We start from the raw sequence: 57671 nt of genomic DNA on the forward strand, positions 1-57671 counted from the left end.
CTTTGACCAACTTTTGAATTTTTATCCCAAACACTGAAATTGGAATTTGGAATTTAGAAGATTGGAATTTCACTAATTATTGGGATTTACTAAAACATTTTATGAAAAAAATATATTCTATACTAGCCATCATTTGTCTTTTCACCTTCAACAGTTGTTCTGTTTACAACTTTACCGGAGCCACACCTATTGATGCCAAAACGTTTCAGGTGAACTTTTTTCAGAACAATGCTGATTTGATTGAACCGGGAATCGACAGAGAATTTACTTTGGCTTTGCAGGATTTGATTATGAATCAAACCAACCTGAACCTGGTAAGTAGTGGCGGTGATTTAGTTTATGAAGGCGAAATTACAGATTACCGAATTACGCCAATGACAGCTACTGCAGATCAGCAAGCTTCACAAAACCGTTTAACGATTCGTATTATGGTTCGTTTTTCGAATAAAAATAAAGAAACAGATGATTTTGAAAAAACATTTGAATTTTACCATGATTATCCAGCTCAGCAACAACTAGTAGGATCCGTTTTAAACGAGGCAATAAAAGATATTTTTGATCGTATTACACAAGACATCTTTAATGATTCGTTAGCCAAATGGTAAAAACAAATTGATCTGATTACTTATTAAACAAAAACAATGAACGTTACCACTTATACATACCTCATAAACCATCCAGACGCCATTACTGAGCAGCATACGGATGCGCTAGGCAATGTATTGAACGAATTTCCATACTTTCAGAGCGCAAGAGCATTACGGCTGAAGGGACTTCATAGCCTCAATAGTTTTAAGTATAATTATGCTTTAAAAGTTACGGCCGCACACACAACAGACCGTGCCGTTTTATTTGATTTTATTACATCTGAGAATTTTACTGCTATTCAAAATGAATACTATGATCAAAAACTAAAACACCTGCTTAATATTACGGTTTTAGATAGTGAAATTGTATCAGCAGAAACAATTAGAAAAACTGAAGACATACGAATTGATCCTCTTGAACAATCTTTACTGACTTCTATTAAAGAAGCTACTACTGTTACTTTTGAAGAGCCAAGCTTTAGAGAACCAATATTTGTAGAAGTTACAAAGATAACCGAAGAACCTGAAGCTACATTAGAAGTTACTCCTGAAATTGCTCCGGAGCCTATCCAAACTATTACTACAACCACAACTGTTGATGAATCTGTAAAGGAAACTACTGAAGAAACTACTCAAACGAGTCAGGAAGTCTTACCAGTTATAGAAGAAATTAATGAAACAATTGAAGAGCCGACTCTAATTGCTGAAGGATCAACTGTAGAAGAAACATCTTTAGAAGAAACATCTTTAGAGGAAATATCTTTAGAGGAAATATCCTCAGAAGAAACAACTTTTATAGCAGAAAAAGAAATAAAAGCAGCTGAAGAGCATTTGGAAATAGGGAAACCATTAGATTTTTCAGCAAACGAAAAACATTCCTTTCAGGAGTGGTTACAACTTGCTAAAACGGAGCCAATTGATCGCTCTGCCGAACCTGCTGAAGAATTAAAACCATCTAAAATTCAAATAGAAGAAGAAGTTCTTGATGAAGAGAAGAAAAAAAAAGCAGAGATAATAGATAAATTCATCGAAACCAACCCTAAAATTTCTCCTATAAAATCGGGATCACCTACTGTAAATGTGCATTTTGACATCAATAAAGAAGAGAATTCTTATTTAATGACAGAGACTTTGGCCAGAGTATATTTGGAACAAAAAAAATATACAAAAGCAATACAAGCATATGAAATATTAATTTTGAAATATCCAGAAAAAATTAGTTTCTTTGCAGACCGTATTTCAGATATAAAGATTTTACAACAAAATAACAATAACAATAATTAAGCAATGAGCACATTTTCAATTTTTTTAGTTTTAATCACAATAGTTTGTTTTCTATTGATCGTAGTAATCATGGTTCAAAACCCTAAAGGAGGAGGATTATCTTCTACTATAAGCGGAACACAAATGTTAGGTGGCGTACAAAAAACAACAGACTTTTTAGATAAAAGTACCTGGACTTTAGCTACTATTTTGATCTCTTTGATTTTGCTTTCAAGCTTAAGCTTTACAGGATCATTAAGTGATACTGACTCTAAAATTATTGAAAAAACTGAAGCTCCTGCTGCTAATACACCAGCTGCTCCAGTACAACAAGCACCTGCTCAGTCAGCTCCTGCAGCTAAATAATTTTTTAGATATAAAATGGAAATGCCAGCCTGTCAAAGCTGGCATTTTTTTTAGGAAAAAATGTCAGTTTTGGCGCTATTTTAGAGGATGGCACAATTTCTGAAAGTTCTATGAACATTAAAAAAAGTATAACTATATAATAATAAAATCATGAGTTTAAACATTAAACCGCTTTCAGACCGCGTACTTATTGAGCCTGTTGCTGCTGAAACCAAAACTGCGTCAGGAATTTTTATTCCGGATACTGCCAAAGAAAAACCTCAAAAAGGAACTGTTGTTGCAGTAGGAAACGGAACAAAAGACCACACTATGACCGTAAAAGTTGGGGATACTGTACTTTATGGTAAATATGCTGGTACCGAATTAAAGCATGAAGGAACAGATTATTTGATTATGCGTGAGGATGATATTCTTGCAATAATCTAAAAAAGTATTAAGATCTGAGTATTAAGAATTAAGTACACAGTAACTTGAAACAAATAAAACTTTAAACAAAAAATTAGAATGGCAAAAGATATAAAATTTGATATTGAAGCACGTGACGGATTAAAACGTGGTGTTGATGCATTAGCAAATGCTGTAAAAGTAACGCTTGGACCAAAAGGTCGTAACGTAATCATCGGGAAATCATTTGGTGGACCAACAGTTACTAAAGATGGTGTTTCGGTTGCAAAAGAAATCGAATTAAAAGACCCATTAGAAAATATGGGTGCGCAAATGGTGAAAGAAGTTGCTTCTAAAACCAATGATTTAGCAGGAGATGGAACTACAACTGCTACAGTTTTAGCTCAGGCAATCGTAAAAGAAGGTTTGAAAAACGTTGCTGCTGGTGCAAATCCAATGGACCTGAAACGTGGTATCGATAAAGCGGTTGAAGCTATCGTTGCTGACCTTGCTAAACAAGCTAAAGTGGTTGGAAGTGATTCTGATAAAATCAAACAAATTGCTTCTATCTCTGCCAATAACGACGAGGTAATTGGTGAGTTAATTGCTACTGCTTTCGCAAAAGTGGGTAAAGAAGGAGTTATTACTGTTGAAGAAGCTAAAGGAACTGACACTTTCGTGGATGTTGTAGAAGGTATGCAGTTTGACAGAGGATATCTTTCTCCTTACTTCGTAACAAACCCAGAGAAAATGGAAGTTGAATTAGACTCTCCATACATCTTATTATACGACAAAAAGGTATCTTCTTTAAAAGAATTACTACCGGTTTTAGAGCCAGTTGCACAATCAGGAAAGCCATTATTGATTATTGCTGAAGATGTTGACGGAGAAGCTCTTTCTACATTAGTAGTAAACAAATTAAGAGGTGCTCTTAAAATTGCCGCTGTAAAAGCGCCAGGTTTTGGAGACAGAAGAAAAGCAATGTTAGAAGATATCGCCATCTTAACTGGTGGAACTGTAATCTCTGAAGAAAGAGGTTATACACTTGAAAATACAACTATCGAAATGTTAGGAACTGCAAAAAGAGTTTCTATCGATAAAGATAACACTACAATTGTAAGTGGTGCTGGTGAAGCTGATATCATCAAAAACAGAGTAAACCAAATTAAAGGTCAGATGGAAACGACAACTTCTGATTATGATAAAGAAAAATTGCAGGAGCGTTTGGCTAAGTTAGCCGGTGGTGTTGCGGTTCTTTATGTTGGTGCAGCTTCTGAAGTAGAAATGAAAGAGAAAAAAGACCGTGTTGACGATGCTTTGCACGCAACTCGCGCTGCTGTAGAAGAAGGAATCGTAGCTGGTGGTGGTGTTGCTTTATTAAGAGCAAAAGCTGCATTAGGAGATCTTAAAGCTGACAACGCTGACGAGGCTACAGGTATTCAAATCGTTTCTCGCGCCGTTGAGTCTCCGTTAAGAACTATTGTTGAAAATGCAGGTCTTGAAGGTTCTGTAGTAGTGGCTAAAGTTTCTGAAGGTTCTGGAGATTTTGGTTACAATGCCAAAACGGATGAATATGTAGATATGTTGGCAGCAGGAATTATTGATCCTAAAAAAGTAACACGTGTAGCATTAGAAAATGCAGCTTCTGTAGCTGGAATGATCTTAACTACTGAGTGTGCCTTAATTGATATTAAAGAAGAAACCGGAGGCGGAATGCCAATGGGTGGCGGTATGCCGGGAATGATGTAATCGTTTCCCTTTGTTAAAACTTAAAGCGCCAAATAGCAAAATTGCTGTTTGGCGTTTTTTTTATTAAAAAAACCACAATTATCTCAACTTAAACTAATTGGGCAATAAAATATTCTTTAACTTTAATAAATATTCCAAAGCTATTTTGATTCATTTATTAAATATCATACGATGAAAAAATTATTTCCTCTAATGCTTTTACTCGCTTTTATAAGTTGTAAAAAAGAAGTTCTCAATCCTGCTGACACTATTTATTTTGGAGGTGATATTCTAACCATGGAAGGCGAAAAACCTATTTATGCAGAAGCGGTAGCGGTAAAAAAAGGTAAAATAATTTTTGTTGGAAAAAAGGCAGAAGCAGAAAAATTTGATGGCAATGAAACCAAGATGATTGATTTGCAGGGCAAAACTTTACTTCCCGGTTTTATTGATGCTCACGGTCATGTTTGGAATGCAGGTTTTCAGGCCGTATCGGCCAATTTATTACCTGCGCCAGACGGAACAGCAAATGATATTCCGACCATTATTTCTTTATTGAATGAATGGAAAACAAAAAACCCAAAAGCAGTTGGAAAATACGGCTGGATAATTGGTTTCGGATATGATGATGCTCAATTAAAAGAAAAATTACCTCCTACTGCTGACGACCTGGATAAAGTATCTTCTACAGTTCCCGTTTTGATTATTCATCAATCAGGACATTTAGCCGTAATGAATCACAAAGCACTGGAATTAGCAGGTTATTCTGCCGCAACAAAAGATCCTGCGGGTGGCGTTATCCGAAGAAAAGAAAACTCTCAGGAACCTAATGGTGTTTTAGAAGAAATGGCGATGTTTATTCCGTTATTCAAAATGATGGGAACGCTTGATACCCTTGCTAATGAGAAAATAGCCGAAGCAGGTATTGCCGCTTATACTAAATTTGGATTTACAACTGCACAAGAAGGCAGAGCCAGCAGTGACGCCTGCAACACCTGGTCGAAATTAGCCAACGAAGGTAAACTTTCGATAGACATAGCTGCTTATCCAGATATCCAGACTCAAATGGAATATCTTAAAGCTCATGGTGTACAAAAAAACTATACCAATCATTTTAGAATTGCTGGTGTAAAACTGTCTCTCGATGGTTCTCCGCAAGGTAAAACTGCATGGCTTACACAACCTTATAAAGTACCTCCTCCCGGAAAACCTAATACTTATTTAGGCTATCCTGCATTTCCTAAAGAAAGTGATGCTATTGCATTAGTAGATTCGGCGTATGCTAATAATTATCAAATTTTAGCACATTGCAATGGTGATGCCGCAGTTGACGAATACCTTACTGCAATAGAACATGCTGAAAAACTTTACGGAAGAAAAGACCGAAGACCTGTTGCCATACATGCGCAAACAGCCCGATTTGATCAATTAGATAAAATGAAAACATTAGGAATTATGCCTTCTTTTTTCGGAATGCATACTTATTATTGGGGCGACTGGCACAGAGATGAAATATTAGGCAAAGAAAGAGCCTATCGCATTTCGCCGGCAGCTACAGCTCTAAAAAAAGGAATGATTTTTACGCAACATCATGATGCTCCGGTTGCATTGCCCAATAGTATTATGATATTATATTCGGTGGTGAACAGAATTAGCAGATCAGGTGATGTAATTGGTCCTGAAGAAAGAATTAGTACTTATGATGCTTTACGCTCGATAACTACCTGGGCTGCATATCAGTATTTTGAAGAAAACTCAAAAGGCTCCATAAAAACAGAAAAATTAGCCGATTTTGTTATTCTGGATAAAAACCCTTTAAAAGTAGCTTCAGAAAAAATTATCGACATACAGGTTTTAGAAACTATAAAAGAAGGAAAATCGATTTATAAAAAATAGCTTTTTTCCATTCTTAATACTATAAAAGTGGGGCATTGACTCCACTTTTATAGTATTAAAATGATAAATTATTCGGTTTCAACTTCTAAAAAATCTTCTACCGTTTCACCTGCTACTGTTAACTCAGGCTTAGAAGCTTTAAGAGCATTGAATCTTTCCAATTGTTCCATTTCTCCTTCTTCTCCGCTAAAATATGGGAAAACATCCATAATTGGAGACTCTGAAATAGCCGGAATAGTATAATCACCCATGGTGTTTTTCATTATCGTAATGGTATTATCATACGCTTCTTTTACATCATTGGCCTGTACTAAAATATACATATTCGATTTGCGTTCTTTCCCGCTTTCTTCGTCATAAGCTAATAATGAAACTTTCGATTTAAACCAGCGATCAGCATTTTCAAAAGGATGAATTTCAGCATAATTGGCTACTTTTATGTTGGTGATTTTGAATTCTTCACTAATATAAGCTGCCATTTCTTCATTAATTCTGCTTTCGGCTTCTGTGTACGATAAGGCATCTACCAGATAAGGTTCTGTAGTTACTTTTTGCGATCCCGTTTCATCTGTTTTTCTATATTTTACTTTGCATTCGTACCAAATTGTGCTCATCTGTATTTTTTTTAGGATGGCAAAGATAAATGTAAAAAGAAAAAAGAAGCGTAAATCACAAAATAGATATTCACAATTTTGAATAAATTTTGCCTTTATTATTTTCTAACCTTTTATGGGTTATTTATGAAATAGATTCTATTTGCAATTTTGAAACTATTCGAAAATTATGAAAACCTGTCCCCCTAGCCCAGTCCCGATAGCTATCGGGAGTAACGGCATCCTTTTGTGGCGGGGTTCGACACAAAAGATAGAGTGGATAGCTGGAATAGCTACTAATTAAAAATGGACAAAAGAAAGATTTTCCTTTGTCCATTTTGTGACACTTACGGTACAAAATCCGAACTAGTTATTAGAAGATGTAAAAACTCTGAAAGCTCTTTGACATTCTAATTCGAAGCTGATTTTACAGATCTTTAGAGTTGCGTTCCAGGAAGAAAAAGCTTCAGAGAAATCTGGAGTTTTTTTATTTAAATGCTGTCTAATGGACCGCAGATGACACGGATTGGCTATGCCAAAACGCGGATTATAACGGATTTTTTATTTTAATTCTCTTATTGGCACAACCTTTTTGATAAGCTACCAATTAACTCGGAGGGCTTATATCCGACGCAGCGAACACAGGTTCAAGTCCTGTTCTCTTACTAAAAGACAAAGCTTCAGAGAAATCTGGAGCTTTTTTTTGTTTTAATCCTCTTTGTCAACTTCTCGTTGCGTGAAACCGGAACGAAATGAAAATAAAAATTATTTTGTTTCATTCGCTGTGACAAAAAAATAATTTAGAAAAAAAATCACAATTGTTGTGACAAAGTAAATTTTAAAAAAAAATCACAGTTATTGTGTCAAAACGAAAATGAAAATAAAATTTACCACACTTTCTGTGGCAAAAAATAAAAAGAAATAAATTTGCCACGCTTTTCGTAGCAAAATAAAAAATTAAATAAAATTTGCTACACTACTGAAATAAAGTTTCAGAGAAATCTGGCGCTTTTCGTTTTAACCTTTTTTGTCAATAACTGATGCGCTCACGAGTGAGATGCATGCGCCAGCTGGGGATAAATCGCTCTTTAAAAAAAATGCTGAACTTTTAAATTTCCAGCATTTTTCAGGGTAACTAAAACAAACTAAATATGAAATCCATATAGGATATTAAAGAGTCAAAATAATTTCTTTTCAACTGTATATCTGTTGTAAAAAATCATTCACCTGTGCAGGCTTTCTACCCAGGAGCTTTTCCATGTGTGAGCTTTCGCTGTCCAATTCTCCAATTCTCGCTGCCTGTGCAAAGCCTGCCAGCATTTTTATCAGCATTCTTGGTGCACCTTTCTTAACAGCTGCATTTATAAATACTTTTGGATCGGGGCTTAAATAAGTAATATTGTGTCCCTTTATTTCAGAAATTTTCTGAGCAATTTCTGTAAAGGAAATACTGCTGCCCGATATCTCATACACCTTATTTTTATGACCCTGCGATCTCAAAATAACCGCTGCGGTTTCTGCCATCTCGCTTCGGAGCGTGAAAGCTATTTTACCCTGGCCTGCCGGCAGAAAAATACCATCTTCTACAACTTTTTTGCCTAGAAATTCAGGAAGCATATCCATATACAAAGCATTTCTTAGGATCGTAAAATTCATACCGCTGTTCATAATAGCCGTTTCTGTTGCCAAATGTGATTTTATAATAAAATAAATAGGCGAATCCCGATGGTCACTTTTATGCAGCTGGCTGGTATAAAGAATATGCTTTACTCCAGCATTTTTAGCCGCCTTGACAACCAGTTTGTGCTGTATAGTACGATTCCTTACGTCACTGCCGGAAACAAACAGAAGTCTGTCTATACCTGAAAATGCCTTCAGTAAAGAATCATAATCATCGTAATCTCCAAAAACAACATGAATACCTAAAGATTGTAATTCTGATGCCTTGGTTTTGTCCCTTATCATTGCATAAATGTTTCTTTTTTCTAATCCATTATTGAGTAAGGCTTTCAGCACCCCTCTTCCATAATGCCCGTTTGCTCCGGTTACCATTATTTTGTCCATTTTTAATCTGAATTTGTAAAAGTTAAAATGCGATAAAAAAAACTGCATTTTATCGCATTTACAAGAACTTGATTACTTAACGGTATAGTTTTTAATATCCATTTCTGCCAGCCTGAAGTAGCCAAAAGCGTAATTTTTGCTATCAGTCTGATTGACAATATTACCGCGGACTGCACTTGGTATTGTAGGGAAAGGGCTGCCATCATTACCAGAAGCTATTATTAGTCTGTACATGTAATTGTAATAGCTTTTCGAAATTCCGTACAGCCTTATGTCTATCTGGTCCCCAGCTTTTAAATCTTCAGAAGAATAGGATTCCTGCATTATATTACCATTAGTGTACTCATCATCTTCAACTTCAAGCTCCGGAAACGGCGTGTACGGCTGGGTAATACTGTTTAGATAAAAATTTACCTGATCTGCATTATCCTGATAGTAGAATGTTATTTCAATTTCATCACCGGTATCACCTCCTTTGTCGTTCTGATCAATATTATCTTCAATTTCAGGAACAGGTGTCAATGTTTCTGATGCGGTATAGGTCTGGCCATTTAAAACAATTTTTAAGGTATAGGTCTGGCCTATAACAGGAAGAAAATTGCTGCAGACATATTGCCCTGTTCCCGGGGTTTCTACAAATTCAAAAACTGTATTTGACGGGTTTGTTACAGTAACTACCGCTCCGGAGACAGTCGGGAATTCAGGGCTGTAATAGCCTGTTGTTGTCGATAAGACAATCTTTTGTTCATTGCCTGTCGTATTTTTTACCCAGTCGATAGAAGCGTCTATAACCAGTCTTGGTGGTGCTGTATTAAGATCGGCAGTAATAACGTCTTCGCATCCTGTTAAAAACAGTCCAGAGGATAGTATGAGAATTTTTTGTAATAGTTTCATTTTATATCTTTTTTAAAAGTCTGTAGTATATTTTTAAAATTTGAAATTGTAGCTTACACTAGGAACAATACCAAAAATGGATGTTCTTCTTGTCTCACTTAATCCGGTATCTTCGTTCTGTCTAAAACTGTATGAGGCTGCATTGCTTCTGCTGTAAAGATTGTAGATACTGAAATTCCATTCGCCCTGCCAGCCTTTTTTCTTATCAGGTTTAGGAGTATAAGTTGCAGATACATCTAAATGGTGGTATGCAGATAAAGAATCGTCATTTCTTGATCCATAACTCGCAACAGTGATACCTTGATATTGGTATTTTCCATTAGGAAATGTTGCGGCTTTTCCGCTCTGGAAAGTAAAAATACTCCCAAATGTCCATTTCGGATTTAAAGTATAAGCTCCCGTAACAGATAAATTATGCAATTTGTCAAAATTTGCCCTGTACCATTCCCCGTTATTTATACCCGGTTCATCTGCATTTCTGCCTGGAGTTCTTTGTTCTGCCTTAGAAATAGTATAGGAAACCCAGCCCGTCAGCTTTCCTGTATTTTTTTTGAACATCAGTTCCAGACCGTACGATCTAGCTTCTCCGTTTAAAAGCACCCTTTCTACGGCGTCGATTCCAAGTAAGTCTGCGCCGTCAATATAGTCTGCTTTGTTTTTTACTTTTTTATAGAAGGTTTCTGCTTCCAGGGAATATTTATCGTCTTTAAAATTGTGAAAGTAACCCAGTGCTACCTGATCTAAAATTTCTGGTTTAAGGTATTGGTCACTTGGTGCCCAAATATCAAGCGGAGTTGCAGAAGCAGTATTGGAAATTAGATGAACATATTGGCTCATTCGATTGTAGCTGACCTTGATCGATTGGTCATTGTTTAACGAATAGGCCATGGCAAGTCTTGGTTCTAAGTTGTCAAAACTCGCTATCTTTTTGTTTTTCTTATAGTTTATTGTTCCTGTTGGTTCAGCCTCTTCATAAATTTGAAACTCCTGATTGAAAACCAGTGGCTGATTATTGGCATAAGTATATACTTCCTGTGCGCCTAATCTTTGAAAGTTACTGTAGCGAAGTCCATAATTCAGGGATAATTTTTCAGAAAGATTTTGCTCTGCACTGATGTATATGGCATTTTCAAAAGCATACTTTTTGGCGAGCTGGTCCGGATTGATGGCCGAAGTTTCTCCATACGGTCTAATTGTACCTGGATTAAAACTGTAGTAAATTGAATTTATACCGTAATTTAAAGTCAGATCATTTGAAAAATAGTGCTTAAAATCATATTTAAAATTGTAATTTTTCACATCTGATTTCCAGTCAAGACCGACGGTTTTCACTTTAATCTGGTAGTCATAATCACTGTAAATGGCTGATGCGTTAGAGAAAATCTTGTCTGAGAATATATGGTTCCATCTAAGATTGAAAAGCTTATTGCCATAAACGTTTATAAAGCTGTTATTAAAATTTAGGTTGTCGTTACCAAAATAACCTGATACAAAAACATTATTTCTATCATTGAACTTGTAATTAAACTTGGCATTCAAATCGTAGAAATAGGCTGAATTTGGTTCATCTGCCAATTTCATAAAGAGATGCGCGTAAGAGCCTCTCCCCGCAACCACAAAGGAACTTTTTTCTTTAACGATAGGGCCTTCAACAAGCAGTCGGCTTGAGACTAACCCTATTCCTCCGTTAACATGATACTCCTTGTTATTTCCTTCCTTTTGATAAATATCCAGGACCGAGGATATACGTCCTCCAAAATTTGCGGGAATCCCACCTTTATAAAGTTTTAAATCTTTGATTACATCGGAGTTAAAAACAGAAAAGAATCCGAATAAATGCGAAGTATTGTAAACAACGGCTTCATCAAGAAGTACCAGATTTCCGTCAACAGAACCTCCTCTGACATTAAATCCTGATGCGCCTTCCTGAGCATTCGTAACTCCGGGAAGCTGTAATATAGATTTCAGGACATCGACTTCGCCCAAAACGGCTGGCATCTTTTTTATCGTGGCAATAGAGAGTTTATTCGTACTCATTTCTGGCTTTCGGATGTTTGCTTTTGTTGTATTGCTTTTAATTACAACTTCGTCCAATGTTTTACTGACTTCTGTCATCCCAAAGTTCATTTTTGTGTTTTCGGTCAGCGTGATAGTTTCTTCGATATTATTAAAACCCATGTAGCTTATGATAACGGTGTAAGTTCCTTTTGGCAGTGTCGTGGTATAAAATCCGTAAGAATTGGTAGTAATGCCTACTTTAGCTTCCGGAATGTAAATGTTTACGCCAATTAATGTTTCGGTATTGGACTCATTGGCTATTATGCCGCTAAGGGTCACTTTTTCCTGCGAATATGTATGGACTACAAAGGCAAAAAAGAGTAATAGAAAGGGGTGGATTCTGCTTTTCATTTATTAAAATTTAGGATTAAATGTTACATTTCCCGGCTAAAGTATATTTTTGTTGCACCCGCATATTTTATATATACAAAATGCGTTACTTTATATATTAAAGCCACTTTTTCATATAGTAAAAAAATTGCACACCAAGATTTCAGCGAAAGAAGCGGGGTTTTTAAAGCAAAAAAAAATCTAATTGAACTATCCTTTTTTTAGGCCTTGCATGTTATTATTTGGGCCCATAGAAAAGGTTTACTATCTTAAAATCTTATTTTGGTATATAAATAATGTGCTTTTGTATAGTAAAAATTTATAATTTTCGCGTATTGCTATATTTGCTGGAAAACTAAAATAGTCCTATGAATAAATGTTTACCCAAAAAAACAATGGATACCAACTGGATGGTTGAGTTTTTCATTTCAGACAAATACCGGTTTTATCGTCATTTGCTGCTGATCACATTCAGTATTATTGTTTTGTACTACAGTCCGCCGGACTATATAGAACCTTTCGAGACCTATAATCGAATAGTCTTTTTTATTCAGATAATTTTATTGGTTTACAGTAATATGTATTTTTTTGTACCTAAATTTTTGTTGAGAAAAAAATACCTTAATTATGGTCTTTCTGTTCTTTCAGGTATGATACTGGCGTATGTCATGCATGAGTGTGCTTCTTGTTATCTTAAATCTTATCTACTGCCTTACGAGGATGACAATATTAACTTTTTTACCTATTCCTTTATGATCATGGTGCTTATTATTGCATCAGCAGCAATTAAATTATTCCAGCAATGGATATCTGATTCCCAGCTAATTCATGATCTGGAACTGGCAAAAGCTGGTGCCGAACTGGAACAGCTCAAGAATCAGATCAATCCGCATTTCCTTTTTAATATGCTCAATAATGCCAATGTTTTAATTGAAGATGACCCTAAAAAAGCTTCGCAGGTTTTGGTGAAGCTTAGCGACCTGCTTCGTTATCAGCTTTATGACAGCTCTAGAGATAAAGTTTTATTAACTTCAGAAATCCATTTTTTAGAAGATTTTTTAAATTTGGAAAAAGTCAGAAGGGATAATTTTAATTTTTTAATATCCAAGGAGGGCGAATTAAGCGGCATCCAGGTTCCGCCCTTATTATTTATTTCATTTGTAGAAAATGCCGTAAAGCATAATAATGACTCAGCGAAATCATCCTACGTAAATTTGTTCTTCGATGTTCGCCGCACGGAGCTTTTTTTCAAATGCATAAACTCAAAACCCGCTGTAAAAGCAATTAATAAATCAGGTGGATTAGGTATGGCCAATATTCAAAGAAGATTGGAACTCCTGTTCCCTTCTACACATGATTTGAAAATAGAAGATAACGCGGAAACCTACTGCGTTACATTAACTTTAAAATTATAAAATGAACTGCATAATAGTAGATGACGAGCCATTGGCAAGAAAAGCAATCCAAAAGCTGGTCTCTCAGACAGAAAATCTAGAAGTTATAGCTTCATTTAACGGAGTAGAAGCCTCAAGGGAATTTCTGGTAAAAAACACTATCGATTTAATATTTCTGGACATTCAAATGCCGGGGGTTAACGGAATTGAATTTGCCAGGACTATTTCTAAAAAAACCTTAGTGGTATTTACTACCGCTTTTCATGAATTTGCTTCTGAAAGTTATGAAGTCGATGCTATTGACTATTTGATCAAACCTGTAAAATTAGAACGCTTCCAAAAAGCAGTCGAAAAAGCACAGACTTATTGCAAATTATTTCATACCGATACTATAGAGAGTAATATAGAAAACATAACCGATGATTATATTTTCGTAAGGGCAGACCGCAGAATGTTTAAAGTGCATTTCAGTGACATTCTTTTTATCGAAGGTTTAAAAGATTATGTGGTTCTTTATTTGGAAAATCAGAAAGTGATTACCCTGATGAATATCAAAACTATTCACGACCTACTTCCAAAAAGTTTCTTTGTAAGAGTCAGCAAATCTTATATAATCAATGTAAAAAAAATAGATTCTGTAGATAACAATACGGTATATATTGGAAAAAATGAAATACCAATTGGTAATATTTACAGGGATTTCTTTTTTAATGAATTTGTAACAAGGAAAATTTTGAACAAATAATAAAAAGCCCTTTTTTGAGCTTACAACTGTCGAAATTGATTCACTTAATAAAATCGATTCATTTTGAAACTATAACAAAATTATGAAAACTAAAGCCCTAGCCCAGTCCCGATTGCTATCGGGAGTAACGGCATCCTTTTGTGGCGGGGTTCGACACAAAAGATAGAGTGGATAACTGGAATAGCTACTAATTAAAAATGGACAAAAGAAAGATTTTCCTTTGTCCATTTTGTGTCTGACGGTACAGAATCCGAACCATCTATTAGAGGATTTAAGTATTTTAAATAAATTTTAATTTAATGTTTATTATTATATTTCAGTAAGACCTTGTTTTGCATACTTTTTATGATTTTTTTTAGAAATAATTTATTCTAAAATTAAATTGCAAACCATTACCACCTGTAAAAGAAAATGAGATTATAAATGACAATTTCATAAATTTGAATTTAGAAGTTTTTAACCCTATTGGAATTTACATTTTTAAATTTTCACAGCAATTTTATTGGTATATAGATATCAATAATGTGAAAATTTTCAGGATGCAATTTAGGATCATTTAAATGACTTAAAAAGAAATTTCTATTATCTGGCTGATAACCATTTTCTTCAAACCAAACTTCGTAAATATACTTCCAAGTTTTAAAGCATTCAGACATTGGTGCTTCTTTATGGAAAACAGCATATAATCCACCGCTTATTATTGTATTGCCAATTATCCCTTCTCCTATTATATTTTCAGGGACAGACAAACAAACATCTGCCTGAAGCATTCCAGATAAATTAGCATTACTTCTATAAACAGTTAATGCTTTGGTTTCAGGAAAATTTACTAAATTTCTCGGAGAAGCCCAGTTAAAAAGCTGTTCAAACATTTTACCAAATATTTCACTATCATGATGGTGGATATTGAGATTTCTGATATATATAACATTAAATTCCTCCATTTTTTTAACTTCAAAATCAACTTTTACAATTTCACTCATTTCATTTTTTTTTAAATTATTTAATTTGAGTGCAAGGTAGTCTTCGATTTTTGAATGCTTTTTTCCAATATTGCTATCAGTTATACCAATATTGCTATTTTTATGTTGCTTTCGCCATTCACTTGGTGTCATCTGTTTTACCTCACGAAAAGTTCTCGAAAAAGACGATATATTTAAAAAACCGCAATCAGCAGCAATTTCACTAATCGTTTTCGATGGATTATTCATTAAGAAAAACAAAGCCCTCTCTATTTTTGCGTTTTTTATAAATTCGTTAATCGTCGTTCCGGTAACAGATTTAAAAATTCTATGGAAATGAAATTTTGAAAAATTAGAAAGACCAGCTAATTTTTCTAAAGAAAGTTCTTCATGAAGATTTCCTTTAATATAATCTATACTTTTATTGATTCTAAAGTAATACTCTTTAATAGACTCTTCTTTTGTCATACTTGCTAATGAATAGTGTCTTTTTAACTAATATTTTAAATACGCAATCGAATATTGAAGGCAAAGTTACAAATGTATTAGATAAATCTTTGTTTTTAAAATCCCCTTTTAAAGAACCATGATGCGATTCGAACCAAATTCGCTTGTAAACAGTGACTTTATAAAAAGTAAAAAAGATATTGATAAGATTTTCGAACCATAAAAAAACCTGAGAATCAAAAATTCTCAGGCTTTTTTAATTGTTTTAGTGACCTTGACGGTGCAGAATTCGAATCATATGTTAGAGGATTTGAAGATTTTGAATGAAGTATGATTGATTTGTAATTAATAAAATCTTTTTTTATTTATATTAGCTTAGTATAAAATCCAATAAAAAATGAACAAATTTCTATTAGTTTTTTTATTAGCAATTACTTTACAGGGTTGTAAGAATAATTATTCATACGAAAATGAAGAATTAAAAGCAATTGAAGATATTAGTAACGACTTTTTAATTAAAAAAGACTTAAATAAATTATTAGATGTTCCCGATTCAATTGATCATGTTAAAGTCTATAAACCGAATATTGATTCATTAAATATAAATGTTTATCTCTCCGATGCGCTTATTCCAATTGTACAAGAAAAAGAAGATAACTTGTGGATGTTTAAAAATAATCAATTTTCAAAATCTGATTCCATAGTATTTTATGGGATTGTAAATTCAAATCGTTTTAAGGAACTAGGTTATAGGGATTTTGATAAGACAAAAATCAAATTAAGAAAACCATATAGTCAGTTTGAAATTTCTGAAGTAAAAATTGTTGCAGATCAAGAATATAAAATTCTTAAGTTTTCACGAGTATGCTTCGATGATAAAAAACAAAACGGAGTAGTTGTTGTTGAATTGCTTACTGGTTTAGAATATGGAACTCAAAGTGGTTACAACGGTGCTATTTTGATTAAAAAGGAGAATAATAAATGGATTTACATACAACCAAATTAAAAAGATGAGCTTTAATTTATTCGACTTAAATGGTTCAAATCCCATTACGTCAACTTCATGGGATTTATAAACCGCCAATATTTATAAAACAAAACTTACCAAACTGTTTGAAAAAGACATAAAAAAAACCTATTTCAATGCGAAATTGGTTTTTTGTTTTAGTGACCGCGGAGGGGTTCGAACCCCCAACCCTCAGAGCCGAAATCTGATATTCTATCCAGTTGAACTACGCGGTCGATTTATTTTAGATTTCGGATTTTAGAGTTCAGATTTAATCTACAATCTGAACTCTAAAATCTAAAATTCTTATACTAAAAGTTTCTTTACAATTGCAGAGATCGTTTTCCCTTCAGCAGTTCCGCCTAATTTTGCAGATGCTAATCCCATTACTTTACCCATAGAAGCAATTCCTGAAGCTCCTGTTTCAGCAATGATTTTTGCTACTACTGCTTCAACTTCTTCTTCGGTTAATTGTGCTGGCAAAAACTTCTCGATTACGGCTACCTGCGCCAATTCCGGCTCAGCCAAATCAGGACGATTTTGCTCTGTAAAAATTCTGGCGCTTTCTTTACGAGTTTTTACTAATCTTTGCAATAATTTGATTTCATCATCTTCTGTTAGTTCTTCTTTAGAACCTGAAGCGGTAGCTGCCAATAACATTTCAGATTTAATGGCTCTTAATGCTTCCAGTGCTACGGTATCTTTAGCTCTCATGGCGGTTTTGATTTCGTCCATGATTAGTGTTTGTAAACTCATTTTGTTTTGTTTTTATTTGAATAAGCTAAGCTTATAAATGGATGCTATTATTTAAAATTAAATTTTATAAAACCATAAATTCTTTTTAAGAAGCAAAAGAAAGTCATATTTTACAATTCTGTGCGAAGATAAAAAAAATAACCCGAAAATTAAATTGAATTTTCGGGCTACTTCTATATTTATAGATGTAAAATTAATCTACGTTGTCGTGCAAAAATGAATTGTTTGAACGCAATTGCAAATCGTTGTTACTATCTGTTCCAACCGAAATTCTGGAATTAGTTGTATTTGATTGAGAACTAGACAAATCGATACCTAATCTTTTGTAAGCCGGTTCTTTTTCTAACTCATCGATTCTGGAAACATTATTATGGAATTTATAATTAAATTCTTTTAGTTTCTTTCTTCTTTCTTCAGCTCTTAGACGTAATGTTTCCTCGATGGTCAATTCCATTGGAGAAATATTTTCAGCAGCAGAGAAAGCAGCTTCCTGAGCAAAATCAACTTTTGGTTTTAATGTGATGTTTAATTCTGCCGGAATTACTTCTTCAGTTGGTTTTTCAACTGGCTTAGAAGTCATCAAATCATTTTCAACCTCCATATACTCTTCCAAAGAATATTTGATGATTCCGTTATCCGAAAGTTCTGTTACCGGAACAAACTGTACCGGATCGTTAACTTTTATATTACGGGTTTCGTTTGTTAATTCGAATAAAATTTTAGTTTCTTCTTCAACAACTGGCTCTTTCTTTACTTCTGGTTCTTGTCTGAAAAGAGGCAAATCAAAAGAAAAAGTAGTTTGCTCTTCTCTCTCAATAAATCTGTGCTGAACAGGCTTCACTTCTTCTACTGCCGCTACTTCTGGAGTAGAAATGGTAAAATCGATATCGGTGATTGGCGAAACAATTTCGAAAGTCACGTCAAGGTTTTTGATAAACTCTGACATTACCACCAGCTCATCCTGATTGATTACTGGAGCAACAGCAACCGGTGTAGGAGTTACAGGTTCGAATCTCTCTGTATCTTCCATTAAATCAAAAACAATTTTTGGTTCAGATGTAGAAGTAGATGATTCTGCATTTAAATCAAATGACGTAATCGATTTATTCGTTAGATTATGAACACTTCTTTGTTCATCTTCTAAGGTATGGATGATTTTTTTAGGCTCTGTATTTACAATTTCGTTTTGTTGTTCTACATCAAAACCAGTAGCAATAATAGTTACAGCAATAGCATCACCAAGAGTTTCGTCTTCACCAACCCCCATGATAATATTTGCGTTATAACCCGCTTCTAACTGAATGTGGTCGTTGATTTCTCCGATTTCATCCAATGTGATTTCGTTTGATCCAGAAACGATAAGCAACAATACGTTTTTGGCTCCTGTAATTTTATTGTCGTTTAACAACGGAGAATCCAATGCTGATACAATTGCTTCTTTTGCTCTGTTCTCGCCAGCCGCAACAGAAGAACCCATAATCGCAGTTCCGCTATTTGACAATACTGTTTTAGCATCACGTAAATCGATATTCTGCGTATAGTGATGTGTAATAACTTCGGCAATACCTCTGGAGGCTGTTGCCAAAACTTCATCCGCTTTTGAGAATCCGGCTTTGAAACCAAGATTTCCGTAAACTTCTCTTAATTTGTTGTTATTGATTACGATTAACGAATCTACTTGTTTGCGTAATTTTTCGATTCCTAAAAGCGCTTGTTCCTGACGCACTTTCCCTTCAAACTGAAAAGGAATGGTCACAATACCCACGGTCAGAATCTCTCTTTCTTTTGCCAGTTGCGCGATTACCGGAGCTGCACCAGTACCTGTTCCTCCACCCATACCAGCAGTAATAAATACCATCTTAGTATTACGGTCTAACATCTTTTCGATATCAGCGATACTCTCAATAGCAGATTGTTGTCCTACGTCAGGATTTGCTCCTGCACCAAGACCTTCTGTTAAGTTAACACCTAATTGAATTTTATTCGGAACAGCACTGTTTTGAAGTGCTTGTGAGTCGGTATTACAAACGATAAAATCTACCCCTTTGATACCTTGCTTAAACATGTGATTAATGGCATTACTACCACCTCCACCTACACCAATAACTTTTATAACATTTGACTGATTTTTTGGTAAATCAAATGAAATACTTCCAAATTCTGAGTTGCTCATCATCTTTTTGGTTTTGAAATTCTTATTAAATACATTTTTTACTTCTTGACTTGGGGCAAAAAGTAATTCCTTTTCTTACTATTCTAATTTATTCTGCGTTGTCTAAAAAATCTTTGATTTTATCGACATAACGGTCAAAAAATGATCTTCTTATTTTCGTTTCCGTAGATTCTTCTTTTACCGCTGTGTTTCGAACTTCTCTGATGTCATCTTCGATAGTTTCTACTCTTTCAACGTAGTTTTCTTCTACTTCGTATCGCTGTTGTACGGGCTGTGGCGCATTTCTGTAAACCACTTTTGTCTGCTCATTTACAATCTCCATTCTCACAGCACTTTGTGTACTATTCTCAATACTATTCATTACTAAACCTACTGCAGTAGCAAATAACGGGCTTGAGATTTCTTCGCTTGAATTTCCGGCTAAATGCTCATTTGGATAACCAATTCTGGTATCCATACCAGTAATATACTCTACTAATTGTTTGATGTGTTTTAGTTGAGCACCACCACCTGTAAGCACGATTCCGGCAATTAATTTTTTACGTGGATCTTCGTGTCCGTAAGCCTTAATTTCAGCAAAAACCTGTTCTATAATTTCAACCACTCGGGCATGAATAATTTTTGATAAGTTTTTAAGCGAAATCTCTTTTGGCTCTCTGCCTCTTAATCCAGGAATAGAAACAATTTCGTTGTCCTTATTTTCTCCCGGCCAGGCCGAACCAAATTTTATTTTTAAAAGCTCTGCTTGTTTCTCGATAATCGAACAACCTTCTTTAATATCTTCTGTAATTACATTTCCTCCAAAAGGAATTACAGCTGTGTGACGAATGATTCCATCCTTAAAAATGGCTAAATCTGTTGTTCCACCACCAATATCAATCAGTGCTACTCCTGCTTCTTTTTCTTCCTGACTTAAAACTGCATCCGCCGAAGCTAAAGGTTCTAATGTCAATCCGGACAATTCGATTCCTGAACTTTGGATACATCTTCCAACATTTCTGATAGAAGAAGCCTGTCCAACCACTACGTGAAAACTAGATTCTAATCTTCCGCCGTACATTCCGATTGGCTCTTTTATTTCAGACTGACCGTCAATTTTAAATTCTTGCGGCAAAACGTGAATAATTTCTTCTCCTGGTAACATGGCCAGTTTATTAACTTGGTCAATCAAAAGCTGAATGTCGTTTTCGCCAATTACTTCTTCCGGATTACTACGACTAATGTAATCTGTGTGCTGAATACTTCTGATGTGTTGTCCTGCGATACCCACAACTACATCTTTAATTTTATAACCTGAATTATTTTCAGCTTCAATAATCGCTTGCTGAATCGACTGAATAGTTTGCGTAATGTTGTTTACAACTCCTCTCGCTACACCCAAACTTTTGGATTTTCCAATTCCCAAAATTTCAAGCTTTCCATACTCGTTCTTCTTGCCTATCATGGCAACTATTTTGGTTGTTCCAATATCTAGACCTACTGCAATGTTATCTTTTCCCATTTTCTATTATTTTGTGCAAACTACTTGTTCCGTAAACCTCAGATCAATTTTACTATATTTATAAAGCGAGCTGTCTAAAACTGCTTTCTGAAAAAAAGCTTTATAATTTTTAAATTTTTGCTCTGCATTCATTGTTCTTCCAAAATCAATGAAGTAATTATAATTTCTATTAAACATTTTTAAGCTACCATTAGGCATAATTTGTATTGCAATGATGTTTTTTTTCAAAAACGCATCGTCATAAATTGTGCGAAATAAAGTAGCTAGTTCTTTGTTATTTTTTTCATTAATTGTCCCCGAAACAAGAGGAACTCTGGCAGTGAAATTATCAGAAAGCGGCATTGTACCACCCTTGTAATCAATATAAAAAGACCTATCACCATCGTAAATACGGGCGATCGGGGTCTTCTGTTTTATTACTGCTTTCAGAACACCATCAATACTTACAAAGACATCCGATTTTTCGATCATCTCTTGCGCATCAAGGGTTTTCTCTATTTTATTCAAATCTAACTCTTCTTTTTTAATGCCTGAAGCATCCGATTTATTTTCTATCAACAATTTATTAACCGTTTCTTTCTTAACAAAAACAGGGTTTTCCCCTACAAATATAACAGCTGATTTTCTCAGTTTTCTCTCTCCATTTTTATGCTGAGCAAAAGAATACAAAAAAAGCACCAGCCCAAAAATGAGCAGTAATCGAATGTTTGTCCAATTAAATAGTTTCATTGAGCATTTTTTTGATTGATGGAACCATTTCTCCTAAATCTCCAGCTCCTATTGTTACAATTATTGGCGCATCACTGGCTTTGATAGTCGCTAATAAATCTTCTTTTGCAACAATTTTTTTGTTCGAATTTGTCATTTTTCCCAACAGCCATTCAGAAGTAACTCCTTCCATTGGCAATTCACGTGCCGGGTAAATATCCATCAAAAGCACTTCATCAAACTTTGATAAACTTTCGGCAAAACCATCAATAAAATCTCTTGTTCTGCTGAATAAATGCGGTTGAAAAATCGCCAGAACTTTACGTCCCGGATACAATTCCCTAACGGCCTGATGCACTGCATTTATCTCTGTTGGATGATGCGCATAATCATCTATATAAACTAAATTTTCAGTTTTTATTTGATATGAAAAACGTCTTCTGATTCCGTTGAATGAGGCAATAGCTTTTGCAATGGAGTCGGTCGGGGTGCCAAACGTTTTAGCCATTGCAATAGCCATCAACCCATTCATTAAATTGTGCTTTCCGGGCAATCCAAAACGCAAATCCTTCATGATTTCTGATGGCGTCTGCACATCAAAAACATAACTTCCGTCTTCGATTCTCACATTAAAAGCTTTATATACTGCCTCTTCATTTATGGCACACTGAACGCCTTCTAATGGCAATTCTTTGGTTATGAAAAGATTTTTTTTATCCGCTACTTTCGAAGCAAATTCTACGAAGGATTCCTCGATTGCTTCACTGGTTCCATAAATATCCAAATGATCCGCATCCATAGAGGTTACGCAGGCTATATTGGGGTGCAAATGCAGGAACGAACGATCAAATTCATCTGCTTCAACAACGGTTACGGTTTTGCCGCTTCCAATTAAATTCGAATTGTAATTCTCTACAATTCCGCCCACAAAAGCCGTAACATCTGCTCCACTTTCGAATAAAATATGTCCTAAAATACTTGACGTAGTTGTTTTTCCGTGTGTTCCCGCTACTGCAAAACAAAACGTATCTTTTGTAATAATCCCCAGAACTTCAGCACGTTTTTTTACTTCGTAATTTCTTTCAATAAAATAATTCCATTCTGAATGCGATTTAGGAACAGCAGGGGTAAAAATCACCAAGGTGTTTTCCGTGTAATAATCACTCGGAATCAAACTAATATTATCTTCAAAATGAATATCAATACCACTTTCAATCAACTCGTTTGTAAGCATTGAAGGTGTTTTATCGTAACCTGAAACTTTTTTTCCGATATTTTTAAAATAACGGGCCAAAGCACTCATTCCGATTCCTCCGATGCCAATAAAATAAACGTTTTGTATCTGACTTAAATTCATTTTAATTTATTTTTGAGCTTTAATTTATTAGTTATATTCTATAAAAAACTAACAATTAAGCCTTTACACTTTCATTGTTTATTATACCTCAGAATACCTAAAATAAGATTCTGTTTTTTGTTGATGTTCTATAATTTTCGAAAAAAATTATATTATATCAACTTTATAATTTGAGCCACAATATCTTTTGTAGCATTTGGCATAGCCAATTTTTTAATGTTTACAGAAAGCTGTTTTTGCTTTCCTTCGTCTTTCAATAAAGCTTCGAAAACAATACCAAACTGACTTTCCAATTCTGTTTCTTTCAATAAGATAGCCCCTTTTGCATCAACAATTGCCTGAGCATTTTTGGTCTGATGATCTTCAGCAACATTTGGTGACGGAATAAAAATTACAGGTTTACCCACAATACATAATTCCGATACCGATGACGCTCCGGCTCTTGAAATAATCACATCCGCTGCAGCGTAAACAAAATCCATTCTTTCGATAAAATCAACCACTTTTACATTTGGCTGATTGTATTTTTTATACTCTTCAAAATATAATTTTCCGCATTGCCAGATAATCTGAACCTCTTGCGAAAGTATATTTTGCAATTCTTTTTCGATTAATTGATTGACTCTTCTGGCACCTAAACTTCCACCCAAAACCAAAAGTGTTTTTTTGTTTTGATCTAAATTGTAAAACGCAATAGCTTCGTCTCTTTTACTATCAATATCTATAAGATCCTGGCGAACCGGATTACCGGTTAATACTATTTTCTCTTTTGGAAAAAAACGTTCTAAATTTTCGTAAGCCACACAAATTGCATTGGCTTTTTTACTCAACAATTTATTGGTAATTCCCGGAAACGAATTTTGTTCCTGAATAACAGTCGGAATTCCGGCCGAACCCGCAGCTCTCAACAATGGCCCACTTGCAAAACCTCCCGTACCAATCACCACGTTAGGTTTAAAATTCTTGATAATTTTATTTGAATCCAGTAAACTGCTTATGAGTTTAAAAGGAAACATCAGGTTTTGAAACGTAATTTTTCGTTGTATTCCAGCAATCCAAAGACCTTTAATTTCGTAACCTGCCTGTGGCACTTTTTGCATTTCCATTTTATCTTTGGCACCTACAAAAAGAAATTCTGCATCAGGAAATTGTAGTTTTAATTCGTTTGCAATAGCAATTGCGGGATAAATATGTCCTCCCGTTCCGCCACCGCTTAATATGAATTTATACTTTGTCATTTTTTTTAAAAGTTATAACGCTTTAAAAATTAACCTTTTTAATTGTTTTATTTGTTAAGAACTGCTTCCATTGGATTTCTGGAATTATCTTCAATCGAATACATTTCTTCGTGTTCGTCTATCGGTAAATCTTCTTCAGATAATTCTCTGTCAATTAATCGTTGCAGTGCTTCTTTTCTTTTTTCTTTTTCTAAATTTTCTTCGGCAATTTCTTCGTCTTTTTTCGTCACGCTAATGATAATTCCGAGAGAAAAACAAGTCATCCAGATCGAACTACCACCACTACTGATTAACGGAAGTGTTTGTCCTGTAACCGGCAATAATTCTACCGCAACTGCCATATTAATCATCGCCTGAAATATCATCGGAAATCCGAGCCCGACGACGACTAGTTTTCCAAAGAGCGTTGTCGCTTTGTGTGAAGCTATTACAAATCGGAATAACAACAATAAATACAAAAGCAATATCGATACTCCCCCAACCAAACCATATTCTTCGACTACAATGGCATAAATAAAATCGGAAGACGATTGTGGCAAGAAGTTCTTCTGAACACTTTTTCCTGGTCCTAATCCTCCCAATCTTCCGGAAGCAATGGCTATTTTTGCTTTTTCTATCTGATAATCATCTTCGTCTGGCTTGTCTGTCGTAAAATTTTCGATACGACTTCCCCAGGTTCCTACCCTGCTGAAAAATCTTGAATCTGGAAATGCTTTTGCAATAAGCAAAAAGAACACCAGCATCACTACTCCGGAGCCTATAATGAAACCAATATATTTCAACGGATATTTCCCAATAAATGTCAACATAATTACCATTGTAAAAATCAACGCTGTGGTCGAAAAGTTTGCTGGTAAAATAAGTGCTAACGTAATAAAAACTGGTACCCAAAGCTGTATCAGTGAGGTTTGAAATGGCTCGTTTTCTTCTTTGGTTTTCGATAAATAACGTGCTACAAATATAAACAACACAATCGCTGCCATTGTTGACGTTTGAAACGTAATACCGATGAAAGGCACCTGAATCCAACGACTTGCATTGGCACCTGCAATTACGGTTCCTTTTAATAAGGTATAAACCAAAAGGATCCAGACAACAGGCAAAGCAATTTTTGAAATCGCTCTAAAATAATGATACGGCACTTTATGCACCCAATAAATAATAAGGAAACCAATACAAATATGAGCCAGATGTTTGACCAAATAACCTAAGGTATTTCCCGTTCCGTGACCTAAGTAGGCCAAATTACTACTCGCACTAAAAACAGGCATAAACGAAAACAGTGCTAATAAAGCCACGAATGACCATATTACTCTATCTCCTTTTAATTTGTTTACGAGCTCCTTCATAATTTTAGATTTCTTATTTTAGATTTTAGATTATTTCTAAAATCATCGCGTTTTAATTTATTTATTGATTCTATTATTTACTGTTTTTAAACTGCTCACAAAAATGGCCGTTAACTCATTTCCTTCTTTCCAAATTATTTCTAATTCAGATTTATCAACCCACATTTTTTCAATTATAATTTCTAACCAAAATAAAGTTTCATCTGCTTCTTCTAAAACAATATTCATTTTTGACAAAATTCTCTATCACTTCTGGCTCTGCAAACTGCTCAGTAATTTGCCCCAACCGAAGTCCCACTTCTCACAATTTGATTTCCAATAGCTTTTATCACATTTGTGTTTGGCAATTTTTCTACTAAATCAATTATCATGAGAGAAAACTTCTTAGTTCTCAACTTCATTTCATCTGTCGTCATACTTCAATAAGAACTTGATATTTATTTTAATTCATCGTTTAGAAAATCTAAAATCTAAACTCTGCAATCTAAAATTACAAGTGATGTACCGCTTGCTTAAACTGCTTCCCTCTGTCTTCGTAGTTTTCGAATAAATCGAAACTTGCACAGGCTGGAGACAATAAAACCGCATCGCCTTTTTCTGTTAAACGTTGTGCTGTTTTCACAGCATCGGTCATATTGTTTACTTCAACCATAATATCTACTACATCACCAAAAGCATTGATGATTTTATGATTATCAACTCCAAGGCAAATAATGGCTTTTACTTTTTCGCGAACCAATGACATCAATTCGTTATAATCATTTCCTTTGTCAACTCCACCAACAATCCAGACTGTTGGCACATTCATACTATCCAAAGCAAAGAAAGTAGCATTTACGTTCGTAGCTTTTGAATCATTAATGTATTGTACATTCTGAATTTTTAGAACTTTTTCTAAACGGTGTTCAACACCTTGAAAATTAGATAAACTTTCGCGAATTGTTGCATTTCTAATTTGCATCAATTTTGCTACAGAGCTTGCTGCCATTGCGTTTTTCATATTATGTTTTCCTTCTAACGCAATGTATTCTGTTTCCATTGTAAACTCTTCTTGGTTAATCTTTATTTCCATTTTGTTGTTTTTTATAGAAGCTCCTTCACTGAATTCTTTCGACAATGAAAAAGGAATTAATTTAGCTTTTGTTTTGTTACTCTTTAACCATTCACCAATTGCCTCATCATCTGCATCGTAAATCAAATAATCACTTTCGGTCTGGTTCATCGTAATTCTAAATTTAGAATTGATGTAATTTTGATATTTATATTCGTATCGGTCTAAATGATCCGGACTAATATTGGTTATAATGGCAATATCCGGCCTGTAATCTATAATTCCGTCAAGCTGAAAACTACTTAGTTCCAGAACATACGCATCGTATTTATTTTCGGCTACCTGCCAGGCAAAACTTTTTCCGATGTTTCCTCCTAATGCTACATTCAAACCAGCTGATTTTAGCAAATGATGTGTAAGCATCGTGGTGGTCGTTTTACCATTACTACCCGTAATTCCGATGGTCAGAGCTTCGGTAAAAGGTTTCGCAAATTCTATTTCCGAAATCACTTTTATTCCGGCAGCCACTAGTTTTTTTACTATAGGCGATTTCTCTGGAATTCCTGGACTTTTCATGACCACATCGGCATTCAAAATCAGGTCTTCGGTATGTTTTTCCTCTTCCCAGGCAATTCCGTTAATTATAAGAACTTCTTTGTAACTCTCTTTTATCTTTCCAAAATCCGATACAAAAACCTCGAATCCTTTTTTCTTCCCCAGGATAGCAGTACCTACACCACTTTCTCCTCCACCTAAAACTACTAGTCTCATCTATCGTAGTTTTAAAGTAACGATTGACAATATGGCTAACATGATGGCAACAATCCAGAAACGTGTTACAATTTTACTTTCATGATACCCTTTCTTCTGATAGTGATGATGCAAAGGCGACATCAGAAAAATTCTTCGGCCTTCTCCGAAACGTTTTTTAGTGAATTTAAAGTACGCTACCTGCAATACCACTGAGAAATTTTCGACCAAAAAGATTCCACACAATAACGGAATCAATAACTCTTTTCGAACGGCTATTGCCAAAACTGCAATGATTCCACCAATGGTTAAACTTCCTGTATCTCCCATAAAAACAGATGCGGGATATGAATTATACCAAAGAAATCCAATCAATGAACCTACAAAAGCAGATATAAAAACCGTCATTTCTCCCGAATTGGGGATGTACATGATATTTAAGTAATTCGAGAAAATAATATTTCCAGAAACAAACGTAAATATTCCGAGTGCGAGGACTGAAATTGCTGACGTTCCAGCTGCGAGACCATCAATCCCATCAGTAAGATTGGCTCCGTTTGAAACCGCTGTGATGATAAAAATCACTACTGGAATAAAAATCAACCAGGCCCATTTTTCGTATCCTTCACCAGTGAAAGCTAAAATTTCAGCATAATCAAATTCGTTATTTTTCACAAAAGGAATTGTTGTTGCTGTTGATTTTTCTTCAACCGGAGCCGGTAAAACGACAGTAGTGTTCGCTGATTTGTAAATATCAGTTCTGCCAGTATCTGTTCTAACAGTTACCGCCGGATTAAAATAAAGTACTGCTCCAACGATAATTCCTAAACCAACCTGACCAATAACTTTAAAAATTCCTTTAAGGCCTTGTTTATCTTTCTTGAATATTTTGATATAATCATCTACAAAACCAATGGTTCCCATCCAAAGCGTGGTTACAATAAGCAATACGATATAAATATTATGCAAACGGGCAAATAACAAAACAGGCACAAGTGTTGCAAAAATGATAATCAGTCCACCCATAGTTGGAGTTCCTGCCTTTTCATTCTGACCTGCTAAACCAAGCTCACGAACAGTTTCCCCAACTTGTTGATTCCTCAAAAAGTTGATGATTCTTTTTCCGTAAATCGTTGACAAAAGCAACGAAAGCATTAATGCTAAAGCTGATCTGAAAGTGATGTACTGAAAAACTCCTGTTCCTGGCACATCCATTGTTTTGTCTAAATATTCAAATAAATAGTATAGCATATCTTTTTATTTTAAATTCCAATTTTGAATTTAAATTCCAATCTTTTAAATTCCAAATTCCAGCTTTCTAACTGGATTTTTGGAATTTGGAATTTTCATTTTTTTATTTTCCGAGTTGTTCTAAAATTTCCTTTACTGTCTCCATATCATCAAAATGATGACGTACTCCATTTACTTCCTGATACGTTTCATGTCCTTTTCCGGCAATCAAAATAATATCGTTAGGCTGAGCCAATTGACATGCTGTTTTTATAGCCTGCTTTCTATCGGTTATGCGTAACATTTTTTTGTAATTCTGTGGTTCTACACCAACTTCCATTTCATCCAGAATTGTTTCCGGATTTTCGTTTCTGGGATTATCAGATGTCAAAATTGCTTTATCACTTAAATCTGTAGCAATTTTTGCCATAATTGGTCTTTTGGTCGTATCTCTGTTTCCTCCACAACCCACAACTGTAATCAATTGTTCATTATTGGTTCTTACATCTTCGATTGTTTTTAAAACATTCTCCAAAGCATCTGGCGTATGTGCATAATCCACAATAGCAGTGATATTACTTTCTGAAACCACATACTGAAAACGCCCCGAAACACTTTCTAAATCAGACAGTAAGCGTAACGCTTCCAGACTTTCCATCCCTAATTCTATTGCCGTTCCGTAGATGGCTAAAACATTGTAAGCATTAAAAGTTCCGATAAGTTTTACCCAAATTTCATTGTCGTTTACTTTTAATAATAAACCAGACATTTGGCTTTCTAAAATAATCGCTTTAAAATCAGCGTAAGTTTTTAACGCATACGTACGTTTTCTCGCTACGGTATTTTGCATCATTACCGCACCATTTTTATCGTCGATATTCGACAATGCGAAAGCTGTTTTAGGCAAAGAATCAAAAAATGATTTTTTGACATCTCTGTATTCTGCAAAAGTGGGATGATAATCTAAATGATCGTGCGAAAGATTGGTGAAAATTCCTCCCACGAAATGCAAAGCTTCTGTTCTTTTTTGATGAATTCCGTGCGAACTCACTTCCATAAAACAATGTGTCACGCCAGCTTCGATCATTTCATTCAAATAATGATTGATTGTAATAGAATCTGGTGTTGTGTGCGTTGCTTTGTACTCCGTTTTATCTACCATGATTTTAACCGTAGATAATAAACCAACTTTAAAACCTGCATTTTCAAACAATTGAAACAATAAAGATGCAATTGTAGTTTTACCATTTGTTCCGGTTACACCCACTAATTTTAATTTTTCAGAAGGGTTTCCAAAATAATTAGCCGCCATAAAAGCCAATGCCGAATTGGTATCTTTTACTTGTATATAGGTAATTCCTTTTTCCAGAATTTCCGGCAAAGTATCACAGATAATTGCAATAGCGCCTAACTGAATTGCTTTTGAAATATAATCGTGTCCGTCCGAAAGTGATCCGCGAATAGCCACAAAAACGTCATTGGTTTCAATTTTTCTAGAATCAAAATCAATTTTATGAATAGCAATTTCCGTTGAACCCGTTACAGATTCAATAGCTACTTTGTATAATATGTCTTTTAGTACTTTCACGATAATTCTAATACTATAGTTGTGTTTTTTACAATATTTTGCCCTGGCTGGATCGATTGTTTTTTAACTTTTCCTGTTCCGATAATTTTTACTTTCAAATCAAGATTCTCTAATAAAGCAACAGCATCCATTCCTGGCATTCCTTTTAAATTCGGAATACCTTTGTGTTTTTTATTTACTAAAACTGTATAGTTATTATAACTATTTTCCTGTTTTGGAATCTTATAATCCAACTGTTTTACTTTATTCGTTGAAGGAGCATCAGTAAATATTTTTTGCGCAATTCTCTTGAAAACAGGTCCGGCAACATCAGCTCCGTAATAATTATTTTTAGCTGTATTAGGTTTATGAACTACTACAATACAAGAATATTTAGGATGATCGGCTGGAAAATATCCCACGAAAGAAGAAGCATAATACAACGCCGACTTTCCTGCTTTTCCACCATAATTCATCTGAACTGTACCTGTTTTTCCTGCCATAGAAAAATCTTTCGAATACAACTTTGATCCTGTTCCTTTTTTAACCACATTTTGCAAAACTGCTCTTACTTTTTTAAGCGTTTCCGGCGAACAAACTTTTGGATTTAAAACCTCTACATCAAATTTCTTAATGGTTTTGTTCCATTCTTTAATTTCTGAAACAAACTGCGGTTTTACCATAACGCCATTATTCGCAACAGCATTATACAATGTTAAAGTCTGCATTGGTGTGACTGAAACCTCGTACCCCATTGCCATCCAAGGAAGCGAAATACCTGACCAGCCTTTTTCTCCAGGATATGGAATATAAGCTCTTCCTTCTCCTTTAAAATGCAATCCTAAAGTTTTATTCAATCCAAAACTTCTAATATGGTCAACAAATTTTTTCGGGTTGTTTTTGTAATTATCATAAACCGCCTGAACCATAACTGTATTTGATGAAAGTTCGAATCCTCTGGCTAATGAAATTTTGCCATAACCTCCTTGATGAGAGTCACGAACAGATCTTCCGTAATACTTCACCACACCCCCATGCGAATCATAAACCTTACTGGTATCTGCCACTTTATCTTCTAAAATTGCCATTAAATCAACTAACTTAAAAGTAGAACCAGGCTCGTGTGATTCTGCTATTGCATAATTTGTGGTTTCGTAGTATGAGCTATCTTTTGCTCTTCCTAAATTCGAGATGGCTTTAACATGTCCAGTAGCCGTTTCCATCACCACAACACAACCATGATCTGCCTGATAATCCTGTAATTGTTTCAACAAAGCATGATGCGCAATATCCTGTATAAAAACATCAATCGTAGAGATAACATCATAACCATCTTGGGGATCTACTTCGTTTACATCACGAATGGGTTTCCATTGCCCTTTGGCTATTTTTTGCTTCAAAATTTTACCATCCTTACCATTCAGGTAACTTTTAAAAGCCCATTCAATTCCTTTTCCTACTTCAACTCCTGTCGCCGGGTCAATACGATCATAACCGATGGTTCTTTCTGCAATTTTACCTATCGGATGTTCTCTTACAGTTTCCTGCTCAATGATTATTCCTCCTTTAAAAGCTCCTTTGTTAAACAATGGAAAACTTTTAATCTTCATATAATCCGTATAACTCAACTTGCGGGCTATTAAATAATAACGATTATTATTAGCCCTTGCTTTTCTTAATTCGTTTTCGAAATAACTGCTTGACTTATCTAAAACAGTAGCCAATGAATCTGATAATGGTTTTACAAATTCTTCAAAAGTTTCTGTTTTTGGAGCTTTAGAATCAAATCGTATTTCGTAATTTGGAATTGATGTAGCCAAAAGACTTCCGTCTGCCGAATAAATATTTCCTTTATTAGCCGGAATTACAAAATTCCTTACTGTACGCTGTTTGGCTAATTTTCTGTAATGATCTCCTTCAACCCATTGAATATTGGTCAACTTAACGACAATAGCAATTGCCATCAAAAAGATGAAAACTGCTACGAGGTAAATTCTGTAGGATATATGTTTATCTTCTACTGCCATATTCTTTTAAAGAAACTTTTTTCTTCTTCTTTTACAATTTCTATTTTTACCGGAGGAACTGAGGATGGATAAATTTCTTTTTTTGCCATTTCATTTGTCACATTCGACTCCAGCTTTAACTTCATCAATTCAGAACGTCTGTCAACAAATTCCGAACGTAATTCTTTTGTTTCGTTTGTCAGTTTTGCAATTTCAAAAACCTTTTGTTCGTATCGTTGCGTATTCGCAATCATTATGATCGCAAGCAGGATAATAAAAACAATGAACCGCCAGTTTTTTACAGCGTCATCGTTGATCAAAAATCTTGCTTTTAATATGCCAAATACTCCACTCTTCATTGTATTTATATTTTTTCGGCAATTCTCAATTTTGCGCTTCTTGCTCTGTTGTTGATTTTTATTTCGGCATCATCCGGAACAATTAATTTCCCGATGGTTTTAAATGGAACTGAAAAATTTCCGAAAAAATCACGTTCCGGCTCCCCTTCGAACATTCCGTTTTTGATGAATCTTTTCACCAGCCTGTCTTCTAATGAATGGTACGAAATCACTGAAAACCTTCCGCCTGGATTTAAAATCTCCAAGGATTGTTCAATAAATTCTTTTAGAACATCCATTTCCTGATTTACCTCAATTCGAATTGCCTGATAGATTTGAGCCAATACTTTATTTCGAACTCTTTCTGGTAAATATTTAGCCAAAACTTCTTTTAATTCATCTGTCGTTTTGATTGGATAGCGCTCTCTGCCTTCTATAATAGTTCTTGCAAGAGCCGGAGCGTTTTTCAATTCTCCATAATCATAAAAAACACGACGTAAATCCTGCTCATCATATTCATTCACAACACGATATGCATTCAAATCATTTTTCTGACTCATTCTCATATCCAGATCTGCATCAAAACGAGTTGAAAATCCTCTTTCCGGAACATCAAACTGGTGTGATGAAACTCCTAAATCTGCCAAAATTCCGTCAACACTTTTCACCCCATGAAAACGCAAAAATCTTTTTATAAATCTAAAGTTCTCATTAATTAAGGTAAACCTATCATCTGGCAACGCATTGGCAAGCGCATCTTCGTCCTGATCAAAAGCAAATAATTTTCCGTTTGGCCCCAATCTTTTCAAAATTTCTTTTGAATGACCACCGCCACCAAACGTAACATCTACATAAATACCGTCCGGTTTAATATTTAAACCATCAACGGTAGGATGAAGCAAAACCGGATTATGATATTCCATTGTCGTCGTCATTAATATTTCCCATTACTTCTTCGGCCAGATCTGCAAAATCCATATCTTCGCCGCTTATTGATTTTTCATATAAATCCTTATCCCAAATCTCTACAATATTAACCGCAGATGAAAAAACCACATCTTTCGAGATACCAGAAAACCCAACCAAATCCTTTGGAACTAATAATCTTCCCAAAGCATCAATTTCTACCACTTTTACACCAGCGGTAAATCTTCGGATAAAATCATTGTTCTTTTTTACAAAACGATTCAGTTTATTGATTTTTTGCATCATCAGGTTCCATTCGTCCATTGGATACAATTCTAAACACTGTTGAAATACGGAGCGCTTCAAGACAAATCCGTCCTGAAGAGAAGAAGCCAGTTGCTTTTTTAAAGGAGCCGGCATCATTAGCCTTCCTTTAGCATCGACTTTACACTCATATGTTCCTACAATTGTGTTCAAGAAATTGTATTAAAATGTTATAGAGCAAAAATATAAAAAATTTTACCACATTTTACCACTATCTACCACTTTGTTAATAAGTTTAACCACTTTCTACCCTAAAACCCTAATTTTTGGACAATCAGAACGTTAGCTAATTAATAGTTTATATTATCAATTGCTTAAATAATCGAAAAAAGCACGCTAAATTCTCTTAAAAAATTGTCTTAAATATGCTATTTTAACATTAAACAAGAGCATTTTAAAACAAAAAAACAACTGATTTTTAAGCAATTAATACGCCCAAAAAAATTATGTCGTTAAAAAAGGTTTTCAAAAATTCATTTTTATGTATTAAACCCTATATTTGTCGAAATTGAAATTGGCATAAAATTAAATGGACAAACACTACAAGAAAGAAGGTAAATACAGCTATTATGAAGCTGGAGAGGGAACTCCTATCGTTATTTTACATGGCCTAATGGGAGGCTTAAGTAATTTTGATGCTGTTGCCGAATATTTTCCAACGAAAGGATACAAAGTTGTTATTCCTGATTTACCAATTTACACCCAAAGCATCTTAAAAACCAACGTAAAAAGCTTTGCCAAATACGTAAAAGACTTTATTACTTATAAAGGTTTTGACAAAGTAATTCTACTAGGAAACTCATTAGGCGGACATATTGCGCTTTACCACACTAAATTATATCCAGAAAAAGTAGCCGGACTTGTAATAACAGGAAGTTCAGGACTTTACGAAAACGCAATGGGAGACAGTTATCCTAAAAGAGGTGATTATGAATACATTAAAAAGAAAGCTGAAGATGTATTTTATGACCCAAAAGTTGCAACTCCTGAACTAATAGACGAGGTATATGCAACGGTAAACGATCGTATAAAATTAATCAAAACACTTACTATCGCTAAAAGTGCTATTCGTCATAATATGGCTAAAGATTTGCCTAAAATGACCGTAGAAACTTGTATCATTTGGGGTAAAAACGATGCCGTTACACCTCCAAATGTAGCTGATGAATTCAATAAATTATTGCCTAATTCAACCTTATATTGGATAGACAAATGTGGTCACGCCGCTATGATGGAGCATCCTGAAGAATTTAATAAAATTCTTGAACAATGGCTTGTAAATAAAAAACTATAGCGCTTTCTTAAGATTTAAAAGAGGTTTTAAAACCAAAAAACATGAAAATTAATACCGCCGAATTCATTATCAGTAATTCTGATGTATCAAAATGCCCAAAGGATTTTTTACCGGAATATGCTTTTATAGGAAGATCAAATGTGGGGAAGTCATCATTAATCAATATGATAACCAATCACAAAAGTCTGGCTAAGACATCCGGGCGTCCTGGAAAAACGCAACTAATCAATCACTTTAAAATAAATAATAATTGGTTTTTGGTCGATTTGCCTGGTTATGGTTATGCTAAAGTTTCTAAAAAAACAAAATCGGTTTTCCAGCAATTTATTACGGATTATTTTGAAACCAGAGAACAGCTTGTTTGTGCTTTTGTTTTAATCGATATTCGTCACGAAGCTCAAAACATCGATATTGAATTTATGTCGTATATGGGCGAAAGCGAAATTCCGTTTTGTATCATTTTTACTAAAGCAGATAAAATTAGTAAAACTAAAATTGACTCACATATTGCAGCTTACAAAAAACAAATGTTTGCCAATAACTGGGAAGAAATGCCTCAATACTTTGTTACTTCATCAACAGAAGGAACAGGAAAAGACGAACTTTTAGCTTATATAGACGAAGTAAATCAGGAGGTTTTTAAAAACAACAGCGAATTTTAAAAAATAAATTCCAAAAATTTAAATTGCTTCGCCTGTTCGCTATCGCTCGGGTCCAAATTCCAATATCACAATCTTGTCATTCTGGAAAAATCTCAGCGATTTGTTTATTAGTAGCCGTTAGAGATTCCTCCGGAATGACAAGATTGAGCAAAAAAATCCCAAATTCCAACCTTAATAATTGGAATTTGGGATTTTTATTTTTGGAATTTTAGAAAATTTATTTCGTCAATTCCAATTTCTCTGCAAAATAATCACAGAAGTCTTTCATCGTGTCCGACATCTTTTCGTCATCGGTAGCACGTTTAAAAGTATCTGACATGGCCACTAATGTCTGGTGAAAGAAAATTTTCATTTCATCAACCGGCATATCTTTTGTCCAAAGATCAATACGCATCGTTTCCTTGGCTTTACTATCCCAAATAGACAACATAATTGCTTTTGCTTCTTCGGCCTGAACACCGCCATCCTGTGCCGTCCATGATAATTTTTCCGGAACGCGGTTTTCGTCTAATTCTATATTGAATTTAATTTCTGAGTTTATCGTATCTGACATTATTTCTTAGGTTTATATTTAGATTTTTCGAAAATTTCTTTTGCATTTATTTTAAATAATTCTTCCAGAGTCACCGAATTGTTTTTCATGTACGAGCGTACTATTTGCCATCCGATCCAGGCCCCTACACGTCCTGGTGTATCATTATCTATCTGAAGGTAAAATTTAGAAAACGGTGAAGGTGCTAAAAATCGGGTAGCTAATTTTGGATCACTGCTATACAGTAGTTCGTTTTCTAAAAAATAGCGCCACATATAACTTTCATTTTCTTCACACCATTTTATTTGTTCTGGCGTATAACCCATTCTTTCAGCATCTGTATATTCGGGCAACAACAAATCTTTAGCATACAATTGTTTCCCTTCAAAAATCATTTGCGAAAGCAAACTTCCATCTGTTGGCGGAACAATATTTCGGTACGAAAAACTCGAAACCACATCGGGCATGATTTGTCTTTCCTCAAAATTTTGTTTTAAATAATTTGGAAACTGATAAAACTTATGCTCTTTTCCTAAATACAATTCTAAAGCAACAATCACAAGACTGTCAGCGTAAATTGCTTTTGCATTGTAATCCATTTCAGCGATTACGGTGATAACCTTTGGTGTTTTGGTTTTTGGAAAATAATATTTTATGTGTTTAAAAAGGACATCAAACTCTTGACGAACAGGCTCAAAATTGTCGTATTTTTTTTGCACTTCTGTATAAACCTCTCTCCAGATTGGGTCCTGCATCTTGTTCAACCAAACCGAATCATCATTTCCTGCAGGAAAAAAGAAAGGATATTGTTTTTTAACCTTCGCCAAATCTTCAGGTTTAGTTTCAAAAAAAACTTTATCAAAACGTTCTACTTTAATATCAACCGGAATTTCTTCGACTGCTTTTTCGACTTTAGTTTTTTTATCGCATGACAAAAAAAACAAAGACAGAACAATTACTAAGCGATATAATTTCATTTATTTTTAATTAAATTTGTGTTGCTAAAGTTTAAGTAACTTAATACTTAAAAAATAATTGTGCAAATATACATCCCTGCACCTTAAAACTCGACCTATTATGGCTAAAAAAAGTACTATTCAGACAGAAAAAGTAAATACCTACATTGTAGAGTGGTTAAAAAATTATGCAAATAAAGCAAAAGTAAATGGTTTTGTTATCGGAATTTCCGGTGGTGTTGACTCCGCAGTAACTTCTACATTATGCGCTCAGACCGGTTTATCAGTTTTATGTGTTGAAATGCCCATTCATCAGGCCGAAAGTCAGGTTTCGAGAGGAAGAGAACATATTGAACAATTAAAAAAACGCTTTCCAAATGTTTCTAACATAGAAACCGATTTGACCGAAACCTTCGAATCATTTAAAAAAGCGGTGCCACAAACAGGTGAAGAAGCCAAAATAAGTTTATCACTAGCCAATACCCGTGCTCGTTTACGAATGACCAGCCTGTATTATCTTGCAGGAATTCACGGATTAATAGTTGCCGGTACCGGAAATAAAGTAGAAGATTTTGGCGTAGGTTTTTACACCAAATATGGCGATGGAGGTGTCGATGTAAGCCCGATTGCCGATTTAATGAAGTCAGATGTATATGCTTTAGGTGAATTTCTCAAGATTCCTGACTCCATTTTAACGGCAGCTCCAACAGATGGCTTGTTTGGCGATAATAGAACAGATGAAGATCAATTAGGGGCAAGTTATGATGAATTAGAATGGGCGATGCTCGCTGCAGCCTCAGGAAAAACAGGAGCTGACTTCACTGGGAGAGAAAAATCTGTCTTTGAAATTTATAAACGTTTAAACACCAATAACAAGCATAAAATGGACCCAATTCCGGTTTGTGTCATCCCTGAAATGTTAAAATAATATTTTTTACAGAATTTTACGACTATTTACAGAATTTATTTATTAATTTTACAGCTCCAAAAACATGAATAATTCTAAAAAAGGTAAAAATTATGATTAAAGTATGTTTAGCAGACAACCACCCTGTGACTCACTTTGGCGTTAAGTCGTATTTTAAAGACCACGACGACATTTCTATTGTAGCAAATGTAGGTAATTTCTCTATGGTTAGAGACATTCTTCAAACGAAAGAAATCGATATTCTAATATTAGATTTAGAATTAGAAGGACTTTCAAGTATTTTTGAAGTAAAATCTATCCTGAAAAATTTCCCAAAAACAAAAATTGTGATTTTCAGTGACCTGGCAGAACAGATGTATGCTCCTAATGCTATTAAAGCTGGAGTTTCCGGGTATGTACACAAAACAGAAAAACTTGAAACATTAGGTATTTCTATTATTAAAGTACACGAAGGAAAAGTTATTATCAACGAAACAGTTCGTAAAAACATGGCTCTTATTGCTAAACAAAGCAAGAGCGAACGTTTGTACCGAAAACTTTCTAACCGTGAAATCGAGGTTTTACGTTATTTAAGTGACGGTAAGAAAAACAACGAAATTTCAAAAATCTTAAATCTTAACGAAAAAACAATCAGTACTTACAAGTTAAGATTGTTAACTAAATTGAACGTTACTAACTTAGTAGATTTAGTAAATAAAGCTAAGACTTTAGAGATTATTTAATGGTATCGGGACATTACTCTTCCTAGTTTTTTCGAAAAAGAATTAACTAATTTTGAGTAATCAACAACCATAGACAAAAGCTCTGTATTATCTGAATTATCAGGTTGTATAGAGCTTTTTAATTCTTCGATAATTTTATCTACCAAAAACCAGCGCATCGATAAAATAGTTTCAGAGACATATTGCCCAATTGTCTCATGCTTATCTTTTGCAAAAATATTCTGCCCTTCCCAATTGTGCAGCGATACTTTTTCATCTTCCATTAAAATATCCGTTACCTCCTGAGCAAATTCAGGATGCAAACGCATCAGATATTGTTCTAAACTAAATTTTTCGTTTTGATGATAGAAAGCAATTAAGTCGGTAAAAATATCACGAAATAAATTATTCGAAAGTTCTACCTCATCTTCCTGCAAACTCAGATAGATACGCTGATAAACTTTGTATTCTTTCATTTTTGTCTCAAATACAACTTCACCTTCGTCATTAGCCGTCATTAAAACATCTTCAAACAGCTCTGTTTTATCTCCGTAAAGCAATAATATTTCGATTACTTTTCGTTCTAAACGATATAAAATATCAACCTTTTCAGTTGGTTCCTGATAATATCCCGGCTCTCCCGGATAATCTTCTGGCGGTCCTACTCTTGGATCATCTGGATCTCCTCCGGAATAACCCGTATTTTTTGGCTTTTGATTTCGATGAACCTCAAAAGGTTTTTGCTCCTGCTTTTGCTTTTTATTAACTTCTGCAAGATCTTTTTGGATCAACTGCGCCAATGTACTCATAAGCACCTGCTCAGAAATATCCATAATTCTGGCACACTCCTGAATGTAAATTTCGCGCTGAATACGGTCTGGAATTTTAGAAATACTGGTAACCATATCCCGAATCAAATCGGCTTTTTTGATAGGATCGTTTTTAGCATCGCCCATCAGAATCGAAGCTTTAAACTGTATAAAATCTTTACTGTTTTCCTCTAAATAGGCCACTAAATCATCATGCGAATTTTTTCGGGCAAAACTATCCGGATCTTCTCCGTCAGGAAAACTACAAACCCTCACATTCATTCCTTCCTCAAGAATCAAATCAATTCCTCGAATAGAAGCCCGTAATCCTGCCGCATCCCCATCAAAAAGTACGGTAATATTTCGAGTTAGACGATTAATTAACCGAATCTGATCTGGCGTTAATGCGGTACCTGATGAAGCCACAACATTCTCAATTCCGGCCTGGTTAAACTGAATAACATCCGTATAACCTTCAACTAAATAACAATTATTCTGCTTTGCAATAGATTGTTTCGCCTGATAAATTCCGTAAAGCACCTTACTTTTATGGTAAATATCACTTTCGGGAGAGTTTAAATATTTTGCTGCTTTTTTATCATTGGTCAAAATACGTCCTCCAAAACCTAAAACACGCCCGGACATACTTTGTATCGGGAACATTACACGGCCTTTGAAACGGTCAAAAGGTCGATCCTCTTTCGGAATTGTTAAACCTGTACTTTCCAGAAATTCTAATTTATATCCTTTTCCGAGGGCTTCTTTGGTAAAAGCATCCCAGGTTTCTGGCGAATATCCTAATGCGAATTTTTTGATGGTTTCATTGGTAAAACCTCTTTCTTTAAAATACGAATAACCAATTGCTTTTCCTTCTTCTGAATTTAAAAGTACATCCTGAAAATATTTCGAAGCAAATTCAGATACCAGATACATGCTTTCACGCACATCTGTGATGGCTTTTTCTTCTTCTGATTGTTCTGTTTCTTCGATTTCGATATTGTATTTTTTTGCCAAATACCGAATGGCTTCCGGATACGTAAACTGCGAATGTTCCATCAGAAATTTTACAGAATTTCCTCCTTTTCCGGTACTAAAATCTTTCCAGATTCCTTTTACCGGCGAAACCATAAACGAAGGAGAACGTTCATCAGAGAACGGACTCAAACCTTTGAAGTTACTTCCGGCACGTTTTAAATTCACAAAATCGCCAATAACCTCCTCTACACGAGCAGTTTCAAAAACGGTATCAATAGTACTTTGTGCAATCAAAACGTAAAATATTTTAAAAATTGGAAGTCTGTAAAAATACATAAATCCAACTTCATTTTTGAGGATTTAATAATAAAAAAGCGCCTCTTTCGAAGCGCTTTTTGCAATCAACTAATTCTGACTTGTTTATTAATTAAAGTCGAAGCGAACTCCTAACGAAATATTATTTTCCTCCACCGGATTATCTTTAAATAAAGGGTTCAAATCATATTTTATATACAAACTTGTTTCTCCGTAACCAATATAAGAACTCAATCCATAGATAAAATTATTGACATTAAAATCGCCTTTTGTCTTCTCAGTAGCTTTCAAATCATTGTCTTCATACTTCAGAATTTGTTTTGATTTTACATTGATTCCGGCATAACCTCCAAACCCCATTCTAAAACCTTTGTGAGTCCTGAAATAACGTTCTTCACCATTATGCCCATCTTTAGAAAAATCAAATTCTAAATGTACTGGCGCCACTAAATACACATTTCTAAAGCGTGATTCTTTTAAGTGAATTGGATTTGTAACCAAATCCGTCTGATCTCCATTCACTACAAAACTGCGATTATCTGTTGGCCGAATATTGTTGTACATCAACGAAAGTCCGTATTTAGCATGCAATATATTATCGTTTTTCATTAATCTGGAATTGTACGTTAAACCCCATTCGTAAAAATGCGATCCTATAAAACCGTATTCAGAATCCTGAAGCTTTCCATCAACCATGGTGCTGTTGAGTCCGGCCGCAAATACAAATTGTGAAGTCGTTCTTTTTTCTCTATGAATAGTGTCATTGCGCCATTCTTTTGAGTTCCAGCGGAAAGTATACGTATGTTCTTTGTCTTCTTCTTTTATTTTTCCATCGACTTTTTGCTGTACCAGATCGTTAAGTTCGTTTTGTGCCAAAGTCACTTTTTCTTCGATAATCACAGCTCTGGCTTCAGCCAATTCATTCTTGCGTTTATCCGCTTGTTCTTTGGTGATTTTTCCCTCAGACAATTGAACATTAACCGCTTCGACTTCTTGTTTTAAAGCTTCTTTTTCTTCTTTTGTAACTCTTTCTATTTTATTGGCAATTTCTCTTGCTTTAGATTCAAAGGTTTCCTGTCCCAGCACTTTACTGACTAACAAGAAGAAAAAAAGGATGAGATAAACGGTAAAATTTTTCATGATTGTTTTTTTTAATTGATGATTGATTGATGATTGATTTTAATATTGATATAGTTATTGCTATTGATATTGCTATTGATATTGTTATTGCTTTTCTTGTTTGTCTTCCTGATTTCTATTAGCAACAGCCACTTTTACGGTTTGATAATTTTTATTGACAGTAGCAATTACTTTTTCTCTAAACGAAAGTTCTAATTCGCCATCAACCTGATTAAGCAAATCACTGGCATTGACTTTGACTTTTGATTTTGATTTTGTTTTTGGCTTTGCCGAATTTTCAGCCAAAACATTTTTTTCAGTAGTATCGAATACTTTTTCTACAGTTTCGTTTTGAGGATTTTGAATGTTAACATTTGAAGTGATTGATTGATTTGATGGATTGTTTTTGATGATGACTGAAGACTCCGCTACTTGATTTTTAAGGGTTGGAACTGATACCTGATTTAGCTTTTTTTCTGATTTTTTATTGTTTTTAATGGTTGTTTCTTCAACGACTGCAACTTCGTTTTCAGCTGATTTTACTGGGTTTAAAACGTTATTGTCTGGTTTTACAACAGAATCTTTCTGAATGTTTTCTTCTACGGTAACATTATTTTGAGGAATGGTACTGTTGTTTTTATTCTGAATAAAAAATACTGTTCCAATTACTAAAAAACCCATAATACTGGCCGCAACATACAGCCAGGTTTTTCTTTTCTTTGGCTTTTTATTTTCAACAATATTTAGCATTGCATCTAGTCTGTCCCAGGCTTTATCACTTGGTTCAATCGTACGCTGATTTATTTTTTTTCGGAAATCCTTTTCAAAATTATTCGGTTCCATTTTCTTCTTTTTTTAAATTCTTAATTTGCATTTGGAGCATTTTTCTGGCGTGCGACAACTGCGATTTCGAAGTTCCTTCGTTAATCCCCAGCATCTTTGCTATTTCATTATGTTTGTAACCTTCTATAGCGTATAAATTGAAAACCATCTTATAGCCGTCCGGTAAATTATCTATCAAAAACTGAATTTGGTCTATGGAAAACTGACTGTCAGTTGCGTTAAAACTTTCTTCGATATAAATTTCATCTTCCACAAATTTGACTTTCTTCTGAACCCTTAAATACGAAATACATTCATTGACCATAATTCGTCTTATCCAGCCTTCAAAACTCCCTTTGTGTTCAAACTTGTTTAAGTTGGTAAACACTTTCATAAAAGCGGTTATCATAACATCTTCGGCGAGCTGAATGTCTTTAATGTATTGTCGGCAAACACTTAGCATTTTTGGAGAAAACCGGCTATATATCAGCTGTTGCGCTTGTCGGTTATTTTCGACAGCCAACTTTATAATTTCGGTTTCTTCCTGATGTAAATGAATAATTTTCATTAATAAGCGTTCCGGTTTTGTTTTACTAACAGACTTCTATTAGCATAGACGATTGAAGTTGCAAAATGGTTGTATGAAGAAATTAAAATTTCAAAAAAAAAATCAAAATTCTAATAAAAGATATTTAAATTACTAAAAATTAAATACTTAAAACAAATTATCTGATGGTCTAATTGACAAATTATCTAATTAAAAAAAATTACTTCTTTCTTTCGATAACATAGTTTACCATCAAAGTAAGGGCAGATTTAAACTCTGAGTCAGGATAATTTTCTAACAATGAAAGGGCTTCTTGCTGGAATTCGACCATTTTATTTTCGGCGTAAGCCAAACCATGATTGTTTTTTACAAAAGCAATCACTTCTTTGACGCGTTTTTTGTCTTTATTATGGTTTTTGATCGAGTTTATCAACCACTTTTTTTCTTGTGCAGTACAGTTATTTAAAACATGAATAAGAGGCAAAGTCATTTTTTGCTCTTTAATATCGATCCCTGTTGGTTTACCGATGGCTTCGTCACTATAATCGAATAAATCATCTTTGATTTGAAAAGCCATTCCAATCAGTTCTCCAAATTTGCGCATATTCTCTACCTGAATATCATCTTCAATAACTGATTTTGCTCCAAGCGCACAGCAAGCGGCAATAAGTGTTGCTGTTTTTTTTCGGATGATTTCATAATAGATATCTTCAGTAATGTCCAGCCTTCGTGCTTTTTCTATTTGAAGCAATTCACCTTCGCTCATTTCGCGAACGGCCACTGAGATGATTCGAAGCAAATCAAAATCACCATTATCTATCGAAAGTAATAACCCTTTAGACAATAAATAATCGCCAACTAAAACGGCAATTTTATTTTTCCAAAGTGCATTGATAGAAAAAAATCCACGACGGCGATTACTGTCATCAACCACATCATCGTGCACCAAAGTAGCCGTATGAATGAGCTCTATTACTGAGGCTCCACGATAGGTTCTTTCGTTTACAATACCACCCGAAACCATTTTTGCCGTCAGAAAAACAAACATCGGCCGCATTTGTTTTCCTTTACGATTAACAATATAATAGGTAATCCGGTTTAATAATGCCACTTTAGAAGTCATCGATTCATGGAACTTTTTTTCAAAAAGTTCCATCTCGTTAAAAATCGGCTGTTTTATTTGAGAAGTAATATTCATTTCGATTCCAAATATACTATTTTCTATAAAAAAACGTTGTCTATTTTATAGAACTATATCAACAATTAGCACTTTTTACACGCCTTTTTTAAAAATCCTTTCATCTGGATTTCATTTTTAAAGTAATAAGATCATAACACCTTTAGAATTCAATGCGCTATTCAAAAAACCATTTGAGTAGTTTCGATTAGTAAAAATGGAACTGTAGCCTCAATTGATTATAGAAATAGCGATTGTAATACTCTTGCCAACATTACTAAAGATGGTGTCGCTACAGAAATTGATTTGAAAAATAAATGCCTTTTTTGCCCAAAAAAGAAGCCTTAAAAGCAAGAGTTAAACTTGTTTTTAAGGCTTTTGTTATATCTCGAAACTATTTTTTTATCCTTCTTTATTGGCCAATTGTCCGCAGGCAGCATCAATATCCTTACCGCGGCTGCGACGTACTTTTACCACTACTCCAATATTTTCTAAGGCTTTTATGTAGGCTAAAATAGATTCTTCTGAAGCTTGCTGGAATTCGCCATCATCAATTGGGTTATACTCAATCAAATTGACTTTACAAGGCACGTATTTGCAAAACTTAACCAGGGCATCAATCGAAGCTTTATCATCGTTGATTCCTTTCCAGACCACATATTCGTATGAAACCTTATTTTTGGTTTTTTTGTACCAATATTCTAAAGACTCACGCAAATCTACCAGAGGAAAGTTTTTACTAAAAGGCATAATTCGCGCACGAATTTCGTCGATTGCAGAATGTAATGAAACAGCAAGTTTGAACTTCACATCATCATCTGCCATTTTTTTTATCATTTTCGGGATTCCCGATGTTGACACCATGATACGTTTAGGAGACATTCCTAAACCTTCCGGCGATGTTATCATATCAATTGCTTTGATGACATTGTTATAGTTCATCAGAGGCTCCCCCATTCCCATAAAAACAATATTCGAAAGCGGATGATTGTGATACAAACGGCTTTCTTTATCAATAGCAATTACCTGATCGTAAATTTCGCCCGGTTCCAGGTTTCGCATACGCTTTAAACGTGAAGTAGCGCAAAAATTACAATCTAAGCTACAGCCTACCTGACTGGAAACACACGCAGTTGTTCTAGTATCGGTAGGAATCAAAACAGATTCTACTACCAAACCATCATGAAGGCGAACAGCATTTTTAACAGTTCCGTCACTGCTGCGCTGCATGGTATCTACCTTAATATGGTTGATAACAAAATTATTTTCGAGCATAGCCCTTGTGTTTTTAGCCACATTGGTCATATCCTCAAAACTGTGAGCGCCCTTGCTCCATAACCATTCATAAACCTGATTCCCGCGAAAAGCCTGATCCCCATTGGTCACAAAAAAATCACGCAACTGGTCTTTTGATAAGGCTCTTATATCTTTTTTCTCGATTTGCATGCTGCAAAGTTACTAAGTATTTATCGAAACCTTTTCATACCGAGATATTTTTTGTTTTTTAATGAAATATTAGTCTTTACAAACTATTTTAAATGATTGAGATTTAAAAAATTTCATTCGGAAAAAAACTTTATATTTAATCTTTTAAAATGCTAAATTTTGGCACGAGAATTGTCTTTCGGTTACACGAAAGATAACCCTACAAAAATTACCGGCCATAGTTTTTGTATCGTAATGAAAATTACTGTTTTTCAAAATCCAACCTTTATATTATTATAACAATTTAAAAAACATTATTATCATGAAAAAACAAATTTTAAGTTTAGCCCTTATCGCGTTAGTAGCATTCTCTGTACAATCTTGTGGAGACAAAAAAGAAGAAACAAAAGCAGAAGAAGAATTGACTCTTGGAAACAAAGTAGATTCGTTAACAACTGATATCGAACAAGCAAAAGACACGGCCGTGACCAAAGTTGAAAATGCTGCTGAAGATGTAAAAGATGCTACTAAAAAAGCCGCTGAAGACGTAAAAGATGCCACTAAAAAGGCCGCAGAAAAAGCCGAAGCTGCTGCTAAAGCTGCCAAAGACGGAACTGTACAAACAGCTAAAGACGTTGATGCTGCCTTGAAAAAATAGTCTTCGATGACAATTTGTAAAACCATTCGCTACAACGAATGGTTTTTTTATGCCTAAAAGTTACCCGATATTTTTTGTATTTTTGCAATTCAATTTAGAAGACACTACACATGCATTTTATCTCTCAAGATTTAGAAGATTATATCGAACAACATTCTGAAAACGAACCAGAATTACTAGCGAAACTTAACAAGGAAACGTACCAAAAAATATTATTACCCCGAATGTTAAGCGGACATTTTCAGGGTCGTGTTTTGAGCATGCTGTCTAAACTAATCCGTCCTGTAAATATTCTGGAAATCGGGACTTATACCGGTTACGCTGCTTTGTGCTTGTGCGAGGGAATGCAGGAAAACGGACAATTGCACACGATTGATATCAAGGAAGAATTAGTAGATTTTCAGCGAAAGTATTTTGATGCATCACCTTGGGGAAAACAAATTTTTCAGCATTTGGGTGAAGCGGTTGATATCATTCCAACTTTGGATGTAAAGTTTGATCTGGTTTTTATTGATGCAGATAAAGAAAATTACCTGAATTACTGGGAAATGATTGTTCCGAAAATGAATAAAGGCGGAATTATCCTGTCTGATAATGTGTTGTGGAGCGGAAAAATTCTGGAACCAGTTCATCCGAATGATGTGAGTACCAAAGTGCTTCTGGAATATAATTTACTTTTGAAAAATGATCCTCGTGTAGAAACGGTTTTATTGCCTATTCGTGATGGACTGACGGTTAGTAGGGTTTTGTAAAAGGCGCTAAGGCTCTGAGGCTCTAAGATTCTAAGGCTTTTTTTTCCTTGTTTGAACTTCAAGATTTGAATAGCCTCCAGTTTTAACTGGAGGAATATAATTTATCATAAAAAAAGGCTTTAGCCAAATAGATTCTTTATTTTGGCTAAAGCCTTTTCCTTAAACTCTTAATTACCTCCAGTTAAAACTGGAGGCTATTCAAAAAAATAATTCATAATGAATCATAACTCCCAAATAAACTCTGATGGTTTTGCAATTATTAATTCGGTTTACACTGAAAATGAAATAGACGAAATTATTTCTTTAATTGAAAATAGCACCAAAGACAAAACCGAAAATACCACTTTTAGAAAATCGGAAGATTTATTTGCGATCAGACAATTTCATAAAGAAATTCCTGAAACATTAGCTTTTATTTTTAATGAGAAATTAAAAAAAATTATAAATTCAAATTTTGGAGAAGACTATTTTATAACCAAATCTATTTATTTTGACAAACCTGAAAAATCGAATTGGTTTGTAGCATATCATCAGGATTTGACTATTTCTGTAAATCAAAAAACAGAAGTTGTTAATTTTAAAAACTGGACGGTAAAGCAAAATCAGTTCGCTGTTCAGCCACCAAACGAGATTTTAGAAAACAATTTCACGATTCGGATTCATCTTGATAAAACGACAAAAGATAATGGTGCATTGAAAGTGATTAACAATTCGCATTCGAAAGGTGTTTTTAAAGTTGATGATTTAGAACTGGAAAATGAAACGATTTGTGAAGTTGAAAAAGGCGGGATTATGATGATGAAACCTTTATTATTTCATGCTTCAAACAAAACTACAAACAACGAAAGAAGGCGTGTTATTCATATTGAATTCAGCAATCAGCAACTTCCTGATGGATTGGAATGGAGTGAGAAAACTGTTTTTCATGATTAATTCCTTCTTATGAAAATGAGTGCCCTAGCCCAGATAGAAGTGTAAATCCTTTTGTCTCGCTTCTTTAGCGAGGCAAAAGATTGAAACGGATAGCTGGAAATAGCTCCTAATAAAAATCTCAGCAACTTAGAATCTTAGTCACTTAGAAACTTTTTTAAAATCTATCCCGGAAAATAACGGGGTTTTAGTTTTTGATAGATTTTGAACATTGTAAATCCGAAAAGCGCTCCAAAGAAATAACCTGTTAAGATATCTCCCGGGTAATGCAATCCTAAGTAAATTCGGCTATAGGCAAAAACAAGAGGCCATAAAAATAAAAGTCCTAAATATTTGAAATGGCGTTTTAAGACAAAATATAAAAAGGTGGCTACTGCCATAGTATTGGCGGCGTGTCCTGAGAAAAAACTATATGATTTTCTAACCTGAACAACACGAATAATCTTGTTGATTTCGGGATTGTTACAAGGTCGTAAACGCTCGAAAGTGTGTTTAAAAAGATTGGTAATCTGATCGGTAAAAGTGATTAAAACGGCTATAAAAAGCACTAAAAACAAGAGTTGTTTTCCGCCTATTTTTTTGTAAATCACATAAAACATCAGCAAAAAAAATGGTGTCCAATTGAGCTGATTGGTGATAATTAACCAAAGTTTATCGAATGTTTCTGAACCTAAACTATTAAGATATACTAATAAACGAGAGTCTAATTCTTGTATTTTTTCAAGCATTATAGTTGGCGTTTTACAGGTCCTGAGATTGAATCTATGTCTTCTTTTACTTTATTGATTTCGGCAGCAGTATCGCCTAATAAATTGGTAGAATCACCCAGTAAATTAGTTCTGGCATTGCTAATTTCGGCATTGATATTTCCGGTCATGTCGTTCAAAGATTTTGCATCAAGCCCATTAGCCTCTGCTCCTTTTTGAATTTCGCTTTTAATATCGTTTGTCGCGTTTTTAAGCTGCGCCATTGCTTTTCCCATTGTGCGGGCAATTTCCGGCACCTTGTCAGAACCAAAAAGCATTAATACTATAAACATGATGAAAATTAATTCTCCTCCTCCTATACCAAACATATCGTTTTATTTTTAGTGCAACAAAGATATTAAATTTTGTAGCTGAGAGTTTTAAAATTTACTTAAAAAAAAAGACTCTTTTCAGAGTCTTTTTAGCTTTATGTTTAGTCAAATTTTGACTTTTCTTCTACTTTTGGCCAAGCATTGTTGGTTACATCAATATCAGCAGTCATTAATTTTGGGTCAATCTGAATGCTTTTTATAGCTTTTGAAGTAGCATATACCTTTTTAGCGGTATCATTGCTTTTTCTCCAGATTTGCGCCGGATACTGGAAGTTTTCTTTTGTTCCGTCTTCGTAAGTTAACTCAACCAAAATAGGCATAATCATTCCGCCTGGTTTGTTAAACTCTACTTCGTAGAAATATTTAGGCGATTTTAAAGCTGCTTTTTCTTCGGCAGTAAAAGTTTGGTTTACGTAATCTGCTAATGGTTTTACATCTTCTACTTTTAATGCTTTTTTGTTTGAAGCACTTACCTCAGCATTGTCTCCGGCCACTAGATATACAAATGGTCCTTTGTCATACCCGAAACGTCCTTTTCTAACTTTTACGTCTTTAAGATCTGCGGTTGGAGTCTCAGAAACATAATATTGTTTTACCTCTTTGATTCCGATATCTACAAAATCTGTTGAGTAAAACCATCCTCTGAAAAACCAGTCTAAATCTACAGCAGATGCGTCTTCCATAGTTCTGAAGAAATCTTCAGGAGTTGGGTGTTTGAATTTCCAACGGTTTGCATACGTTCTGAAAGCATAATCAAACAATTCTCTTCCCATTACTACTTCTCTTAAAATATTAAGACCTGTAGCCGGTTTTCCGTAAGCGTTATTCCCAAATTGGTGAATAGTCTCAGAGTTCGACATAATTGGTTCTAAAAACTTTTGGTCACCACTCATGTAAGGAACAATATTTTTTGCAGGTCCACGTCTTGAAGGGAAGTTAGTTCCTAATTCCTGTTCAGCCATATACTCCATAAAAGAGTTCAACCCCTCATCCATCCAGGTCCATTGACGTTCATCTGAGTTCACAATCATTGGAAAAAAAGTATGCCCCACTTCGTGAATTACCACGCCAATCATTCCGTTTTTAATTTGCTCACTAGTTACGCCATTTTCGTCAGGACGACCAAAATTCCAACAAATCATAGGGTATTCCATACCCTGATCTTCTGCAGAAACTGAAACTGCTTTTGGATAAGGATAATCGAATGTATGCGATGAGTAGCTTTTTAAAGTATGCGCCACTGTTCTTGTAGAAGTTTCTTCCCAAAGCGGATTGGCTTCTTTCGGGTAAAGAGATTCTGCCATCACTACTTTTCCACCTAATTGTACAGCCATTGCATCGTAGATGAATTTTCTTGAAGAAGCAATACCAAAATCACGAACGTTTTTAGCACTAAATTTCCATGTTTTTTTCTTTTCAGAAAATCCTTTTTCAGCTGCTTCAGCCTCGGCTTGTGTTACAATTATAACAGGTTTGTCAAAAGATTTTTGCGCCTGCTCGTAACGTTTTACCTGCTCAGCTGTAAAAACTTCGCTTCTGTTTGTTAGTTCTCCTGTAGCATCGACTACGTGATCTGCAGGTGCAGTAAAGTTGACATCAAAATTTCCAAAAGGCAAAGCAAACTCTCCGCTTCCCCAGAATTGCATATTTTGCCATCCTTCCACATCATTGTAAACTGCCATTCTTGGGTAAAACTGAGCTATTACGTATAATTTATTTCCTTCTTTTTCAAACAATTCATAACCTGAACGTCCGCCTTCTTTTTGGTAATTGTTGATATTGTACCACCATTTGATAGCCAGTACAATTTTTTCTCCTGCTTTTAATGGAGTTGCCAAATTAATACGCATCATCGTTTCGTTGATGGTATAGGACATCGCATTTCCTTTAGCATCTTTTACAGACTCTATGTTAAAACCACGCTCTAAATCTTTTTTCAGATAGTCGCTTGCGAATTTATCCAATGGTAAAACCTGATTGATTTTTTCGCTTTCTACTAAAGAAGATTGCGTATTGGCTTTCGCCTGATTTTGGTCTAACTGAATCCACAAATATTCTAAATTATCAGGTGAATTATTAGAATACGTGATGATTTCAGAACCGGTTAATTTTGAATTTTTATCGTCTAATTCAACATCAATCTTATAATCAGCCTGCTGCTGGTAATACGCTGGGCCCGGAGCACCGGATGCCGTACGGAACATATTTGGGGTCGCCAACAAGTCGTACATCTGACTGAACTTATTGGTATCATACTTACCTTGCTGTTTTGGGGCAACAGAAGTATTTTTCTCCTGAGCCATCAACAGGGCAGGAAAAATTAATAATAATGAAAGTTTTTTCATAAGTGTTTTTTGGGATTTTTTGAAGCTGTGAAAATAATAATTAAAATGATAATTTTATATATTATTTAGTACTTTAACACTTCTTTCCTTGAAGAATCTGTAAAAAGCACGGTCTTTTTACCCCCAAATGCTGAAATATGCGTAATGTTTTGCTGCTCAGGATTCCAATCAAGTAAAACTGCATTTGAAATTTCTAAAGTTGTAAATTTCTGGATGTCTTTGATTCGGGAATAACAAACCAAAACATCATCAGCTTCAATTTCTTTTGACAAAAAAGTTATAACCTTTGTCTGTCCGTTAATTTTTATAGTAAAGTTTTCCGAAAGGTATTTTTTTAACAACTCTACATCAGCTGCCGTTTCTTTATCGGTACCCAGAAACGTCTTTTTATTGTATTTTTTTTCGATTCCTTTATTTAAGTCATCCACAAAAATTCGGGATGTGATTTGAATCATTTTTTTATCAGCTGCATAATTTACCTGATAAACTCCCATATAAAACTTATGAAATGCAAAAGCCGATAATGACAATACTATTATTGCCAGCAAGGGATACACTATTATTTTTTTCATTTCTCAGCAATCGTAACTTTTTTAAACTCCTGGTTTTTTTTAATTAAAAAATCCATTAACAAAAACTGATCATCTGGTTTTAAGTATTTCTTAGATTCAGCATCATTAGAACAATACAATAAAAACAATTCTATTTCATCAGGTTTTAGATTTAGCGTTTTGTTATAAAAATCTGAGGTGAAATTTAGTTTGGCATATTCAATAAAAGCAACATCTGTTATCTCCTCTTCTTTAACCTCATCTTTTTTACGCAATAATTTTTTTACATCTTTAAAAATTCGAACAAAGTCCATTCCGTATTTTATGGTCTGATCAGACATCATTGCGATGTTTTTTGCTGTTGATTGTTTATCGTCTTCAAACTGGGTATCAACAATTCTCTGTGAATTCGCCTGAAAAGCTTTTACTTTTAGCTCCTTCCCTACAATTACTTCTTTCAACTGATTATTAACCAAATCTAATTGTACTAAAAAAAGAAATTCAGCACAATTTTTTTCAGTAAGTACGATTTTTTTAGACAGAAAAGCCGAACTTGAAAAGAGTAAAGTATCTTTAGGTCTTGCCAGAATATCAAATAAACCGCTAGGGCTGATAAACGTTCTGGTATGTGTATTAACATTCAGTACATAACCACTTTCCAATGCAACAGAATCATTAACAACCTGACCATGAAGTGGTTTTCTTGAAAATGTCTGTCCCATTACAAATTGACAAAACATACATAGTACTACGATTCCAATTTTATTTTTCATTTTCAAGAATTTTAAGATATTGTTGTGCTAAATTTGTTATTAAAAACATACTCATCGTTTTGTTCTTCGTATTCAAAGATACAGCAAATTCAGCATCATTCACACAAAAAAGTTGAAATCCTTTAATATCGTCAACCGGAATTTTGAGTCTTTCTGTATAATAAACCTCCTCAAAAAGATACTCTAATTTACGAAATAACATTTCTTTTTTCTCCACTACGATTTCTTTTTTTATCATCGCTTTACGTCCTGATATCGAATTTAATATTCCATCAATACCTCCTCCGGTAGTGGCTGTATAAAGTTTCCTTTCGGCCGGCGTATATGTTTTTTGACCACGCGGAACAATCCCTAAATTCTCGGCATTTATATGTGCATTTTCGTTTACAATCACCTCATCAAGCTCAACCTGTCGGGCTGTCATTTTAACCTTAAGCGTAGGAGCAGCCAAGTCATCAGCGGTGATTCTAAGTTTTAATGGCTCCAGATTTACTGCCGAAAAAACCAAAACATCTCCCTCTTTTACCACAATAGAAAACATTCCGTTTTCGTCGGATACAGTTGTATGCTGTGTGTTATTATTGATAATGTTTATACCTTCAATTGTGGTGGATTGCTCAAAGGTCTGCCCAAAAATTTCTTTGGCACCAGAAGTCTGTCCCAAAGCAATTTGAAAAACAAATAAAAGAAAAACTAAATACGTATTATTTATTTTCACTGGCTACTATTTCATTGTATTTTAAACATAAATCATTCAACAAGTATTCTAATTCCATTCTTTTTTTCTCTTTAAGAAAAAGAATCGCCTGTTCATTTTCTACAACATAAAATTTAAATCCCATAATATGTTCCGAAGGGATTTTTAAAGTCTCTAAAAAATAAGTGTCCTCAAAAAGAATGCCCAACTGAGTTATACCATTTTCTTTATTTTCAACTTTTAGATCCTTTTTTAACTTTTTAGTTCTGCCATTAATTTTATTTATAAGAGGATCAAGCGGCATAGAACCTCCCAACAGCGTTAAAAGCATTTTTGGTTTAAAATCTCCTGCGGTTGCTAATTTTCTTTCAGCAGGCGTATATGTTTTTTGCCCTTTTGGAACTATTCCTAGTTTTTCAGTTGTAATGTCGGCGTTTTCGTTGACAATAACTTCCTTCAATTCAATTTCATTGGCAGTCATTTTGATTTTAAGTGAATTTGACTTAACATCCTCAGCCGTAATCCGATAACGAACCGGCTCTAAATTCACCGCCGAAAAAACCAGAACATCTCCTTCTTTTACTGCAATCGAAAATATTCCGTTTACATCTGTAACAGCCGTATATTGCGTGTTGTTATTAATAATATTTACGCCTTCTCCCGAAGCAGATTGTCCAACAATTTGTCCTTGAATTTCTTTGACTTCAGAAGTCTGTCCAAAACCCATCTGAAAAACGAACAGAAGAAAAGCGTGATAGGTATTATTTATTTTCACTGGCCAGTATTTCTTTATATTTCACCGCCAACTCACCCAATAAAAACTCAGTTGATGTTTTGTTTTTCGAATTTAAAATCACAGTAAACTTTTCGTTTTCAACCGCGTAATATTCAAATCCTTTTACGTATTCTAAAGGAATTTTCAGTCTGTCAACAAAATGATCAATGGTAAACATTTTTTCTAAAAGCTTCATAAAAAACTCTTTTTTCTCCACGATAGCTTCTTTTTTTAGCATTGCCGTTCTCCCTGAAAAAAAGTTCAATAAAGGATCTGCCGAAACCGAACCTCCTGCCATTCCGCTCAAAGAAGCCGACGCATTCAAATCTGTAGCGGTATATAATTTTCTCTCCGCTTCGGTATATGTTTTTTGTCCTTTTGGAACAATTCCTAACGAAACTGCGTTTATATCATCGTATCTTTTAATAATAACTTCTTGCAATTGATGAATTACAGGGTTTAATTTTACAGTAAAATTCAGGTCTGAGAAATTTTCAGCGGCCAATTCAATTCTGCATTCTTTAAATTGTATAGACGAAAAAACAATCACATCACCTACGCTGGCAGCTATAGAAAAAACCCCTGAAGCATCTGTAGTCACCATGACTTCTGTTTTAGAATTTACGACATAAACCCCTTCTAAATCACCAAAACCAGCACTTATCTTACCGTTCAGCGTTTCTTGCCCCAAAACCATCTGAGTCAATCCTAAAAACAAAAAACACATTACTTTATCCATCTAATTATTAAAAATTTATATTTTCTCTTAAAGCTGTAAAAATATCCTAATGTATTCCAAATTTAGTATTAACGTCATGGTAAAAAAATGTTAATTAAACATCGGATGCTTTTATAAAAAGGACTTTTAATACCTTTAACCTAAACAAATATGAACTCAAAGTTTATGAAAAGCATCATCATTGCCAGCACTTCATCACTACATGCAGGAAGTTATCTGGAGTATATTTTACCCACTTTGCAAGAGCATTTTAAAAACTGCAAAACCCTTTTATTCATTCCGTATGCGCGACCAGGCGGAATTTCTCATACTGAATACACGCAAAAAGTTAGTGAAGCTTTTGCAAAAATTAATATTGCCGTAAAAGGAATTCATGAATTCGAAAATCCTGAAAACGCAATAAAAAACGCCGAAGGAATTTTTACAGGTGGCGGCAACACATTTCTGTTGGTTACACAATTGTACAAAAACAACATTATGCAGCTTCTTGCCGAAACTGTTAAAAACGGTACGCCTTATTTAGGAACCAGCGCAGGGAGCAATATTTGCGGACTTTCGATGCAAACGACTAACGATATGCCTATTGTTTATCCGCCAAGTTTCCAGACATTGGGACTGATTCCATTTAACCTGAACCCCCATTATTTAGATCCAATAGAACAATCCACACACATGGGTGAAACACGTGAAACGCGCATCAAAGAGTTTCATGCTTTTAATAATATTCCGGTTTTAGGACTAAGAGAAGGCAGCTGGCTTGAAGTAAAAGGAGAAAAAATTACCTTGAAAGGCAATCTGAAAGCAAGATTGTTTCAGCAAAATAAAACTGCCGAGGAATTAGAACCCGAAAGTGATTTGAGCAACTTAAAATAATTCTTTTTAAACCATATAAGTGATTTAAGAAAATTTAAGTTTTAGCTTTTCTAAAATAAAAATACTTCTGCATAATTATTTTCAAACCATATAAGTAATTTAAGAAAATTAAGTTTTAACCCTTTCTAACAATGAACTTACATCACTTATATGGTTAGATTAAAAAACAAAAAAGCCTCAAACTAATAGTTTAAGGCTTTTTGAAGAGCGAAAGACGAGGCTCGAACTCGCGACAACCAGCTTGGAAGGCTGGAGCTCTACCAACTGAGCTACTTTCGCATTAACAGGGCGCAAATATAAATAATTAAATGATATAAAAAAATAATTATTACAAAATCTAAGCAAAAAATTTTAATCTTTAGAACTCAAACGTGTTAAGTTTCATTTAGAGCGAAAGACGAGGCTCGAACTCGCGACAACCAGCTTGGAAGGCTGGAGCTCTACCAACTGAGCTACTTTCGCATTACTGTGGTGCAAATATAAATAATAAGTTAAGTTTAAAGCAAACTTTTTTTCATAAAAAAATAAATTAAAAATCATTATTTATAGTAATCTATTTAAAATTAAAAAGTTATAGCTTTGTTTTTTTATTTGAAACATGACCCTAATTAAAGAAATATCAGCCAAAGAGACCTTTATAGTTCGACATCCAGTACTTCGAAACGGAAAACCATTAGAAAGTTGCGTCTTTGAAGGCGACGATTTACCTACAACACATCACTTTGGAATTTACGATTCTGATAATTTAACAGGAATAATTTCATTGTTCTCTAAATCCAATACTATATTTGTATCGCAAAATCAAGCGCAAATTCGCGGGATGGCCGTTTTAGAGACGCATCAAAAAAAAGGCCTTGGTGAAGCTTTGGTAAAACACTGCGAAAAGTACTGCAATGACAATCAAATTGATTTAATTTGGTTTAATGCCAGAACTGCTGCGGTTGGATTTTACAAAAAACTTGGTTATCAAATTGTTGGAGAAGCTTTTGATATTCCGGATGTTGGAGAACACCATTTAATGTATAAAGAATTAAAAAATGAATAAACTTTACTTTTGTTTCCTACTATTAGCCTTTGCCAGTTGTAAAAAAGAAGTTCCGGAAGCTCCTGTTGTTAAGCCAACAAAAGCGCCACCTATTATTCAGACGGATGAAAGAAAAATTAAAATTGATACGGCTTTAATCAATTCTTTTAAGAGTGAAACGTTGCAGCTTTTTTATGCTTCCTCTGAAAACCAAACGGTTTGGGGAAATCTAAATAAAAGAGT

The 57671-nt window shown here is 34.5% G+C and carries 56 protein-coding genes and 3 tRNA genes (1 of these 59 running past the window's edge); 19 read left to right on the forward strand and 40 right to left on the reverse strand.

All coding sequences use genetic code 11. From position 1 onward, the window contains the following. The first annotated feature begins 101 nt into the window (after window positions 1-101). The 6 genes from GON26_RS12705 to GON26_RS12730 all read left to right on the forward strand — a co-directional run bounded on the left by GON26_RS12705 (window position 102) and on the right by GON26_RS12730 (window position 6224). Complete coding sequence (locus GON26_RS12705) at window positions 102-605, forward strand: LptE family protein (RefSeq protein WP_160375140.1); 504 nt, start codon at window positions 102-104, stop codon at window positions 603-605. A gap of 36 nt (window positions 606-641) precedes the next feature. After that, window positions 642-1871, forward strand: a complete 1230-nt coding sequence (locus GON26_RS12710) for a tetratricopeptide repeat protein (protein WP_160375141.1) — start codon at window positions 642-644, stop codon at window positions 1869-1871. A 3-nt stretch (window positions 1872-1874) separates the two neighbouring features. Beyond that, on the forward strand, window positions 1875-2216 hold the full coding sequence (gene secG, locus GON26_RS12715; protein WP_160375142.1) for a preprotein translocase subunit SecG: 342 nt from the start codon (window positions 1875-1877) through the stop codon (window positions 2214-2216). A 150-nt stretch (window positions 2217-2366) separates the two neighbouring features. After that, window positions 2367-2642 carry a co-chaperone GroES gene (locus GON26_RS12720; RefSeq protein ID WP_160375143.1) on the forward strand — a complete coding sequence of 92 codons (276 nt, stop codon included), beginning with the start codon at window positions 2367-2369 and terminating at the stop codon, window positions 2640-2642. A 78-nt stretch (window positions 2643-2720) separates the two neighbouring features. Beyond that, window positions 2721-4349: a chaperonin GroEL gene (gene groL, locus GON26_RS12725; protein ID WP_160375144.1), complete on the forward strand. Its 1629-nt coding sequence runs from the start codon at window positions 2721-2723 to the stop codon at window positions 4347-4349. Between the two features lie 171 nt (window positions 4350-4520). Continuing rightward, window positions 4521-6224: an amidohydrolase gene (locus tag GON26_RS12730; RefSeq protein WP_160375145.1), complete on the forward strand. Its 1704-nt coding sequence runs from the start codon at window positions 4521-4523 to the stop codon at window positions 6222-6224. Between the two features lie 68 nt (window positions 6225-6292). Here GON26_RS12730 and GON26_RS12735 read toward each other — a convergent pair whose 3' ends face one another. From GON26_RS12735 to GON26_RS12750, 4 genes are all read right to left on the reverse strand, one after another. Beyond that, window positions 6293-6838, reverse strand: coding sequence for a DUF4494 domain-containing protein (locus tag GON26_RS12735; RefSeq protein WP_160375146.1), 546 nt, complete (start codon window positions 6836-6838; stop codon window positions 6293-6295). Between the two features lie 1173 nt (window positions 6839-8011). Beyond that, the gene (locus tag GON26_RS12740; protein WP_160375147.1) at window positions 8012-8881 is read right to left on the reverse strand and encodes an SDR family oxidoreductase; all 870 of its coding nucleotides are present in this window, start codon (window positions 8879-8881) and stop codon (window positions 8012-8014) included. 72 nt (window positions 8882-8953) lie between these two features. Beyond that, window positions 8954-9775: a DUF4249 domain-containing protein gene (locus GON26_RS12745; RefSeq protein WP_160375148.1), complete on the reverse strand. Its 822-nt coding sequence runs from the start codon at window positions 9773-9775 to the stop codon at window positions 8954-8956. Between the two features lie 33 nt (window positions 9776-9808). Continuing rightward, window positions 9809-12184 carry a TonB-dependent receptor gene (locus GON26_RS12750; protein WP_160375149.1) on the reverse strand — a complete coding sequence of 792 codons (2376 nt, stop codon included), beginning with the start codon at window positions 12182-12184 and terminating at the stop codon, window positions 9809-9811. Between the two features lie 347 nt (window positions 12185-12531). On the opposite strand from GON26_RS12750, the gene GON26_RS12755 reads away from it, so the two are divergent. Then, on the forward strand, window positions 12532-13578 hold the full coding sequence (locus GON26_RS12755; RefSeq protein WP_160375150.1) for a sensor histidine kinase: 1047 nt from the start codon (window positions 12532-12534) through the stop codon (window positions 13576-13578). A 1-nt stretch (window position 13579) separates the two neighbouring features. After that, window positions 13580-14302 (forward strand): LytR/AlgR family response regulator transcription factor, encoded by a 723-nt coding sequence (locus GON26_RS12760; RefSeq protein ID WP_160375151.1) that lies wholly within the window; start codon window positions 13580-13582, stop codon window positions 14300-14302. Between the two features lie 488 nt (window positions 14303-14790). On the opposite strand, the gene GON26_RS12765 is transcribed toward GON26_RS12760, so the two are convergent. Next, window positions 14791-15732, reverse strand: coding sequence for an AraC family transcriptional regulator (locus GON26_RS12765; protein WP_160375152.1), 942 nt, complete (start codon window positions 15730-15732; stop codon window positions 14791-14793). 376 nt (window positions 15733-16108) lie between these two features. Between GON26_RS12765 and GON26_RS12770 the strand changes: the two genes are divergently transcribed. Then, complete coding sequence (locus GON26_RS12770; RefSeq protein ID WP_160375153.1) at window positions 16109-16717, forward strand: hypothetical protein; 609 nt, start codon at window positions 16109-16111, stop codon at window positions 16715-16717. Between the two features lie 162 nt (window positions 16718-16879). Here the strand turns inward: GON26_RS12770 and GON26_RS12775 are convergent. The 17 genes from GON26_RS12775 to mraZ all read right to left on the reverse strand — a co-directional run bounded on the left by GON26_RS12775 (window position 16880) and on the right by mraZ (window position 34124). Then, window positions 16880-16953, reverse strand: a tRNA-Arg gene (locus GON26_RS12775). A 70-nt stretch (window positions 16954-17023) separates the two neighbouring features. Beyond that, window positions 17024-17473 (reverse strand): GatB/YqeY domain-containing protein, encoded by a 450-nt coding sequence (locus GON26_RS12780; protein ID WP_160375154.1) that lies wholly within the window; start codon window positions 17471-17473, stop codon window positions 17024-17026. Window positions 17474-17666: 193 nt separating this feature from the next. Further along, window positions 17667-19649: a cell division protein FtsZ gene (gene ftsZ / locus GON26_RS12785; protein WP_160375155.1), complete on the reverse strand. Its 1983-nt coding sequence runs from the start codon at window positions 19647-19649 to the stop codon at window positions 17667-17669. An 85-nt stretch (window positions 19650-19734) separates the two neighbouring features. Continuing rightward, the gene (gene ftsA, locus GON26_RS12790) at window positions 19735-21147 is read right to left on the reverse strand and encodes a cell division protein FtsA (protein ID WP_160375156.1); all 1413 of its coding nucleotides are present in this window, start codon (window positions 21145-21147) and stop codon (window positions 19735-19737) included. 6 nt (window positions 21148-21153) lie between these two features. Then, window positions 21154-21876: a cell division protein FtsQ/DivIB gene (locus tag GON26_RS12795; protein ID WP_160375157.1), complete on the reverse strand. Its 723-nt coding sequence runs from the start codon at window positions 21874-21876 to the stop codon at window positions 21154-21156. Then, window positions 21863-23212 (reverse strand): UDP-N-acetylmuramate--L-alanine ligase, encoded by a 1350-nt coding sequence (gene murC / locus GON26_RS12800; protein WP_160375158.1) that lies wholly within the window; start codon window positions 23210-23212, stop codon window positions 21863-21865. The genes GON26_RS12795 and murC overlap by 14 nt, the downstream gene beginning before the upstream one ends. A 152-nt stretch (window positions 23213-23364) precedes the next feature. Continuing rightward, window positions 23365-24450: an undecaprenyldiphospho-muramoylpentapeptide beta-N-acetylglucosaminyltransferase gene (gene murG, locus GON26_RS12805; protein ID WP_160375159.1), complete on the reverse strand. Its 1086-nt coding sequence runs from the start codon at window positions 24448-24450 to the stop codon at window positions 23365-23367. 47 nt (window positions 24451-24497) lie between these two features. Further along, window positions 24498-25799, reverse strand: coding sequence for an FtsW/RodA/SpoVE family cell cycle protein (locus tag GON26_RS12810; RefSeq protein WP_160375160.1), 1302 nt, complete (start codon window positions 25797-25799; stop codon window positions 24498-24500). A gap of 57 nt (window positions 25800-25856) precedes the next feature. Continuing rightward, on the reverse strand, window positions 25857-26027 hold the full coding sequence (locus tag GON26_RS21775; protein WP_262885435.1) for a four helix bundle protein: 171 nt from the start codon (window positions 26025-26027) through the stop codon (window positions 25857-25859). Window positions 26028-26068: 41 nt separating this feature from the next. After that, window positions 26069-26215, reverse strand: coding sequence for a four helix bundle protein (locus GON26_RS21780; RefSeq protein WP_317164711.1), 147 nt, complete (start codon window positions 26213-26215; stop codon window positions 26069-26071). A gap of 74 nt (window positions 26216-26289) precedes the next feature. After that, window positions 26290-27621 (reverse strand): UDP-N-acetylmuramoyl-L-alanine--D-glutamate ligase, encoded by a 1332-nt coding sequence (gene murD, locus GON26_RS12820; RefSeq protein ID WP_160375161.1) that lies wholly within the window; start codon window positions 27619-27621, stop codon window positions 26290-26292. Further along, entirely contained in the window at window positions 27622-28851 is a 1230-nt protein-coding gene (mraY, locus tag GON26_RS12825) for a phospho-N-acetylmuramoyl-pentapeptide-transferase (RefSeq protein WP_160375162.1), read from the reverse strand. It abuts the gene before it with no gap. Window positions 28852-28954: 103 nt separating this feature from the next. Beyond that, window positions 28955-30418 carry a UDP-N-acetylmuramoyl-L-alanyl-D-glutamate--2,6-diaminopimelate ligase gene (locus GON26_RS12830; protein WP_160375163.1) on the reverse strand — a complete coding sequence of 488 codons (1464 nt, stop codon included), beginning with the start codon at window positions 30416-30418 and terminating at the stop codon, window positions 28955-28957. Continuing rightward, a complete protein-coding gene (locus tag GON26_RS12835; protein ID WP_160375164.1) occupies window positions 30415-32424 on the reverse strand; it encodes a penicillin-binding protein in 2010 nt (669 codons plus the stop codon). Before GON26_RS12835 ends, GON26_RS12830 begins: the two co-directional genes overlap by 4 nt. Next, window positions 32415-32762 (reverse strand): FtsL-like putative cell division protein, encoded by a 348-nt coding sequence (locus GON26_RS12840; RefSeq protein WP_160375165.1) that lies wholly within the window; start codon window positions 32760-32762, stop codon window positions 32415-32417. Before GON26_RS12840 ends, GON26_RS12835 begins: the two co-directional genes overlap by 10 nt. A gap of 5 nt (window positions 32763-32767) precedes the next feature. After that, window positions 32768-33676, reverse strand: a complete 909-nt coding sequence (gene rsmH, locus GON26_RS12845; protein WP_202110873.1) for a 16S rRNA (cytosine(1402)-N(4))-methyltransferase RsmH — start codon at window positions 33674-33676, stop codon at window positions 32768-32770. Further along, complete coding sequence (gene mraZ / locus GON26_RS12850) at window positions 33651-34124, reverse strand: division/cell wall cluster transcriptional repressor MraZ (RefSeq protein ID WP_160375167.1); 474 nt, start codon at window positions 34122-34124, stop codon at window positions 33651-33653. The genes rsmH and mraZ overlap by 26 nt, the downstream gene beginning before the upstream one ends. 376 nt (window positions 34125-34500) lie before the next feature. On the opposite strand from mraZ, the gene GON26_RS12855 reads away from it, so the two are divergent. Both GON26_RS12855 and yihA read left to right on the forward strand, forming a co-directional pair. Further along, window positions 34501-35265 carry an alpha/beta fold hydrolase gene (locus GON26_RS12855; protein ID WP_160375168.1) on the forward strand — a complete coding sequence of 255 codons (765 nt, stop codon included), beginning with the start codon at window positions 34501-34503 and terminating at the stop codon, window positions 35263-35265. 41 nt (window positions 35266-35306) lie between these two features. Then, complete coding sequence (gene yihA / locus GON26_RS12860; protein WP_160375169.1) at window positions 35307-35927, forward strand: ribosome biogenesis GTP-binding protein YihA/YsxC; 621 nt, start codon at window positions 35307-35309, stop codon at window positions 35925-35927. A 217-nt stretch (window positions 35928-36144) separates the two neighbouring features. Here the strand turns inward: yihA and gldC are convergent, their stop codons facing one another. Beyond that, window positions 36145-36480, reverse strand: coding sequence for a gliding motility protein GldC (gldC, locus tag GON26_RS12865; RefSeq protein ID WP_160375170.1), 336 nt, complete (start codon window positions 36478-36480; stop codon window positions 36145-36147). Then, window positions 36480-37436 carry a gliding motility lipoprotein GldB gene (gene gldB, locus GON26_RS12870; protein WP_160375171.1) on the reverse strand — a complete coding sequence of 319 codons (957 nt, stop codon included), beginning with the start codon at window positions 37434-37436 and terminating at the stop codon, window positions 36480-36482. The genes gldC and gldB overlap by 1 nt, the downstream gene beginning before the upstream one ends. Window positions 37437-37536: 100 nt before the next feature. Here gldB and nadE point away from each other — a divergent pair, with 100 nt between their 5' ends. Further along, on the forward strand, window positions 37537-38343 hold the full coding sequence (gene nadE / locus GON26_RS12875) for an NAD(+) synthase (RefSeq protein WP_160375172.1): 807 nt from the start codon (window positions 37537-37539) through the stop codon (window positions 38341-38343). A 92-nt stretch (window positions 38344-38435) separates the two neighbouring features. Then, on the forward strand, window positions 38436-39065 hold the full coding sequence (locus tag GON26_RS12880; protein ID WP_160375173.1) for a response regulator transcription factor: 630 nt from the start codon (window positions 38436-38438) through the stop codon (window positions 39063-39065). Here GON26_RS12880 and dnaG read toward each other — a convergent pair. The 6 genes from dnaG to rlmN all read right to left on the reverse strand — a co-directional run bounded on the left by dnaG (window position 39062) and on the right by rlmN (window position 46254). After that, window positions 39062-41122, reverse strand: a complete 2061-nt coding sequence (dnaG, locus tag GON26_RS12885) for a DNA primase (protein WP_160375174.1) — start codon at window positions 41120-41122, stop codon at window positions 39062-39064. The genes GON26_RS12880 and dnaG overlap by 4 nt on opposite strands. 129 nt (window positions 41123-41251) lie before the next feature. After that, window positions 41252-42283, reverse strand: coding sequence for a hypothetical protein (locus GON26_RS12890; RefSeq protein WP_160375175.1), 1032 nt, complete (start codon window positions 42281-42283; stop codon window positions 41252-41254). A gap of 84 nt (window positions 42284-42367) precedes the next feature. After that, window positions 42368-43105 (reverse strand): hypothetical protein, encoded by a 738-nt coding sequence (locus GON26_RS12895; protein WP_160375176.1) that lies wholly within the window; start codon window positions 43103-43105, stop codon window positions 42368-42370. Further along, window positions 43092-43652, reverse strand: a complete 561-nt coding sequence (locus GON26_RS12900; protein WP_160375177.1) for an RNA polymerase sigma factor — start codon at window positions 43650-43652, stop codon at window positions 43092-43094. Before GON26_RS12900 ends, GON26_RS12895 begins: the two co-directional genes overlap by 14 nt. 199 nt (window positions 43653-43851) lie before the next feature. Continuing rightward, window positions 43852-44829 (reverse strand): polyprenyl synthetase family protein, encoded by a 978-nt coding sequence (locus tag GON26_RS12905; protein ID WP_160375178.1) that lies wholly within the window; start codon window positions 44827-44829, stop codon window positions 43852-43854. A gap of 381 nt (window positions 44830-45210) precedes the next feature. Then, window positions 45211-46254: a 23S rRNA (adenine(2503)-C(2))-methyltransferase RlmN gene (gene rlmN, locus GON26_RS12910; RefSeq protein ID WP_160375179.1), complete on the reverse strand. Its 1044-nt coding sequence runs from the start codon at window positions 46252-46254 to the stop codon at window positions 45211-45213. Between the two features lie 301 nt (window positions 46255-46555). On the opposite strand from rlmN, the gene GON26_RS12915 reads away from it, so the two are divergent. The 3 genes from GON26_RS12915 (at window position 46556) to GON26_RS12925 (ending at window position 48576) form a co-directional block, all read left to right on the forward strand. Further along, the gene (locus GON26_RS12915; RefSeq protein WP_160375180.1) at window positions 46556-46891 is read left to right on the forward strand and encodes a hypothetical protein; all 336 of its coding nucleotides are present in this window, start codon (window positions 46556-46558) and stop codon (window positions 46889-46891) included. A 110-nt stretch (window positions 46892-47001) separates the two neighbouring features. Continuing rightward, window positions 47002-47643 carry an O-methyltransferase gene (locus GON26_RS12920; RefSeq protein ID WP_160375181.1) on the forward strand — a complete coding sequence of 214 codons (642 nt, stop codon included), beginning with the start codon at window positions 47002-47004 and terminating at the stop codon, window positions 47641-47643. A gap of 216 nt (window positions 47644-47859) precedes the next feature. Continuing rightward, a complete protein-coding gene (locus GON26_RS12925; RefSeq protein ID WP_160375182.1) occupies window positions 47860-48576 on the forward strand; it encodes a phytanoyl-CoA dioxygenase family protein in 717 nt (238 codons plus the stop codon). A gap of 161 nt (window positions 48577-48737) precedes the next feature. Here the strand turns inward: GON26_RS12925 and GON26_RS12930 are convergent, their stop codons facing one another. The 8 genes from GON26_RS12930 to GON26_RS12965 form a co-directional block, all read right to left on the reverse strand. Then, on the reverse strand, window positions 48738-49301 hold the full coding sequence (locus GON26_RS12930; protein ID WP_160375183.1) for a phosphatase PAP2 family protein: 564 nt from the start codon (window positions 49299-49301) through the stop codon (window positions 48738-48740). Next, window positions 49301-49648 (reverse strand): Sec-independent protein translocase subunit TatA/TatB, encoded by a 348-nt coding sequence (locus GON26_RS12935; protein WP_160375184.1) that lies wholly within the window; start codon window positions 49646-49648, stop codon window positions 49301-49303. The genes GON26_RS12930 and GON26_RS12935 overlap by 1 nt, the downstream gene beginning before the upstream one ends. A gap of 104 nt (window positions 49649-49752) precedes the next feature. Next, window positions 49753-51996, reverse strand: a complete 2244-nt coding sequence (locus GON26_RS12940; RefSeq protein ID WP_160375185.1) for a M1 family metallopeptidase — start codon at window positions 51994-51996, stop codon at window positions 49753-49755. Between the two features lie 65 nt (window positions 51997-52061). Then, a complete protein-coding gene (locus tag GON26_RS12945) occupies window positions 52062-52568 on the reverse strand; it encodes a DUF6702 family protein (protein WP_160375186.1) in 507 nt (168 codons plus the stop codon). Beyond that, complete coding sequence (locus tag GON26_RS12950; RefSeq protein ID WP_160375187.1) at window positions 52565-53320, reverse strand: hypothetical protein; 756 nt, start codon at window positions 53318-53320, stop codon at window positions 52565-52567. Before GON26_RS12950 ends, GON26_RS12945 begins: the two co-directional genes overlap by 4 nt. Then, window positions 53310-54038 (reverse strand): carboxypeptidase-like regulatory domain-containing protein, encoded by a 729-nt coding sequence (locus GON26_RS12955; RefSeq protein WP_160375188.1) that lies wholly within the window; start codon window positions 54036-54038, stop codon window positions 53310-53312. Before GON26_RS12955 ends, GON26_RS12950 begins: the two co-directional genes overlap by 11 nt. Further along, entirely contained in the window at window positions 54025-54792 is a 768-nt protein-coding gene (locus tag GON26_RS12960; protein WP_317164712.1) for a carboxypeptidase-like regulatory domain-containing protein, read from the reverse strand. The genes GON26_RS12955 and GON26_RS12960 overlap by 14 nt, the downstream gene beginning before the upstream one ends. Continuing rightward, window positions 54779-55531 (reverse strand): hypothetical protein, encoded by a 753-nt coding sequence (locus tag GON26_RS12965; protein ID WP_160375189.1) that lies wholly within the window; start codon window positions 55529-55531, stop codon window positions 54779-54781. Before GON26_RS12965 ends, GON26_RS12960 begins: the two co-directional genes overlap by 14 nt. Before the next feature lie 165 nt (window positions 55532-55696). Between GON26_RS12965 and pepE the strand changes: the two genes are divergently transcribed. Beyond that, window positions 55697-56404 (forward strand): dipeptidase PepE, encoded by a 708-nt coding sequence (pepE, locus tag GON26_RS12970; RefSeq protein WP_160375241.1) that lies wholly within the window; start codon window positions 55697-55699, stop codon window positions 56402-56404. 206 nt (window positions 56405-56610) lie between these two features. Here the strand turns inward: pepE and GON26_RS12975 are convergent. Then, window positions 56611-56683: transfer RNA gene (locus GON26_RS12975), tRNA-Gly, on the reverse strand. 110 nt (window positions 56684-56793) lie between these two features. Continuing rightward, window positions 56794-56866: transfer RNA gene (locus tag GON26_RS12980), tRNA-Gly, on the reverse strand. Between the two features lie 136 nt (window positions 56867-57002). Here GON26_RS12980 and GON26_RS12985 point away from each other — a divergent pair. Together GON26_RS12985 and GON26_RS12990 are read left to right on the forward strand one after the other, a co-directional pair. Further along, the gene (locus tag GON26_RS12985) at window positions 57003-57449 is read left to right on the forward strand and encodes a GNAT family N-acetyltransferase (RefSeq protein WP_160375190.1); all 447 of its coding nucleotides are present in this window, start codon (window positions 57003-57005) and stop codon (window positions 57447-57449) included. After that, window positions 57442-57671: the 5' end (the start) of a L,D-transpeptidase family protein gene (locus tag GON26_RS12990; protein WP_160375191.1), read on the forward strand. Its footprint extends 1357 nt past the window's final position; the window shows 230 of its 1587 coding nt (coding positions 1-230); the start codon lies at window positions 57442-57444; the stop codon falls past the right edge of the window. The genes GON26_RS12985 and GON26_RS12990 overlap by 8 nt, the downstream gene beginning before the upstream one ends.

It is taken from the genome of Flavobacterium hydrocarbonoxydans (assembly GCF_009789235.1).
Classification (GTDB): Bacteria; Bacteroidota; Bacteroidia; order Flavobacteriales; family Flavobacteriaceae; genus Flavobacterium; species Flavobacterium hydrocarbonoxydans.

Coding starts and splice junctions, on each gene's coding strand:
- GON26_RS12705 (WP_160375140.1), top strand. CDS start 102: ATGAAAAAAATATATTCTATACTAGCCATCATTTGTCTTTTCACCTTC.
- GON26_RS12710 (WP_160375141.1), top strand. CDS start 642: ATGAACGTTACCACTTATACATACCTCATAAACCATCCAGACGCCATT.
- secG (WP_160375142.1), top strand. CDS start 1,875: ATGAGCACATTTTCAATTTTTTTAGTTTTAATCACAATAGTTTGTTTT.
- GON26_RS12720 (WP_160375143.1), top strand. CDS start 2,367: ATGAGTTTAAACATTAAACCGCTTTCAGACCGCGTACTTATTGAGCCT.
- groL (WP_160375144.1), top strand. CDS start 2,721: ATGGCAAAAGATATAAAATTTGATATTGAAGCACGTGACGGATTAAAA.
- GON26_RS12730 (WP_160375145.1), top strand. CDS start 4,521: ATGAAAAAATTATTTCCTCTAATGCTTTTACTCGCTTTTATAAGTTGT.
- GON26_RS12735 (WP_160375146.1), bottom strand. CDS start 6,838: ATGAGCACAATTTGGTACGAATGCAAAGTAAAATATAGAAAAACAGAT.
- GON26_RS12740 (WP_160375147.1), bottom strand. CDS start 8,881: ATGGACAAAATAATGGTAACCGGAGCAAACGGGCATTATGGAAGAGGG.
- GON26_RS12745 (WP_160375148.1), bottom strand. CDS start 9,775: ATGAAACTATTACAAAAAATTCTCATACTATCCTCTGGACTGTTTTTA.
- GON26_RS12750 (WP_160375149.1), bottom strand. CDS start 12,184: ATGAAAAGCAGAATCCACCCCTTTCTATTACTCTTTTTTGCCTTTGTA.
- GON26_RS12755 (WP_160375150.1), top strand. CDS start 12,532: ATGAATAAATGTTTACCCAAAAAAACAATGGATACCAACTGGATGGTT.
- GON26_RS12760 (WP_160375151.1), top strand. CDS start 13,580: ATGAACTGCATAATAGTAGATGACGAGCCATTGGCAAGAAAAGCAATC.
- GON26_RS12765 (WP_160375152.1), bottom strand. CDS start 15,732: ATGACAAAAGAAGAGTCTATTAAAGAGTATTACTTTAGAATCAATAAA.
- GON26_RS12770 (WP_160375153.1), top strand. CDS start 16,109: ATGAACAAATTTCTATTAGTTTTTTTATTAGCAATTACTTTACAGGGT.
- GON26_RS12780 (WP_160375154.1), bottom strand. CDS start 17,473: ATGAGTTTACAAACACTAATCATGGACGAAATCAAAACCGCCATGAGA.
- ftsZ (WP_160375155.1), bottom strand. CDS start 19,649: ATGATGAGCAACTCAGAATTTGGAAGTATTTCATTTGATTTACCAAAA.
- ftsA (WP_160375156.1), bottom strand. CDS start 21,147: ATGGGAAAAGATAACATTGCAGTAGGTCTAGATATTGGAACAACCAAA.
- GON26_RS12795 (WP_160375157.1), bottom strand. CDS start 21,876: ATGAAACTATTTAATTGGACAAACATTCGATTACTGCTCATTTTTGGG.
- murC (WP_160375158.1), bottom strand. CDS start 23,212: ATGAATTTAAGTCAGATACAAAACGTTTATTTTATTGGCATCGGAGGA.
- murG (WP_160375159.1), bottom strand. CDS start 24,450: ATGACAAAGTATAAATTCATATTAAGCGGTGGCGGAACGGGAGGACAT.
- GON26_RS12810 (WP_160375160.1), bottom strand. CDS start 25,799: ATGAAGGAGCTCGTAAACAAATTAAAAGGAGATAGAGTAATATGGTCA.
- GON26_RS21775 (WP_262885435.1), bottom strand. CDS start 26,027: ATGAATATTGTTTTAGAAGAAGCAGATGAAACTTTATTTTGGTTAGAA.
- GON26_RS21780 (WP_317164711.1), bottom strand. CDS start 26,215: ATGACGACAGATGAAATGAAGTTGAGAACTAAGAAGTTTTCTCTCATG.
- murD (WP_160375161.1), bottom strand. CDS start 27,621: ATGAGACTAGTAGTTTTAGGTGGAGGAGAAAGTGGTGTAGGTACTGCT.
- mraY (WP_160375162.1), bottom strand. CDS start 28,851: ATGCTATACTATTTATTTGAATATTTAGACAAAACAATGGATGTGCCA.
- GON26_RS12835 (WP_160375164.1), bottom strand. CDS start 32,424: ATGGCAGTAGAAGATAAACATATATCCTACAGAATTTACCTCGTAGCA.
- GON26_RS12840 (WP_160375165.1), bottom strand. CDS start 32,762: ATGAAGAGTGGAGTATTTGGCATATTAAAAGCAAGATTTTTGATCAAC.
- rsmH (WP_202110873.1), bottom strand. CDS start 33,676: ATGACGACGACAATGGAATATCATAATCCGGTTTTGCTTCATCCTACC.
- GON26_RS12855 (WP_160375168.1), top strand. CDS start 34,501: ATGGACAAACACTACAAGAAAGAAGGTAAATACAGCTATTATGAAGCT.
- yihA (WP_160375169.1), top strand. CDS start 35,307: ATGAAAATTAATACCGCCGAATTCATTATCAGTAATTCTGATGTATCA.
- gldC (WP_160375170.1), bottom strand. CDS start 36,480: ATGTCAGATACGATAAACTCAGAAATTAAATTCAATATAGAATTAGAC.
- gldB (WP_160375171.1), bottom strand. CDS start 37,436: ATGAAATTATATCGCTTAGTAATTGTTCTGTCTTTGTTTTTTTTGTCA.
- nadE (WP_160375172.1), top strand. CDS start 37,537: ATGGCTAAAAAAAGTACTATTCAGACAGAAAAAGTAAATACCTACATT.
- GON26_RS12880 (WP_160375173.1), top strand. CDS start 38,436: ATGATTAAAGTATGTTTAGCAGACAACCACCCTGTGACTCACTTTGGC.
- GON26_RS12890 (WP_160375175.1), bottom strand. CDS start 42,283: ATGAAAAATTTTACCGTTTATCTCATCCTTTTTTTCTTCTTGTTAGTC.
- GON26_RS12895 (WP_160375176.1), bottom strand. CDS start 43,105: ATGGAACCGAATAATTTTGAAAAGGATTTCCGAAAAAAAATAAATCAG.
- GON26_RS12900 (WP_160375177.1), bottom strand. CDS start 43,652: ATGAAAATTATTCATTTACATCAGGAAGAAACCGAAATTATAAAGTTG.
- GON26_RS12905 (WP_160375178.1), bottom strand. CDS start 44,829: ATGAATATTACTTCTCAAATAAAACAGCCGATTTTTAACGAGATGGAA.
- rlmN (WP_160375179.1), bottom strand. CDS start 46,254: ATGCAAATCGAGAAAAAAGATATAAGAGCCTTATCAAAAGACCAGTTG.
- GON26_RS12915 (WP_160375180.1), top strand. CDS start 46,556: ATGAAAAAACAAATTTTAAGTTTAGCCCTTATCGCGTTAGTAGCATTC.
- GON26_RS12920 (WP_160375181.1), top strand. CDS start 47,002: ATGCATTTTATCTCTCAAGATTTAGAAGATTATATCGAACAACATTCT.
- GON26_RS12925 (WP_160375182.1), top strand. CDS start 47,860: ATGAATCATAACTCCCAAATAAACTCTGATGGTTTTGCAATTATTAAT.
- GON26_RS12930 (WP_160375183.1), bottom strand. CDS start 49,301: ATGCTTGAAAAAATACAAGAATTAGACTCTCGTTTATTAGTATATCTT.
- GON26_RS12935 (WP_160375184.1), bottom strand. CDS start 49,648: ATGTTTGGTATAGGAGGAGGAGAATTAATTTTCATCATGTTTATAGTA.
- GON26_RS12940 (WP_160375185.1), bottom strand. CDS start 51,996: ATGAAAAAACTTTCATTATTATTAATTTTTCCTGCCCTGTTGATGGCT.
- GON26_RS12945 (WP_160375186.1), bottom strand. CDS start 52,568: ATGAAAAAAATAATAGTGTATCCCTTGCTGGCAATAATAGTATTGTCA.
- GON26_RS12950 (WP_160375187.1), bottom strand. CDS start 53,320: ATGAAAAATAAAATTGGAATCGTAGTACTATGTATGTTTTGTCAATTT.
- GON26_RS12965 (WP_160375189.1), bottom strand. CDS start 55,531: ATGGATAAAGTAATGTGTTTTTTGTTTTTAGGATTGACTCAGATGGTT.
- pepE (WP_160375241.1), top strand. CDS start 55,697: ATGAAAAGCATCATCATTGCCAGCACTTCATCACTACATGCAGGAAGT.
- GON26_RS12985 (WP_160375190.1), top strand. CDS start 57,003: ATGACCCTAATTAAAGAAATATCAGCCAAAGAGACCTTTATAGTTCGA.